Annotated in this window: 51 protein-coding genes (2 of these 51 only partly in view); 32 read left to right on the forward strand and 19 right to left on the reverse strand. The window is 66.4% G+C overall.

The window, feature by feature from the left end; genetic code table 11:
- Nucleotides 1–128, forward strand: partial view of an alpha/beta fold hydrolase gene (locus MLGJGCBP_RS29590; protein WP_160100036.1) — the end only. 721 nt of this gene lie to the left of the window's left edge; only the last 128 of its 849 coding nucleotides appear in the window; its start codon lies beyond the left edge, outside the window; the stop codon is at nt 126–128.
- A gap of 82 nt (nt 129–210) precedes the next feature.
- Here MLGJGCBP_RS29590 and MLGJGCBP_RS29595 read toward each other — a convergent pair whose 3' ends face one another.
- From MLGJGCBP_RS29595 to MLGJGCBP_RS29620, 6 genes are all read right to left on the reverse strand, one after another.
- Nucleotides 211–1,266: a 2-oxo acid dehydrogenase subunit E2 gene (locus tag MLGJGCBP_RS29595; protein ID WP_160100038.1), complete on the reverse strand. Its 1,056-nt coding sequence runs from the start codon at nt 1,264–1,266 to the stop codon at nt 211–213.
- A 31-nt stretch (nt 1,267–1,297) separates the two neighbouring features.
- Nucleotides 1,298–3,649 carry a transketolase-like TK C-terminal-containing protein gene (locus MLGJGCBP_RS29600; RefSeq protein ID WP_160100040.1) on the reverse strand — a complete coding sequence of 784 codons (2,352 nt, stop codon included), beginning with the start codon at nt 3,647–3,649 and terminating at the stop codon, nt 1,298–1,300.
- Between the two features lie 377 nt (nt 3,650–4,026).
- Complete coding sequence (locus tag MLGJGCBP_RS29605; RefSeq protein WP_160100042.1) at nt 4,027–6,027, reverse strand: acetoacetate--CoA ligase; 2,001 nt, start codon at nt 6,025–6,027, stop codon at nt 4,027–4,029.
- A gap of 84 nt (nt 6,028–6,111) precedes the next feature.
- On the reverse strand, nt 6,112–7,878 hold the full coding sequence (locus MLGJGCBP_RS29610) for an FAD-dependent oxidoreductase (RefSeq protein WP_160100044.1): 1,767 nt from the start codon (nt 7,876–7,878) through the stop codon (nt 6,112–6,114).
- The gene (locus MLGJGCBP_RS29615; RefSeq protein ID WP_087560511.1) at nt 7,871–8,761 is read right to left on the reverse strand and encodes a fumarylacetoacetate hydrolase family protein; all 891 of its coding nucleotides are present in this window, start codon (nt 8,759–8,761) and stop codon (nt 7,871–7,873) included. Before MLGJGCBP_RS29615 ends, MLGJGCBP_RS29610 begins: the two co-directional genes overlap by 8 nt.
- A 64-nt stretch (nt 8,762–8,825) precedes the next feature.
- Nucleotides 8,826–9,398 (reverse strand): VOC family protein, encoded by a 573-nt coding sequence (locus MLGJGCBP_RS29620; protein WP_160100046.1) that lies wholly within the window; start codon nt 9,396–9,398, stop codon nt 8,826–8,828.
- Nucleotides 9,399–9,694: 296 nt separating this feature from the next.
- Here MLGJGCBP_RS29620 and MLGJGCBP_RS29625 point away from each other — a divergent pair, with 296 nt between their 5' ends.
- The 5 genes from MLGJGCBP_RS29625 to MLGJGCBP_RS29645 all read left to right on the forward strand — a co-directional run bounded on the left by MLGJGCBP_RS29625 (nt 9,695) and on the right by MLGJGCBP_RS29645 (nt 14,160).
- Nucleotides 9,695–10,972 (forward strand): PucR family transcriptional regulator, encoded by a 1,278-nt coding sequence (locus tag MLGJGCBP_RS29625; RefSeq protein ID WP_160100048.1) that lies wholly within the window; start codon nt 9,695–9,697, stop codon nt 10,970–10,972.
- 224 nt (nt 10,973–11,196) lie between these two features.
- On the forward strand, nt 11,197–11,694 hold the full coding sequence (locus MLGJGCBP_RS29630; protein ID WP_087560508.1) for a flavin reductase family protein: 498 nt from the start codon (nt 11,197–11,199) through the stop codon (nt 11,692–11,694).
- 77 nt (nt 11,695–11,771) lie between these two features.
- Nucleotides 11,772–12,413: a 3,4-dihydroxy-2-butanone-4-phosphate synthase gene (locus MLGJGCBP_RS29635; protein WP_160100050.1), complete on the forward strand. Its 642-nt coding sequence runs from the start codon at nt 11,772–11,774 to the stop codon at nt 12,411–12,413.
- A gap of 137 nt (nt 12,414–12,550) precedes the next feature.
- On the forward strand, nt 12,551–13,714 hold the full coding sequence (locus MLGJGCBP_RS29640) for an acyl-CoA dehydrogenase family protein (protein ID WP_087560506.1): 1,164 nt from the start codon (nt 12,551–12,553) through the stop codon (nt 13,712–13,714).
- Between the two features lie 65 nt (nt 13,715–13,779).
- Entirely contained in the window at nt 13,780–14,160 is a 381-nt protein-coding gene (locus tag MLGJGCBP_RS29645) for a nuclear transport factor 2 family protein (protein WP_160100052.1), read from the forward strand.
- Nucleotides 14,161–14,571: 411 nt separating this feature from the next.
- On the opposite strand, the gene MLGJGCBP_RS29650 is transcribed toward MLGJGCBP_RS29645, so the two are convergent.
- Nucleotides 14,572–15,801 (reverse strand): acyl-CoA dehydrogenase family protein, encoded by a 1,230-nt coding sequence (locus tag MLGJGCBP_RS29650; protein WP_160100054.1) that lies wholly within the window; start codon nt 15,799–15,801, stop codon nt 14,572–14,574.
- A 184-nt stretch (nt 15,802–15,985) separates the two neighbouring features.
- Here MLGJGCBP_RS29650 and MLGJGCBP_RS29655 point away from each other — a divergent pair, with 184 nt between their 5' ends.
- From MLGJGCBP_RS29655 to MLGJGCBP_RS29675, 5 genes are all read left to right on the forward strand, one after another.
- Nucleotides 15,986–16,774 (forward strand): TetR/AcrR family transcriptional regulator, encoded by a 789-nt coding sequence (locus MLGJGCBP_RS29655; RefSeq protein WP_160100056.1) that lies wholly within the window; start codon nt 15,986–15,988, stop codon nt 16,772–16,774.
- A 367-nt stretch (nt 16,775–17,141) separates the two neighbouring features.
- Nucleotides 17,142–17,417, forward strand: a complete 276-nt coding sequence (locus MLGJGCBP_RS29660; protein WP_442972131.1) for a hypothetical protein — start codon at nt 17,142–17,144, stop codon at nt 17,415–17,417.
- Between the two features lie 514 nt (nt 17,418–17,931).
- Complete coding sequence (locus MLGJGCBP_RS29665) at nt 17,932–19,524, forward strand: FAD-dependent oxidoreductase (RefSeq protein ID WP_160100058.1); 1,593 nt, start codon at nt 17,932–17,934, stop codon at nt 19,522–19,524.
- A 38-nt stretch (nt 19,525–19,562) separates the two neighbouring features.
- A complete protein-coding gene (locus MLGJGCBP_RS29670; RefSeq protein ID WP_087560500.1) occupies nt 19,563–19,940 on the forward strand; it encodes a nuclear transport factor 2 family protein in 378 nt (125 codons plus the stop codon).
- Between the two features lie 49 nt (nt 19,941–19,989).
- Entirely contained in the window at nt 19,990–20,832 is an 843-nt protein-coding gene (locus MLGJGCBP_RS29675; protein WP_087560499.1) for a mycofactocin-coupled SDR family oxidoreductase, read from the forward strand.
- Between the two features lie 11 nt (nt 20,833–20,843).
- On the opposite strand, the gene MLGJGCBP_RS29680 is transcribed toward MLGJGCBP_RS29675, so the two are convergent.
- Nucleotides 20,844–21,608 (reverse strand): IclR family transcriptional regulator, encoded by a 765-nt coding sequence (locus MLGJGCBP_RS29680; RefSeq protein ID WP_160100060.1) that lies wholly within the window; start codon nt 21,606–21,608, stop codon nt 20,844–20,846.
- Nucleotides 21,609–21,684: 76 nt separating this feature from the next.
- Here MLGJGCBP_RS29680 and MLGJGCBP_RS29685 point away from each other — a divergent pair, with 76 nt between their 5' ends.
- The 13 genes from MLGJGCBP_RS29685 (at nt 21,685) to MLGJGCBP_RS29745 (ending at nt 35,636) form a co-directional block, all read left to right on the forward strand.
- A complete protein-coding gene (locus MLGJGCBP_RS29685; RefSeq protein WP_087560497.1) occupies nt 21,685–22,905 on the forward strand; it encodes a CaiB/BaiF CoA transferase family protein in 1,221 nt (406 codons plus the stop codon).
- Between the two features lie 25 nt (nt 22,906–22,930).
- A complete protein-coding gene (locus MLGJGCBP_RS29690; RefSeq protein WP_160100062.1) occupies nt 22,931–23,602 on the forward strand; it encodes a response regulator transcription factor in 672 nt (223 codons plus the stop codon).
- Complete coding sequence (locus MLGJGCBP_RS29695; RefSeq protein ID WP_160100064.1) at nt 23,590–25,560, forward strand: GAF domain-containing sensor histidine kinase; 1,971 nt, start codon at nt 23,590–23,592, stop codon at nt 25,558–25,560. The genes MLGJGCBP_RS29690 and MLGJGCBP_RS29695 overlap by 13 nt, the downstream gene beginning before the upstream one ends.
- A 109-nt stretch (nt 25,561–25,669) precedes the next feature.
- On the forward strand, nt 25,670–26,650 hold the full coding sequence (locus MLGJGCBP_RS29700; protein ID WP_160100066.1) for an alpha/beta hydrolase: 981 nt from the start codon (nt 25,670–25,672) through the stop codon (nt 26,648–26,650).
- A 47-nt stretch (nt 26,651–26,697) separates the two neighbouring features.
- On the forward strand, nt 26,698–28,224 hold the full coding sequence (locus tag MLGJGCBP_RS29705) for an aldehyde dehydrogenase (protein WP_160100068.1): 1,527 nt from the start codon (nt 26,698–26,700) through the stop codon (nt 28,222–28,224).
- A 21-nt stretch (nt 28,225–28,245) separates the two neighbouring features.
- Nucleotides 28,246–29,883: a flavin-containing monooxygenase gene (locus MLGJGCBP_RS29710; protein ID WP_236581438.1), complete on the forward strand. Its 1,638-nt coding sequence runs from the start codon at nt 28,246–28,248 to the stop codon at nt 29,881–29,883.
- Between the two features lie 314 nt (nt 29,884–30,197).
- Nucleotides 30,198–31,376 carry an LLM class flavin-dependent oxidoreductase gene (locus MLGJGCBP_RS29715; protein ID WP_160100069.1) on the forward strand — a complete coding sequence of 393 codons (1,179 nt, stop codon included), beginning with the start codon at nt 30,198–30,200 and terminating at the stop codon, nt 31,374–31,376.
- Nucleotides 31,377–31,514: 138 nt separating this feature from the next.
- Entirely contained in the window at nt 31,515–32,354 is an 840-nt protein-coding gene (locus tag MLGJGCBP_RS29720) for a mycofactocin-coupled SDR family oxidoreductase (protein WP_160100071.1), read from the forward strand.
- Between the two features lie 10 nt (nt 32,355–32,364).
- Nucleotides 32,365–32,649, forward strand: a complete 285-nt coding sequence (locus tag MLGJGCBP_RS29725; RefSeq protein ID WP_160100073.1) for a hypothetical protein — start codon at nt 32,365–32,367, stop codon at nt 32,647–32,649.
- Between the two features lie 63 nt (nt 32,650–32,712).
- On the forward strand, nt 32,713–33,522 hold the full coding sequence (locus MLGJGCBP_RS29730) for a mycofactocin-coupled SDR family oxidoreductase (protein WP_087560489.1): 810 nt from the start codon (nt 32,713–32,715) through the stop codon (nt 33,520–33,522).
- 11 nt (nt 33,523–33,533) lie between these two features.
- Nucleotides 33,534–33,884, forward strand: coding sequence for a VOC family protein (locus MLGJGCBP_RS29735; protein WP_160100075.1), 351 nt, complete (start codon nt 33,534–33,536; stop codon nt 33,882–33,884).
- Between the two features lie 80 nt (nt 33,885–33,964).
- Nucleotides 33,965–35,092, forward strand: coding sequence for a 3,4-dihydroxy-2-butanone-4-phosphate synthase (gene ribB, locus MLGJGCBP_RS29740; protein WP_236581440.1), 1,128 nt, complete (start codon nt 33,965–33,967; stop codon nt 35,090–35,092).
- Nucleotides 35,093–35,138: 46 nt separating this feature from the next.
- A complete protein-coding gene (locus MLGJGCBP_RS29745) occupies nt 35,139–35,636 on the forward strand; it encodes a flavin reductase family protein (protein WP_160100077.1) in 498 nt (165 codons plus the stop codon).
- Nucleotides 35,637–35,760: 124 nt separating this feature from the next.
- On the opposite strand, the gene MLGJGCBP_RS29750 is transcribed toward MLGJGCBP_RS29745, so the two are convergent.
- Both MLGJGCBP_RS29750 and MLGJGCBP_RS29755 read right to left on the reverse strand, forming a co-directional pair.
- On the reverse strand, nt 35,761–37,170 hold the full coding sequence (locus MLGJGCBP_RS29750; protein ID WP_160100079.1) for an FAD-binding oxidoreductase: 1,410 nt from the start codon (nt 37,168–37,170) through the stop codon (nt 35,761–35,763).
- Between the two features lie 9 nt (nt 37,171–37,179).
- Nucleotides 37,180–38,376, reverse strand: coding sequence for a L,D-transpeptidase (locus tag MLGJGCBP_RS29755; RefSeq protein ID WP_087560526.1), 1,197 nt, complete (start codon nt 38,374–38,376; stop codon nt 37,180–37,182).
- A gap of 249 nt (nt 38,377–38,625) precedes the next feature.
- Here MLGJGCBP_RS29755 and MLGJGCBP_RS29760 point away from each other — a divergent pair, with 249 nt between their 5' ends.
- On the forward strand, nt 38,626–39,090 hold the full coding sequence (locus tag MLGJGCBP_RS29760; protein ID WP_160100081.1) for a MarR family winged helix-turn-helix transcriptional regulator: 465 nt from the start codon (nt 38,626–38,628) through the stop codon (nt 39,088–39,090).
- Nucleotides 39,087–40,499 (forward strand): MFS transporter, encoded by a 1,413-nt coding sequence (locus tag MLGJGCBP_RS29765; RefSeq protein WP_160100083.1) that lies wholly within the window; start codon nt 39,087–39,089, stop codon nt 40,497–40,499. Before MLGJGCBP_RS29760 ends, MLGJGCBP_RS29765 begins: the two co-directional genes overlap by 4 nt.
- 7 nt (nt 40,500–40,506) lie before the next feature.
- On the opposite strand, the gene MLGJGCBP_RS29770 is transcribed toward MLGJGCBP_RS29765, so the two are convergent.
- Nucleotides 40,507–41,085, reverse strand: coding sequence for a TetR/AcrR family transcriptional regulator (locus MLGJGCBP_RS29770; protein ID WP_160100085.1), 579 nt, complete (start codon nt 41,083–41,085; stop codon nt 40,507–40,509).
- Nucleotides 41,086–41,155: 70 nt separating this feature from the next.
- Here MLGJGCBP_RS29770 and MLGJGCBP_RS29775 point away from each other — a divergent pair, with 70 nt between their 5' ends.
- On the forward strand, nt 41,156–41,626 hold the full coding sequence (locus MLGJGCBP_RS29775; protein ID WP_160100087.1) for a group II truncated hemoglobin: 471 nt from the start codon (nt 41,156–41,158) through the stop codon (nt 41,624–41,626).
- A 19-nt stretch (nt 41,627–41,645) separates the two neighbouring features.
- Here the strand turns inward: MLGJGCBP_RS29775 and MLGJGCBP_RS29780 are convergent, their stop codons facing one another.
- On the reverse strand, nt 41,646–42,737 hold the full coding sequence (locus MLGJGCBP_RS29780) for a nitric oxide synthase oxygenase (RefSeq protein ID WP_160100203.1): 1,092 nt from the start codon (nt 42,735–42,737) through the stop codon (nt 41,646–41,648).
- Between the two features lie 244 nt (nt 42,738–42,981).
- Between MLGJGCBP_RS29780 and MLGJGCBP_RS29785 the strand changes: the two genes are divergently transcribed.
- Together MLGJGCBP_RS29785 and MLGJGCBP_RS29790 are read left to right on the forward strand one after the other, a co-directional pair.
- A complete protein-coding gene (locus MLGJGCBP_RS29785; RefSeq protein WP_160100205.1) occupies nt 42,982–43,959 on the forward strand; it encodes an LLM class flavin-dependent oxidoreductase in 978 nt (325 codons plus the stop codon).
- Between the two features lie 34 nt (nt 43,960–43,993).
- Complete coding sequence (locus MLGJGCBP_RS29790) at nt 43,994–44,977, forward strand: MDR family oxidoreductase (RefSeq protein ID WP_160100089.1); 984 nt, start codon at nt 43,994–43,996, stop codon at nt 44,975–44,977.
- A gap of 32 nt (nt 44,978–45,009) precedes the next feature.
- Here MLGJGCBP_RS29790 and MLGJGCBP_RS29795 read toward each other — a convergent pair whose 3' ends face one another.
- Genes MLGJGCBP_RS29795 through MLGJGCBP_RS29810 form a run of 4 tightly spaced genes read right to left on the reverse strand, consistent with a single transcriptional unit; the run spans nt 45,010 to nt 51,862 of the window.
- On the reverse strand, nt 45,010–48,231 hold the full coding sequence (locus MLGJGCBP_RS29795) for an acetyl-CoA carboxylase family protein (RefSeq protein ID WP_160100091.1): 3,222 nt from the start codon (nt 48,229–48,231) through the stop codon (nt 45,010–45,012).
- Nucleotides 48,228–49,937: an AMP-binding protein gene (locus tag MLGJGCBP_RS29800; protein WP_160100093.1), complete on the reverse strand. Its 1,710-nt coding sequence runs from the start codon at nt 49,935–49,937 to the stop codon at nt 48,228–48,230. The genes MLGJGCBP_RS29795 and MLGJGCBP_RS29800 overlap by 4 nt, the downstream gene beginning before the upstream one ends.
- 33 nt (nt 49,938–49,970) lie before the next feature.
- The gene (locus MLGJGCBP_RS29805; protein WP_072937200.1) at nt 49,971–50,597 is read right to left on the reverse strand and encodes a TetR/AcrR family transcriptional regulator; all 627 of its coding nucleotides are present in this window, start codon (nt 50,595–50,597) and stop codon (nt 49,971–49,973) included.
- Nucleotides 50,598–50,632: 35 nt separating this feature from the next.
- On the reverse strand, nt 50,633–51,862 hold the full coding sequence (locus tag MLGJGCBP_RS29810) for a cytochrome P450 (protein ID WP_160100095.1): 1,230 nt from the start codon (nt 51,860–51,862) through the stop codon (nt 50,633–50,635).
- A gap of 271 nt (nt 51,863–52,133) precedes the next feature.
- Here MLGJGCBP_RS29810 and MLGJGCBP_RS29815 point away from each other — a divergent pair, with 271 nt between their 5' ends.
- The gene (locus MLGJGCBP_RS29815) at nt 52,134–52,676 is read left to right on the forward strand and encodes a TetR/AcrR family transcriptional regulator (protein WP_236581442.1); all 543 of its coding nucleotides are present in this window, start codon (nt 52,134–52,136) and stop codon (nt 52,674–52,676) included.
- Here MLGJGCBP_RS29815 and MLGJGCBP_RS29820 read toward each other — a convergent pair.
- Nucleotides 52,654–53,193, reverse strand: coding sequence for a nitroreductase family deazaflavin-dependent oxidoreductase (locus tag MLGJGCBP_RS29820; protein WP_442972132.1), 540 nt, complete (start codon nt 53,191–53,193; stop codon nt 52,654–52,656). The genes MLGJGCBP_RS29815 and MLGJGCBP_RS29820 overlap by 23 nt on opposite strands.
- 180 nt (nt 53,194–53,373) lie before the next feature.
- Between MLGJGCBP_RS29820 and MLGJGCBP_RS29825 the strand changes: the two genes are divergently transcribed.
- Nucleotides 53,374–53,841: a DUF6069 family protein gene (locus tag MLGJGCBP_RS29825; protein WP_160100099.1), complete on the forward strand. Its 468-nt coding sequence runs from the start codon at nt 53,374–53,376 to the stop codon at nt 53,839–53,841.
- On the opposite strand, the gene MLGJGCBP_RS29830 is transcribed toward MLGJGCBP_RS29825, so the two are convergent.
- The gene (locus MLGJGCBP_RS29830; RefSeq protein ID WP_087560453.1) at nt 53,838–54,488 is read right to left on the reverse strand and encodes a TetR/AcrR family transcriptional regulator; all 651 of its coding nucleotides are present in this window, start codon (nt 54,486–54,488) and stop codon (nt 53,838–53,840) included. The genes MLGJGCBP_RS29825 and MLGJGCBP_RS29830 overlap by 4 nt on opposite strands.
- A gap of 128 nt (nt 54,489–54,616) precedes the next feature.
- Between MLGJGCBP_RS29830 and MLGJGCBP_RS29835 the strand changes: the two genes are divergently transcribed.
- On the forward strand, nt 54,617–55,489 hold the full coding sequence (locus MLGJGCBP_RS29835) for an oxygenase MpaB family protein (RefSeq protein WP_160100101.1): 873 nt from the start codon (nt 54,617–54,619) through the stop codon (nt 55,487–55,489).
- Here the strand turns inward: MLGJGCBP_RS29835 and MLGJGCBP_RS29840 are convergent.
- Nucleotides 55,460–57,259, reverse strand: partial view of a protein kinase domain-containing protein gene (locus MLGJGCBP_RS29840; protein WP_160100103.1) — the 3' portion only. 1,494 nt of this gene lie beyond the right edge of the window; only the last 1,800 of its 3,294 coding nucleotides appear in the window; its start codon lies beyond the right edge, outside the window; the stop codon is at nt 55,460–55,462. The two genes, MLGJGCBP_RS29835 and MLGJGCBP_RS29840, sit on opposite strands and share 30 nt — an antisense overlap.

The following is a 57,259-nucleotide window of genomic DNA, read 5'->3' on the forward strand; positions in this document are numbered from 1 at the left end:
TGCACCTGCTACAGGACGCGGACCTGCACATTTTCGCTCGCTGCGGGCACTGGACGCAGATCGAACGAGCCGCAGAATTCAACGAGCTGGTCGCAAACTTCCTGCGTGCCGATAGCAGGCGGGGTTAGCGTGAACCTGAATCCGCCGACCGACTGATGTGTCCGTGCCGAGTTCCGCGGCGTCCTGTGAATCCACACCGAGCGGTTGCTGTCAGAGGTCCGCTGGAGCGAATCCGTTTTCGAGGCGAAGTTTGACGGCAGTGAGGAACCGTGCGGCGTCGGCTCCGTCGACGATGCGGTGATCGTAGGAGATCGAGAGGTAGGCCATCGACCGCACGTCGATGCGGAGTTCGCCGTCCTGTCGGGTCGGGATCAGTCGTTCGACGACGGCACCGACACCCAGGATCCCGGTCTGGGGTTGGTTGATGATCGGGGTGTCGAACAATGCACCCCGGCTGCCGGTGTTGGTGAGGGTGAAGGTGCCGCCGGACAGTTCGTCGGCGGTGATCGTGCCGGTGCGCACCTTGTCGGCCTTGTCCGCTATCGCCCGGGCAAGTTTCTCGATTCCGAGCTGCTGGGCATCGCGGATGACCGGTACCATCAATCCCTTTTCGCTGTCGACGGCCATGCCGAGGTGGCAGTGGTCGTAGTACGTCACCTCGGTGACATCGCTGTTGAGGGAGGCGTTGAGGACTCGGTGCTCAGCTAACGCGTCGACGGCCGCTTTGGCGAAGAACGGCAGGAACGAGAGCTTGATTCCGGTCCGCTGCAGGAAGTCGTCCTTGTGGGCGGCCCGCAGTCGCGCGATCGAGGTGACGTCGACCTCGAGGACCGTGGTCAGCTGTGCGGCGGTCTGTAGCGATTCGACCATCCGCTGGGCGATGGTGCGTCGAATCCGCGGAAGTTTTTCGGTTGTTGCGCCGCTCGTGGCCGGGGTCCCCGCGGTTTCGGCCGGTGCCGGATCCGCGGGTGGCGGGGGAGGGGCAGGGGCGTCGGCGACCGGTTCACCGGACGACGCGACGATGATCGCCAGGTCGGCGCCGATCGCGACGACGTCGTTCTCGTCGGCGAGGATGCGGTGGAGAATCCCGCCGACGGGGGACGGTATTTCGGTGTCGACCTTGTCCGTGGCGACCTCGAGGAGCGGTTCCTCGGCGGTGATGTGCTCGCCGGGTTGTTTGAGCCACCGGGTGATGGTGCCCTCGTCGACGCTCTCCCCGAGGGCAGGCATGCGCACCTTGGTGCCTTCGAGTTGTTCGGTTGTCATGGGTGGTCTGCTCCTGTGAAACGCGGGATGGTCAGGGGAGAAGGTCGAGTGCGGCGCGCACGATGCTGTCGGTGTCGATGCCGTGGTAGCGGTACACGTCGTCGAGGGAGCCGACCTGCCCGAACTTGCTGACCCCGAGGCAGGTGCTGCGGACCCGGTTGATGCCGGCGAGGAACGCCAGGGTGTGCGGGTGCCCGTCGAGGACGGTGACGATGGGGGTCGCGCGATCGGCCGGGAACAGTTGGTCGAGGATCCAGCTCTCACCGGACCCGCGGCCCTGCCGTGCCTGGACGGCCTCGAACAGCAACCCGGGGCTGGTGACGCAGACGACGTCGGCGGGGATGCCCTGTTCGGCGAGACGGTCGGCGGCGGCGAGGGCCTCGGTCATCATCGCCCCGATCGCGACGATCGTGACCACGGCGTTGTCCCGGCGCACCAGCGGATACCCGCCGGCCACCACCTGCCGGCGGCGGCGTTCGCGGGCCGCCGGGTCGGTGGGCACCGCGGCCAGGGTCTGATCCACGGGGCGGGTGGACAGCCGCAGGTACGCGGAGGTGCCGTCCGGGCGGCCGAGCCGGCCGATGCTGGCCAGCAGGGTCCACTCGGTGTCGATCGCGAAGGCCGGTTCGTAACTGATGCACCCAGGCTGTTCCAGTCCGATCGACGGGGTCTTGATCGACTGGTGCGCACCGCCTTCGGCGGCCAGGGTGACACCGGAGGGGGTGCCGACGAGGATCGACTGTCCACCGGCGTAGATGCCGTAGGACCACGGCTCGAGGGCCCGTTCGACGAACGGGTCGTACATCACCCCGATCGGGAACAGCGGTTGCCCCCACCGGCTCCAGGTGGCGCCGAGTTCACCCATCAGGCCGACCAGGTTGGTTTCGGCGATGCCGAGTTCCATGTGCTGCCCGGTGGGCCGCTCATTCCAGTGCATGATGGTTTCGCGGTCGTCGTCGAACCAGTTGCGGCGCTCGGCCGCGGACCACACGCCGACCTTGTTGACCCACCCGCCGAGGTTGGTGGTGGAGCTGACGTCGGGGCTGACGGTGACCACCCGTTTCGCGGCCTCGGGTGCTTCGCGGGTCAGGTCCAGCAGCACCCGGCCGAGCGCGGCCTGGGTGGTGGCGGTGCCCTTGGGGGTGCGGCCGATGTCGGTGGGGATCGTCAGCGCGGGCGCGTTCGGGACCGGGTCCCGGCGCAGCCGTACCGCGGTACTCGCGCACCGCCTCCCCGCCGCGGAGTCGGCCGGGAACCGGCCCCACGGATTCGCGGGGTCCATGCCCAGATCGGCAGCGAGCGAGGCATATTCGTCGACCGACAGCAGCGAGGAGTGGTTCTGCGGGTGTCCCTGGGTGGGCAGCCCGTATCCCTTGATGGTGTAGGCGATGATCACCGTGGGCCGGGTGTCGTCGATCTGCCGGTAGGCCGCGGTCAGCGCGGACAGGTCGTGACCGCCGAGGTTGCGGATGGCCGCGGTCAGGGTGGGGTCGTCGAGGCCGGCGATCAGGCCGCTGATCTCGGCGGAGCCGGGGCCGTCGCCGGGCAGCCGGGTGCGGACCTCGTCGGCGCTGCACCGCAGCAACCGCTGGTACTCCGGGTTGGGCATGTCCAGGATCCGGGTGCGCAGCGCCTGCCCACCGGGACGGGTGAACAACTCTTCGAGCAGCTTGCCGAATTTAACGGTGATCACCTGCCACCCGGCGGCGTCGAACATCTTCTCCAACCGGTTCGCAGCGATGTTCGGAATCACCCGGTCGAGGGACTGCCGGTTCAGGTCGACGATCCACACCACCTCGCCGAGGTCGGCGATACCGGGATCGAGGATCGCCTCCCACACCGCGCCCTCGTCGAGTTCGGCGTCGCCGACCAGGGAGTACTGGCGGCCGGTGCCCGCGCCGCCGGTGGTGGTCTGCACGTAGCGGCGAGCCATCGCGCCCCAGATCGGGGCGGTGGCACCGATGCCGACCGAGCCGGTGGAGTAGTCGACGGTGTCGGGGTCCTTGGAGCGGCTGGGGTAGGACTGCAGGCCGCCGAACTCCCGCAGCGTGGTCAGGTACTTCTCGTCGAGTTCACCGAGCAGGTAGTTGATGCCGTGCAGCACCGGGGAGGCGTGCGGCTTGACCGACACCCGGTCACCGGGTTGGAGTTGCTCGAACCACAGCGAGGTCATGATCGAGACCATCGACGCACAGGACGCCTGGTGACCGCCGACCTTCAGGCCGGTGGGGTTGGGCCGGATCCGGTTGGCGTGGTGGATCATCGACGTCGAAAGCCACAACACACGCTGCTGGATCGATTCGAGCGTCTCCAGATCGACCGAACCGCCGGGCTGGGTGGCCGGGGTTGCGGTCCCGTGATCGACGGACAGGGCGTTGTGCATCGGACTCTCTTTCCTCACAAGTGCGGAGCGCTGCGAACGGCAGCAGGAACGGCTTTCCACCGTCTTGCGGCGGGGCATTCCGCTCGACCGGCGATGGGTGAGTGCGGTCTGTGCGGCTTTGGAATGGCGACGATGATTGGATCTGGTCTGACGACCATCGACTGTCATAACAGTGGATCAGGGATTTACTGTCTGCGCAATAGGCGGTGTCGAAAATGAGCAGAATGCACATTGCGGTCCAATCGAGGCACGGTGGGATTGGCACAATGCCACGTACGCACAGAGCGATCGGATCGACGTCGAGTGCGAGACGGTCGACCACCAGTCCGCTCGACGGCTTGTGACATGCCGCCGAATGGTATGTCCGGCAGGCGCTCTCACGATGGTGTCGAGGACCGGGCGCGATTGTGCTGGAAGCGTTCCGCGTAGTCGATGTACCAGTCGAGGGTGCTGGTGTCGGCGACGGTGGCGAGGTTGATCGCGGTCTCGGGGGCGACGCCTTGAATCAGCTTCTTGATGGGAATCTCGAGTCGCTTGCCGGTGCGGGTGGTGGGAACTGCCGGTACGTCGATGATGTCGTCGGGAACGTGCCGGGGGGAGGTCTCCCGCCGGATGGTGGTGCGAATCTTCTCCGTGAGGGCGTCGTCGAGGTCGTACCCGTCGCGCAGCACCACGAACAGCGGCATGTGGTAGCCACCGTTCGGTAGTTCGGCGCCGATCACGAGGGCCTCGGCGATCTCGGGGAGCGCTTCGACGGCTTGGTAGATGTCGGCCGAACCCATCCGGACACCGCCGCGGTTGATCGTAGAGTCCGATCGGCCGTGGACCACGCAACCACCGTCCGCTTCCATGGTGATCCAGTCGCCGTGCCGCCACACTCCGGGATAGACCTCGAAATAGGCCTCCCGGTAGCGGCGTCCGTCCGGATCGTTCCAGAAGTAGATCGGCATCGACGGCATCGGTTCGGTGATCACCATCTCCCCGACTTCGCCGACCACCGCCGCACCGGCTTCGTTCCAGGCCTGGACGTCGACGCCGAGGTAGGGGCCTTGGAGTTCCCCCACCCGAACGGGGGAGAGCGGGTTCGCGCCGATGAAGCCGGTGGCGACGTCGGTGCCGCCGCTGTCCGATCCCAGATGCACGTCCGCGCTGACCGCGTCGTAGACCCATCGCCAGGTGGTGTCCGGCAGCGGGGAACCGGTCGACATGATCGACCGCAGCGTGGACAGGTCGAAGTCGGTGCCGGGCCGGGTGCCGGCCTTCTCGCACAGCGTCAGGTACGCCGCTCCGGTTCCGAATCTGGTGGCCCCGTGGCTGGCGCAGATGTCGAACTGGTGGTCGGGCCGACCGAAGGTGGGGCTGCCGTCGTAGGTGATCACGGTGGCGCCGACGGCCATGACGTCGACCAGCATGTTCCACACCACCCAGGCGGTGCTCGCGGCGATGAACACCCGATCTGCGGGACCGAGGTCGTAGTGCAGCGCGTTGGCCTTGAGCGCTTCGAGCAGAATCCCTCCGTGCGAGTGCACGATGCCCTTGGGGAGGCCGGTGGTGCCGGAGCTGTAGAGGATCCACAGCGGATGATCGAACGGTACTTGCTCGTATTCGGGTTGGGCATCCCCGACGACGAGGTCGGCGTAGTCGGCGACATCGTGCCGGTGCGCCCCGTCGAGGGGCAGGCCCAGGTTTGCGACGACGATGGCGTGTCGCACCGTCGGGAGTTGGTCCAACAGGGCGGTGAAGACGTCCCGCCGGTCGATACGTTTGCCGTTGAACTGGTAGCCGTCCACCCCGATCAGCACCGTCGGCTCGATTTGCGCGAACCGGTCGACCAGGCCCTTGACGCCGAAATCCGGTGCGCAGCAGGACCATACCGCGCCGACGCTGGCCGCGGCCAGCACCGCGACGACGGTGGGTGCGATGTTCGGCAACATTGCGGCGATGCGGTCGCCGGGCCGCACTCCGATCTCACGGAAGTAGGCGGCGAGGTTGGCTACCTGAGCGACCAGATCGGTGCGGGAGAGTTCGCCGGTAGTGCCGGTTTCGTCGACCGAGATGATCGCCGGACCGGTCTGATCCGTATGACGGAGCAGATTTTCGGCCCAGTTCAGCTCAGCGCCGGGGAACCATCGGGCACCGGGCATCCGCCGGTCGGGGAGCACCGTCTGCGCCGGCGTCGAGGCGATGACGTCGAAGTACTCCCAGATCGAGCGCCAGAACGTCTCGACATCACCGATCGACCAACGCCAGAGGGAGTCGAAGTCGGTGGTCTCGACATTCTTTTCAGCTGCGAGCCATCGTTGGTACCGGCTGATGTTCGAGGCCGAGACTCGCCCGGGCGGCGGCGTCCACAACACTTCATGTCCTGCCGCGGTCATTGTGTGCTTCCTTTCCGGTGCTCCCGGCACCACGGGCCGACTCCAATCGTGGACGGCCCGTGGTGCGGGTGTTCGTGCGGTGTGTCAGCGCGAGAGTACGGCGCCGAGTGCGCGGGTGAGTTCGTCCGCGGGGTCGCCTGCCGCTCCGGCGCTGCGCCAGGCCACGTGGTTGTCCGGACGGACCAGGATCGCCCCGGTGTCGTCGATCTCGCGGAGCTCGTTCCAGCGACCGGTGGGATCGGTGTAGTCGGAGCCGGCGCCGATCTGCGCGACCTTGATCTGGACCCCGAACTTGTCCTTGGCCAGCCGGGCGGCGTCGGACCACGCGTCACCGTCCGCCGCAGTGATCAACACGAAGTGAGTGTTGTTCCCGGCGAGATCGTGAGTGGAGAGCTGCCGGCCGTCGTGTTCGAGCCAGGCATGGGGCAGGCGGTGCCCGGGACGGGTGGTGGGGTAGTAGATGTTTCCCATCGGGTCGCGTGGCGGTGCCTCGGTGCCGTCCGGAACGAGTGCTCCGTCCCGGTAGGAGAAGCCGATTTCGAGGTCGTGGGCCTGGAATTCGGTGCGCTGAGTGCTGATCACCTCGGACGCACGGGCGCGGCGGGTTTCGCCCATCGGGGTGTCGGAGAAGTAGTCCCGGAACACCTGGATCTGCGCTTCGAGGGGCTGGCCGGGGATCAGGCCGAGTCCGGCGTCGATGACCATGTGGTTGAGGAAGGTGAACATGGCCCAGTCGACGTTGCGCATGCCGACGAGACGGCGTTCGGGCTCGTAGGTGTCGAGCAGAGCGGGGGCGGCATCGCCGTTGATTACCGCGGCCAGCTTCCAGACCAGGTTGTGGGCGTCCTGGAGGGCGGTGTTCAGACCGAGTCCGGTGGTCGGTGGGTGCCGGTGGGCGGCATCGCCGGCGAGGAAGACGCGGCCGACCTGGTACTTGTCGGCGAGCACGCCCTCGAGGATCCAGTGGCTGACCTTGTGCACCTGAAGTTCGAGATCGGGCAGTTTGAGCAGCTCCCGCAGCCGCGGAACGATCGCCTCTTCGTCGAAGCGAGCGGGGTCGTCCGGCCGGAAGGTGAAGTGCAGGACGAATTCTTCCGAGTGCTTGCCCCACGTGGGCCCCATGGCCGCCATGGCGCCGCTGCTCCACGATCCGGCGCCCTCGGGGTTGAGCAGCCAGGTGATCAGGACGTCGTCCTCCCAGTACTGCGACAGGTCGGCGGTGAAGTGAGTGCTGACCATGTCGAGGATCCCGGTCGGGCCCTCCATCGTCACCCCGAGTTCGGGTCCGACGGTCTTGCCGCCGTCGGCGGCGACCATGTACTGGGCGTGGACGGTGTAGGTCTCCTGCGTGTCGCGGTCGAGGATGATGGCGCGGATGCCGCTCTCGTCCTGCTCGAAGGAGACGAGTTCGCGACCGAAGTGGATCGAGTCCGGTGCCCTCTTCTCCGCATGTTCGCGCAGCAGCGGCTCGAGCCGGATCTGCGGGTAGTTGCTGGACGGACACGGGCTGTCGACCGCGTATTCGCTCTCGAGTCGTCCGCCGCCGAACGATTCGAGGGTGTACAGGGTGCGCCCGTCCAGTTCGCCGTCACCGCCGAGGGAGGTCACCCACCGGGTCTTGCCCATGTTCTTCGGCGGCGTGCCCACCGCGTAGATCGAGTCCGCGACCCCGACCTGACGCAGCACTTCCATGCTGCGCTGATTGAGGTAGTGGGCCTTGGGCAGATGCGAGGTGGTGCTGTGCCGTTCGACGAGGTGATGGTCGATGCCGTGCTCGGACAGCAGGATCGAGGTGGTCAATCCACACCCGCCTCCACCGACGACGAGTACGGGGACGGTGATGTCAGACATGGTCGGTGCTCCTGGAAATAGCGGTGAGGGGGTGTGGACGGTTCGTGGCGGCGAAGCGGTGCCGCATCTCGCCGATGGTGTCGGCGCGGCTGACGAGTTCGTCGTCGACGCCGATGAGTCGTTTCGGGTCGCGGGTGAAACCGATGCCCGAGGGGGTTCCGGTGAAGATGAGGTCGCCGGGGCGCAGCGGCACGATCGACGACAGGTAGGACACCAGGACCGGGATCGGGAAGATCAGATGCCGGGTCCGGGATTTCTGCATCAGCTCGCCCGAGAGGATCGTGCTGATCTCGATGTCGTCGGGGTCGTCGAACTCGTCAGGGGTGACCAGCACCGGCCCGATCGGTGCGAATCCGGCGAAGGACTTGCCGAGGTTGAACTGCTGGGGCGGGGGGCCGGACAGTTGCAGGTCCCGTTCGGACAGATCCTGGCCGAGGGTCAGGCCGGCAACATGGTCCCAGCCCGCGGAGGTGGGGACATTTCTTGCTTCCTTGCCGATGACCGCCACGAGTTCGACTTCGAAATCCACCGACCCCCCGGGGTGTTCGATGGTGTCGTAAGGTCCGGTGACGGAGGCGGGGAACTTGGTGAACACGAACGGGGCGTCGGGCAGTGTCAGCCCGGATTCCTCGACGTGGTCGGCGTAGTTCACGCCGACGGCGAAGATCTGTCCGGGACGAGGTACCGGAGCGCCGAGCTCCGACTCGTCCACCGCAGCCCCGTCGGTGAAGTCCACCGTCCGTGCCCAGGTGGTGAACTCGTCCCAGCGGGCGTAGATCTGTTGAGGGTCTGCCGAGAACTGTCGCCCACTGGCTGTCTCGACGTCGACGGCGACTCCGTCGGCTACGACGTGGAGTCGTCCGGATTGGTTTGCCACACGCATGAAAGATGTCCTTCGGTGAGGGAGGGAGAAAGTGCCGCTGCAATAGGCCCGCGCGTGGGCAGGCTCAGCTGGTCAGCGCTGCCATCGGGTCGGGAAGATCGGGGCTGGTCTGCAGGGCCCAGGAGTGGGTGGTGATCTCCGAGACCGGGGTGCCCTGCGTCAGTGCCTCCCGCATTTTCTCCGGGACGAACGAGACACCGACCGGGTTGTTGCCGTACTCCGGTCCGTTCATGTAAGCCGTCGCCTCGTCGGGGGTGGTGAAGTTGTCGATCTGGAGCTCGACGAAGTTTCCGTCCGGGTCCTGGTAGTACAGCGACGTCGTCACCCCGTGCTGGATCGGCACCTTCGGTTCGATCCCCTTCTCCTTCAGCGAGTCGTACCGATCGAGAAGGTCCCCGAGGGTGTCGAAGGTGTAGGCGGTGTGATGCATGCCCGCCGCGCCGGGGTTGCGCGGTTCGAGCTGTACGGGGGCACCCAGCAGCGCGACGCGGTGGTGTTCCTCGTCGAACGTGATGAAGCACAGGCCGTGTCCCTCATACACCACGTGCGCTTCCAGCACGGTGCAGTACCAGTCGCGCATCTCCTCGAACCGGCTCGTCTGCAATACGACGTGCGCGAACTTGGGAGTGGCGGTCATCGTTGACTCCTTCGATTCTCGCGGTCGGCGACCGCGCGGGATATGTGAAATCCGATTACCGGATGTCCGTTCGACGGCTGCGTGTGTCACCTGACACGCCTGCTATACCTGATAACGAGTTGCCGTCTCCGGTCGCGGACCCGTGTGGTCCTCGTCACGTAGTTGTCTCACAATTTCACGAGATTTCGTCGGGGATAGCCACTGGCTGCGAAACAGGAACCTCGACAAAAATTGGTTTACAGCCCAAAGCGGGAGGTGGCTGGTTGTACCGTAAGACCGGATCGGAAGGAGGTCAGGTGCCGCACTGGACTCGTGAACTCTCGGGAATGCGCCCCCGGCAATCGGAGCGCGAGTGGCTCAGTCCGGACGCCGAGCGCATTCGTGCCGTCCTCGGTGACGGCGCTGTGACCTGGGCCGTCGAAGTCGGTCAGGACATCGCTGCCAAGATCTTGTTGAAAGTTCCCGCAGCAGGGGACGGTGCGCCACTCATGGACGAGATCAGGCGGGCGACCACGGCGACCGTGTTTCGGGCCCTGACACTGGTCACCGGTCTCGGCGAGCCGGATACTCCATTGGCCAGTGCGGAGGTCGAGGAGATCGCCGCCGACTTCGCCCGCCGAGGCATGAAACTCGACGATCTGCTCCGGACCATCCGCGTCGGCTACGCCGTTCTGGCTGCCGCGCTGCTCGACGCGGCGACCCGCTTGATCCCACCGAACGAAAGCAGCGCTGAACTGCGCCGCATCTCACTGCTGCTCTTCGAGGTGCTCGACGATTTCACCGGCGTAGCCGCCTCGGCCTTCCTCGAGGAGCAGAGCGCCTGGGCGGCGGGGGTATCCGCGGCGCGGCTCGATCTCGTCACCAAGATCATCGCCGCGGATCCCGTCGACCCGGTCCACGCCGAACGAGTACTCGGCTACCCAGTTGCCGGCCAGCATGTAGCCCTGATCGCCTGGAGCGGCCCACATTCGAGCCACGACCTGCGGGCCGTCGTAGACCCGGTACTTCGTCAGTGGGGAACGCCGACGGCCTCACTGGTGGTACCCGTCGGGCTGCAGGCGATCTGGGCGTGGGGTGCCGTCACTCCGGATCCGACGCACGCCCCGACGACCGCCCTGCCCACCTTCGGTGACACCTTCGTCGTCGCCGGCCAGCTCGGGTCCGGGATCGACGGATTCCGCAGAAGCCACCTCGAGGCCCTGGCAGTCGAGCGGCTGGTGCGGCTGCGCGTGGGCGGTCCGCCGACCACCACCGCGCATGAGCACATCGCCCTCGAAGTGCTGCTGCTCGCCGATCCGGAGGCTGCGGTGCGGTTCGCGTCCCGCCTGCTCGGACCGCTTGCCGACGACGACCCACGCATGGCGGATCTGCGGTCGACCTTGAGTCTCTATCTCGACATGGACCACAGCCTCGCCAAAGTAGCTTCCGTGGAGCATATTTCGAGAAACACGGTGACCTATCGGGTGCAGAAAGCCATGAGTCTGTGCAAACCCTCCGGTGAATCGACCACCGAGCTGCGTGCGGCGCTCCGCATTTACGAGTGGCTCCGAGACGCCCCCATCGCTCAGTGGTAGCGCTCGCAGGTTGACGGGGCGAACCCACCACCCAACTGGTGTAGAAACCAAAAGTCGGCGACAACGCTGGGCTCTGCAGTAGTGCGGATTGGGTACCTGATGCGGTCTACTTGTGGTGTAGGACACAGCGGGCCGTGAAAGCCCGAAGGTCAGCGTCCCCCGTCCCGTCGGTTCTCCATGGGTCGTTGCGCGTAGAGCCGCAGTCGACAGAAGGAAGATTTACCATGCCTACCTCCTCGAGTTCTGTCCAGGAAACGTTCAAAGACGTGATGGCACACGTGGCCACTCCGGTCGCCGTCGTGACCTCCATGGACGGCGGCCTGCCCTTCGGCACTACCGTCAGCGCCTTCACCTCGCTGTCGATGACACCCCCGATGGTCCTGGTCTCCCTGGACCGCGGATCGGAGACACTCGAACTGATCACGGCATCGAAGAAGTTCGGATTGAACGTGTTGGGTCGCGACCAGCAAGTCATTGCACTCAAGTTCGCGAAGAAGGGCGGAATCGGCAAATTCCAGGGCGTGCGGTGGGACGTCGAGCACGACCTTCCCCGAATCGCCGGCGCCGCCGGCTGGATCGCCTGCCACGTCGAGCAGCTCGTCGAGGGCGGAGACCATGTGGTCGTGCTCGGCAACGTCGTTGCCGCAGAGAACAATTACAGCGAACCTCTCACCTATCACCGCCGCGTCTTCGGCACGCACTCGGCACTCGAACCCGCATAGCACTGCCAGCGATCGATTACGCCGCGACCAAAATCATTCGGCAGCAGCACCGAATTATCTGCAAAGGATGGCACGCCATGACGACCTCGTTCGCGCCTCGCGCCGCATACCATCGGGCATGGTCGACAATCGCAGCCGGTAGCCGCGCCCTCGCCGCCGGCGAGCTGATCATTCTCAGCCATCACCGCCGCGTCGTGCTCGTCGGGTGCGCCGGCGCCGCGACCACCGAGCAGATGGCCTTCCTGATCCGCCACACCACCGGGTTTTTGCAGGTGGCGCTGCACGAAGAGATTTGTGACCGTCTGGTACTGCCTGAGGCGACCCCGACGGTTCGGGTCACCTCCACGCCCGGGCATGGCCAGTGTGTCACCGTTGACGCCGCCGTCGGCGTCACCACAGGGATCTCCGGCGCCGACCGGGCGCGCACGGCCCGCATCCTCGCCGACCCGACCACCGACCCCGGCGACCTCACCCGGCCCGGGCACCTGGTCCCGGTGCGTGTGACACCCACAGAGTTTCGTACGCGTCTGACCACCGCGTCAGTCGCGCTCGCGCTCACCGACGCTGCAGCGACCCAATACTCGGGAGCGGTATTCGCCGAACTCGACGGCATCGCCGACCCGATCAGTGTCGGCGATGGACATGATGCGGAGATCCTCGCCGACCGGTACGGACTGACACTCGTCGCCGGTCCGGATCCGAAGGACAACGTTCGCTGACACTCCGGCCGGGCCGCGCGCTTCGGGCACAGCCGAATTCACCAGCATCCACACACATCCGGCGCGGTCCCCGCGTGCCCTGAGCTGTCCTTCACAGCGCGCACCACAAGAAACGAACACCCACACCGGAGGAAACAATGGATACCACCCGCACCGAACTCATGGACCGGGTCCACGACCTGGTACCGGCCTTCGCCGAACGCGCCCAAAAAACCGAGGAAAACCGTGCTCCCCTCGACGAGACGATCACCGACCTCATCGACTCGGGAATCCTGGCCACGCTGACCCCCAAGGCGTACGGCGGGCTCGAACTCGGACTCGACGTCGCGGCCGAGATCGTCCGCACCATCAGCGCGGCCTGCCCGTCGACCGGATGGGTCACCTCCTTCTACATCGGAGCGGCCTGGCGAGTGAACATCTTCACCGAACGGGCGCAACGAGAGGTGTTCGCCGACAAGCCCTACACTCTGACCGCCGGTACCGCGGCCCCGCTCGGGCAGGTGCAGAAGGTCGACGGCGGCTACCGCATTTCCGGGCAGACGGCATGGAACTCCGGCTCGGTGCACGCTGAATGGTTCACCTTCGCCGGCGTCGTGTTCGAGGAGGGCAGCGCCCCTACTCCGTTGTGGTTCCTCGTGCCCCGCGAGGACGTCAAGATCCTCGACACCTGGTACATCGCCGGCATGTCCGGGACCGGCAGCAATGACGTCAGCGTCGACGACGTCTTCGTTCCGGACTACCGCACCGGTCCGTTCGCCCTCGCCCTCGCCGGCGCCGCTCCCGGGCAGCTGGTTCACTCCAATCCCATGTACCACCTGCCCTTCCTGCCGTTCGCGATGGCCGAGGTCACCCCGGTCGTCGTCGGTGCTCTGCGCGGTGCGACGGATGCGTTCGTCCAGCGCACCCGGGACCGGCAGGGAACCATCAGCCAGGAGAAGGCCTCCGGCAAACAGGCCGCCCAGATGCGGCTCGGCCGGGCGCTGGCCGCCGCGGACGCCGCCGAAACGCTCCTCGACGCCTTCTTCGAACGCCTCACCGCACAGCGACCCGAGCAGTCCGACCCCCGCGATCGTGCCGAGATGAAGCTCAAGGCAGCCTATCTGGCAGATCTGGCCCGTAACGCCCTCAACGACATGGTGCGCGGAATCGGCGGCGACGGCTACCGGAACTCGGCACCGATTCAGCGATTCTTCCGTGACCTGTCCGTGCTGTCGGTGCACGCCTTCCTCGACATCGACACGGCCTCGGAAACGATCGGCCGGTTCACCCTCGACCTCCCCGTGTCCGATCCGCTCCTCTGACGAGCTGTTTACCCCAAGCGTTTCCGGGGAATTTCCGTCACATCAGTAGAGAAAGAGAGTCCGCGATGACCACAGTCACGACCGAGATCGAGACGACTCGCAAACTTCTTCAGGCCGCCGACACCGACATCGCAGCGTTCTTCGACTTCTTCACCGAGGACTGCGTCTTCCGCATGGGCAACAACGACCCCGTCATCGGCAAGAGCGCGATCCAATCCTGGGTAGCGAAGTACCTGACCTCGGTGGCATCGATGCGCCACGAGATCATCGAAGAATGGTCGGAGGGCAATGTGGCCGCGCTCCGGGTCGAGGTCACCTACACCTTGCAGAACGGCGAATCCTTCACACTCCCGGCCGTGACGCGCACCCGCGTCGAGCACAACAAGGTGACCGAGTACCTGATCTTCATGGACCCCAGTCCCGTTACCTCTGACACCATGCAGTAGACCGTTTACTGTCGGCCGCCTTTCTTTCGGGGACTGCTCCCTCGTCGAGAACTACACTGCGACAAAAATTTCCTGGGACAGCCAGCTCTGCGATCTCTCGTGCCGGTGGCGGTCGGCTTCCACACCGACCTCGACCAGCGCGCTGGGCAGCGTTCGCTCAGAATCGCGCTCGGCGAAGCGATCACGGCCGTCGCCTCTGAGCAGATCCGCGGCGGCGGTGACCCGGGCACTGCCGCCGCGGTGAAGCCAAGTCGGCGCCCTTGTCGCCGCGGTCTTCCTCCCGTCGCGGCCGGAGTGACGACGTCGATGTGGCGTGACTCGTGGTCGCAGAGTGGGACAGGACCGAGGAGAGGTGGCTGGCCTGTGGTCCTGGAACCAAGCCAGCCACCTGAGGTCCTCGTGGCTGTGCGCTCAGATGAAGGACGTGATCTGAGGTTGTCCCAGCATCTCGCGGCCATACACCTCGTACTGGACGGTCGCCATCTGCAGTGGGTGACTGTTGCTGGCCTGAACGTCGCGGAAAAGGCGCTGCACCGGATTCGACCGTGCGATACCCGAGCCACCACCGAGGCTGAAGATGAGGTTTGCCGCAGAACGGCACAGGTCGAGCGCTCGTCCGATGTCCATGCGAGCGCGCACTCGCAGCGACTCGGGCATGTAATCCGGGCCTTGCGCCCACTCGTCGATATCGTCTCCGAGGCGGTCCTGGTGGAACTGGGCCTCGTCGATCAGCATCGCGGCCTCGGCCAACCGGGTTTGGGTCACCACCGATTCCGCCGCCTTCTCGTAGATCGTGTATGCAATCCGGCGGTTGGGAACCTGTTTCAGATACTCCTCGAGCATTCGCTTCGTCGCGCCCAGTGCAGGGCACACCAGCACAGCCGACAGGACAGGAAGGAACGCCGAACGGTACAGAGCCACCTCGCTGGCGTACTCCGACGGGTATTCGCCGGCAGACGCGGCAACCGGGTCGATGATCCGGTACTCCGGCACGAAGACATCTTTCACTTCGACGCTGTGGCTACCCGTTCCGGCCAGCCCCATCGTGTCCCAGTCTTTGTGGATCTGAATGGACGACATGGGCACGAGCGCGAAGACGGGGCCGGCCTCGCCGCCGGACGCGTCCGGGCGGGGCGCGCCGAGCAGCATCCAGGTGGCATCGAGCACCCCGGAGGCGAACCCCCACTTGCCACTCACGCGGTAGCCGCCCGGAACGGGCGTCAACGTGCCCAGCGGGGCCAGGGTGCCCGAGACCACCGTAGGCTCCGAATCCCCGAAAAGCTCTTCCTGAGCGGCCAGGGGATACAGCGAACCCAACCAGATGGCGGCGTTGTGGATACCGGCAACCCACGCTGCCGACGGGCAACCTTCGGCGATTGTCGTCAGGATTTCCAGAGTTTCGCGCAGTGTCAATTCGGCACCGCCGAACCGCTCGGGTGCCAACATCCGGTAGAAACCACCGTCGTTGAGGCGGCGGGAGAGTTCATCGCCGATCCACCGGTCGGCTTCCGTCTGCTCGTTGTGAGCGCGCAGGTCAGGCTTGAGAGCCTGCGCCAGCTCGAGTAATTCAGCGGCGCGGGTACTGCGCGGAGGGGCAGTCAATTGGGTCATCGGATCTTCTCCTGTCGAGGGGCCGAACAACAAAACTGACCGTAAGTCAGTTATGATGTGGCGTCAATCACTAGTTTGGCCGCGTCGTGTCACTCGTCACGCGCACCCGTGCGCACCGTCGATCACGGCGGCGCATCACATCGAGGGGGGCAGGTGTAATCTGTGAAGCTTCCGCGGGCCGTGAGGCCCATCAACGCCGAGGCCCGATGACACCATGAACGACAGAGACGACGCGCGAGACGAGTTGCCGCAGGGTCGACAGGGGCGACGGCGGGCCCGCACCCGCGACGCACTCCTGGCGAGTGCCGCTGAGCTGTTTGCCGCACAAGGGGTTGAGGCGACGGCCATCGCGCAGATTGCCGAAGGCGCCGACGTCGGCTACGGATCGTTCTACAACCACTTCCGCGGACTCGAGGATATCGCCGAAGTCTTGCTGGTTCAGAGCGTGCAGGACATCTTGAGCGCCACCGCCGCCATCATGGCCCAGGTCGACGATCCCCGGCTATTGCCGTGTGTCGGCGCTCGGGTAATCCTTCGCTCGTTTCTCATCGACGCGGTCGTTCGTTGGATGCTCGAACGCCCGTACCTGTTGATTGACACGTTCCAAAAGCAGGCCGAGCCCTTCATGGAACGGTTCGAAACACCCGGCATCGAGTCCGGCGCACTGAAACCGGCGGCCGGCCACAGGACCTGGATCCGCACGTTGCCGTGGCTGCTGCTCTCCGAACTGCACTGCGCAGCAAGTGATCCCGACGGTGATCCACTGGCACACGAAGAGTCGTTCGCGACAATCTGCCTGCGACTGCTGGGCGTTGAAGACGCGGACGTGGAAGGGCTGTTGGCCGAGTCGCTCAATCTCGTCGATGCGCAGATGGATGTCCGCGCACCAACCGCTCCGTCACAGGACAGTACTCGAGCCGACAAGAAGCCGGTACCGGAGCGCCCCCGAAACGGCTCGGTCAGAACAGTCGCCGGCCGGAACACACCGACCTCATCCGGATAACCATCCGCCAGGCGTGACCTCGGAGCATGGGCCGCGGGTCCGTGCGGTCTGTCGGCGGTAGAGACTCCCGCCTCGGGTCTGTCCGCTGTCCGACACGTTTGATCTTCGTCCCGATCGCCCACCGGACCAGGGCCCCTCGGGTTCGCTTGACGGTGCTACCACGCCAAAACGCGAGTCCTCGAGGAGAGGCCGTCACAAGTCTGCCAAGAACGCCACGGTTATGCGGGTGATCGACAAGAAGCCGCATTAGTGTCGACGCGGTCGAGTAGTCCGCCGACCTGACCCTGGACGCGTTGGCGTTGCAGCGTGGGCCGGAATCCGCTCGCGCGCCCTCGAAGTGCTTCTGCTCGCTGATTCGGAGGCTGCGGTGCGGTTCGCGTCCCGCCTGCTCGGACCGCTTGCCGACGACGACCCACGTATGGCGGATCTGCGGTCGACCTCGAGTCTCTATCTCGACATGGACCACAGTCTGGCCAAAGTGGCTTCTGTGGAGCATGTTTCGAGGAATGCGGTGACCTATCGGGTGCAGAAAGCCATGAGTCTGTGCACGCCCTCCGGGGAATCGACCACGGAGCTGCGTGCGGCGCTGCGCATCTACGAGTGGCTTCGGGATGCCCCCATCGCTGAGTGGAAGCGATCGTAGGTCGGCAAGCCGACGTCCGCTGCAGAAACGCACCGCCAGGAGCAGTCGGGTAACAGAGCTGCTCGGGTGCGCCTCCATTGGAGAGGCTGGACGGTCGGGCGACTGGGGCGAGGGAGGGCCCGCGGACGGATGCCGGCGCCATGCTGTCGAACGCGTTGGTTCCTGAACCAAAAGTGGGTGACAACTATGGGCTCTGTCCCAGTGCGGGGGCCGCAACCGGCGGGTGTAATTGTGTCATGCACCACAGGCTGGAGATGGCGCGAAGTGTCCGAGAACGTAGCGCGGCCATCCGATGGTTGCCGAGCCCGAGAAGGACCTGGCGCATGATCACCACCTGACGTGAGGTTGCCGGCGGAGGTGTGAGCCGACGGCGCCGATGGCGGAAGTGAGTGGTGGGACCGAATAGTCGCCGGGGGCCCAGGCGGTTGCCGGATCGCCTGTGCGTGCGCATCGGAATCTGTTCGCACCTCGAAAAGCGTTTCGAGGCAATAATTCTTACCTGGAGGATCGTTCAATGACCGAAGCGTCATGGGATCGGACCGTCGATGTGCTCATCGCGGGAAGCGGCATCGGCGGACTCGGGTCCGCGGTAATCGCCGCCGATGCGGGAGTGAGCGTCGAAGTCGTTGAGAAAGCCGACAAGATCGGCGGCACAACGGCGAAATCCGCAGCTTACATGTGGGTTCCGAACAACAAGTATCTCCGCGCCAGTGGGCGGACGGACCCCCGTGACGACGCATTGCGGTACATGGCCAAACTGGGCAGGCCGCGACTGTACGACGCGGACCACGAGACGCTGGGGCTGCCCGAATGGGAGTATCGCGGCATCGCCGCGTTCTATGACCATGCCTCGGAGGCGGCAGAAGCATACGAAAATCTCGGCATCCTCGACTTCGGGCATGCCGCGGACTTCCCCGACTACTACGCGCATCTCCCTGAAGACGCAGCGCCGTCGGGCCGAATCATTTTTCCCGCGGAGAGCGAGGGTGGTCCGCGTGGCGGAACGATCCTGATCGAGCGTCTCGCGGCGCAGTGTGAGCGCGTCGGTGTTCCCATTACCACCGGCGCCCGGATCACGAGCCTGATTCAGGACGGCGCGGGGGCGGTGATCGGCGCGGCAGTCGAGGTCGGCAACGAGACAGTTCGCATCCGCGCGCGGCGTGGCGTCGTTCTCGCGACGGGCGGCTTCACCCAGGATCCGGACCGCCGGCTGCGCTACCTCGACCACTCCTACGTCGGTGGGTGTGCCGCTCGCACCAACACCGGCGACATCCTCGACATCGCCCGTGAGGTCGGCGCCGACTTCGCGAACATGAATATCGGCATGCGGGCACCGATGGTGCTCGAGCGTCTGCTCACCGATCCCGTCACCGTACGTGGCTCGTTCATGATTCCTGGTGATTCGATGCTGATCGTGAACCGGTTCGGCAAACGGGTGATCAGCGAAAAGACCCCGTATCACGACCTCGCGCGAGCGTTCTTCGATTGGGACAGCCAACTCGGAACCTACCCGAACAATCCATTGATCATGCTGTGGGACGAGTCGTCTCAACGGTTCGGTGGCGACGGTTTCGGTAATCCGATTCCTGCCGAAGGCGAAGACCCGTACTGGGTGGTGACGGCCGATTCGCTGGCCGACCTCGAAAAGGGTATCGGTGAACGCCTCGAAATGTTGCGGGGGATCACCGGACAGGCTGAACTCGACACACAGTTCGGACGTACACTCGCCGCCACCATCGAGCGCTACAACACCATGGCGCGCGTTGGCGTCGACGACGACTTCGGTCGCGGTTCGACGCCGATCGAGCAGGCGCTCAGCGCTTTCTTCGGGGTCGGCGACGGTCCCAACCCGATGATGGCGCCGTTGGCGGCCGACGGTCCTTACCATGCCACCATCCTGGGGCCGGCTCTGATCGACACCGCCGGCGGACCGCGGGTCGACCACAACAACCAGGTCGTCAGGCCCGACGAACGGTCGATTCCCGGCCTGTACGCGGTCGGAAACTGCGCTGCGACGCCATCCGGCGAGGCGTACTGGGCAGGCGGCCACACGATCGGCTTCATCCAGTGCGCCGCCTACGTCGCCGCCAAGCACATCACACGTTGACTTCATCATTTCGCGAACACAACCGAGAGGGATCGGCTATGACACAAACGACTTTCGACTACTCCACTGCGGCAACCGACTTCTACCGCGAACTCGACGCCAACCAGGCGGACGTCTTCGAGCGCAGGCTGACTGTCGATGCCGTATTCGCGTTCAACGACTACGACCCCGTGCCCGGTCGTGATGCGATCGCCGCGTTCGTCGGTGACTGGAAGGCGAACTTCCAGTCGGTAACCCATGAAATCGGCCGTATGACGATCGATCCCGAGAAGCGCTCGGTCGGAGTCGAGTTGACGGTTGCCTACGCGTTCACCGACGGCAGAGTCGTCAAGATCAAGGGATGCTCGTTCCTCGACTTCGACGGCGAACGGATCAGCGGGTACCGCGTATATGTCGACACCAGTCGACTTGCCTGAACCCCGTCACCCCCACACCCACCACATCGTTCGAACACAGGAGTACTCCATGGGAAAGCTCGAAGGCAAAGTCGCCCTTATCACCGGTGCAGCCCGAGGCCAGGGCCGCAGCCACGCGGCCCGGCTGGCAGAAGAAGGCGCCGACATCATCGCGATCGACATCTGCGACCAAATCGCCACTGCCGATCACACGATGGGCACAGAGGAAGATCTCCAGGAAACGGTCAAACTCGTCGAGAAGTTCGACCGCCGGATTGTTGCGCTCAAAGCTGATGTCCGCGATCGTGCCGCGCTGGAAAAGGCCGTCGCCGCCGGAGTGGGCGAGCTGGGTCGTCTCGATATCGTCTCGGTGAACGCAGGCATCGCCTCGACGTCGCAGGTTCTCGATCTCGGTGAGCAAACCTGGCAGGACGTCATCGACGTGAATCTCACCGGCGCGTGGCACACGGCGACCGCGACGATTCCGCACATCATCGCTGGTGGCAGGGGTGGGTCGATTACCTTCACCAGCTCGGCGATGGGTCTGACCGCGGTGCAGAATCTGGGACACTACACCTCCGCCAAGCATGGTGTCCTCGGGCTGATGAAAACCCTCGCCCTCGAGCTCGGTCCGCAGTTCATCCGGGCCAACGCCATCTTGCCGACCAATGTCGACACGGAGATGATCCAGAACGAGACGATCATGAAGCTGTTCATGCCGCATCTCGAACATCCGACCCGGAAGGACGCAGAGCAGCCCGACTCGAATTACACACGAGCGAACATCCTTCCGATTCCCTGGGTGGAACCGATCGACCTCAGCAACGCGCTGGTGTTCCTCGCCTCCGACGATGCTCGCTACATCACCGGCGTCGCACTCCCGGTGGACGCGGGGTTCCTGTTGAAGAAGTAGTAGGGGGGCGGCTATCGCCGCTCGGCGGAGCGGGGTGCGGCGTCTCTGCTGCCGAGCAACGACTGGATCCGCCGCCCGATGTCGGGAAGGGACTCCCGCAGTTCTTCCCGCCCGACCGCGCAGACGGCGCCGACGAGCGTGCCATCGGGGCTACGGAGTGCCGTCGCCACGGAATAGACGTTCGGTATGGTCGATCCGAGGTTGTAGGCCAATCCCGTAGCCCTGATCTCGGGCAATTCAGCGAGGAAACGGTCTACCTCAGCGCGGTCGGCGGACGACGCCGAGTGCAGCAAGGCATCCATCTCACGTCCGGGAAGGTCGGCCAGGATGACCTTGCCGGAGGCGGTCCCGTAGAGCGATCGCCGGCTGTGATTGCGGGCGGCGAACTCGAGCGCGGGTTCCTCGCCGATCTGATCGATGTACACCAGCGACATCCCGACCTGGATTCCGATCAGCACGCTGCATTCGACCGCCTCGTGGATACGTGGGAGGAGATCTCGGTCGACCTCCTGGGCCGCGAGGCGGTTCCCGCTCAGCGTGAGCACGAAAGGCGCCGGTCCCAGGCTGATTCGGTGCTCATGCTCGATCAGGTACCCGGTGGCGAGGAGTCCGTTCACCAGTTCGTGTATCGAACTCTTCGGTGCGTCCAAGCGGTCGGCCAATGTCGCAAGGGTCAGCCCCTGAGGAACCGGCGCGACCGCGTCGAGGATAGCGGTGACTCGGTCGACGGTGCGGTGATGGCGCGGGGGCACGAGCACGAGTGTAGCGACCCCCATTGACGAGAATGCCGAGACTGCCTATGTTTATCCGTACCTACGGATTCAAATCCGGATATACGGACGGAGCGAGAAGATGACGAATACGCCCAACCAAGATCGCAACACGCAGGGCACCGCGCTCGGTGGTCTCGTCGTGCTCGATCTCGGTCAGGTGTATGCCGGTCCGTACTGCACCCACCTGTTGCGGTCGCTCGGTGCCACGGTGATCAAAATCGAGCCTTTCGGCGGTGAACCTATTCGCTGGCGCTCGACGGGGGCGACGTCCGGCCAGGCGTTCCTGATGCTCAACGCGGGGAAGCAGGGTGTGCGCTTGGACCTGAAGAAGCCGCAGGGCAAAGAGGTGTTTCTCGATCTGGTTCGGCGAGCGGACGTCGTGGTGGAGAACTTCGCTCCGGGTGTCATGGACAGACTCGGCATCGGGTGGGACGTGCTGCATGCGGTGCGGCCGTCGCTGGTTCTCGCGTCGGGGCGCGCATACGGCGACCATCCCGCGGCCGACGGGATGCGGGGGATGGACGTGACCGTTCAGGCCATGTCCGGCGTCGTATCCACGACGGGGTTCCCGGATGACGCGCCGGTCAAGGCCGGGCCGGCGGTGGTCGACTTCGCGGCGGGCAGCCATCTCGCATCGGCCGTCCTCGCGGCGCTGTTCCAACGGGAGCGGACCGGGCTGGGGCAGCATGTCGAGGTGGCAATGCAGGACGCCATCGTGCCGACCTTGACCTCGAACATCGCGGGGATGCTCGAGGCGGACGGCGAATTCCCGGAGCGCACGGGTAACCGGCACGGCGGATTGGCGGTCTGCCCTTACAACATCTATCCGGCCACGGACGGGTGGCTGGCGATTCTCTGTCTGCGGCCGAAGCACTGGACGGACCTGTGCCGTGTCATGGGACGCGATGACCTTGCCTCGGATCCTGCTCTCGCGACCCCGGCCGGGCGGGTCCTGAAGATGGACGACGTCGACGCCGCGGTCACCGCATGGACCACAGGACTGGACAAGGCCCACGCCTTCCGGCTGTTGCAGGAAGCCGACGTCCCGGCCGCGCCGGTCCGATCCTTACACGAGGTGATCCACGACCCCGTGCTGCGCGACCGGGGAATGATCATGGAGATCGGGGACGGCGACAGGGCGTGCACCGTGCTCGGAAGTCCGTTGCAGATGGGGAGTTCGCCAGTGCCTGCGACTGCGCCTGCCCCTCTTCTCGGGGAGGACACCGAGGAGGTACTGCGTACCTGGCTCGACCTGTCGAACGACGACGTCGAGCGTCTTCGGGAGGACAGCATCATCTGAGTTCGACGGGAAGGTGGGAAATACAGTGGTGAAGGCATGCATCGTCGACGATCACGAGGTCGTCCGCGAAGGACTGCGCGCACTGGTCGGTGCGCTGGGCGACACCCCGGTGGAGGTTGTCGACGAAGTAGGTTCAGCAGCAGACGCTTTGAGTGTGCAACGCAAACATCGACCCGAACTCTTCCTGATCGACTACCGCCTACCCGACATGACCGGAGACCGGCTGTGCCAGGCGCTGGTGGATGCACGGCCCGGCACCACGGTGGTCGTCGTGAGCACCTCCAGCGCGGAGGACGTCATCCAGCGGTGCCTGCGTGCCGGAGCCGCAGGATATGTCACCAAAGGTGCTGGACTCAAAGAACTTCGGTCGGTTCTCGGTGCCGTGATCGACGGTCGGACAGGAGTGGTGTGCCGTGACCCACTGGCCGCCGGCGCCGAACGGTCGGCATCCGGCGCGGCGAGCAAAGCTCTGACTCAGCACCAGGTCCGAGTACTGGAATTGGTCGCCGAAGGTATGACATACGGCCAGATTGCACGTCGGCTCCACATCTCCGAGTCCACTGTTCGATTCCACGTCAACGGCATCAAGGACAGGGTCGGTGTGCGTACGACGCCCGAACTCATCGTCACAGCCCTGCGCGAGGGCTTCATCGATCCCGAGGTGACCACCGAACGAGAGACGCCATGTCTGCGGTGACTCCACAGGATGCCGGAACGGTCGACGGCACCCGTGCCCTCCGTTTCGTGCAAACCGCGCGGGGAATCCTGAACGCGAATGCGGTCACGCTTTCGGACCGGGGCGGCATCGTGGCGTCCTGCGGGCTACCCACCGGGATGAGCCCCGCAGCGGTGACCGACCGCTCACCATTACGCGCGGTGGTGCCGTTGCACCAGAGCCGATCGACCGACGTCACGATCGCCACCGTCTCGGATGACCACGACAATCCGTACAGTCTGACCGTCGAGTGGCCTCACACGCCCGTGCTCGAACGCCGGGTCGGGGTTGCCTTGCGGGCTCTTGCACGTACTGCGTCCGCCGCGGTTGCCGCCGAGGGTGTGGTGCCGGTCGAGGAGCGTCTGATCGTCGCCGGTGGACGAATACTCGCCGAACTTGCCCTGACCGCCGAGTCGGTCGAAGAGTTACTCGGGGGAGTGACGGCGGCGTTGGGGGTGCTGGTCGACGGAACGTCCGCAGGAGTCTCGGTGCTCAACGACCGCAACTTTCTGCAGGTACTTCCCGGATCGTTCGGGGTCCCCGATGAATTGGCCGCCGCCGCGCTGGTCGAGCGCACCGAGGTGGCGACCTCGACCGCGGAGGTATTCCGATCCGGACAGACCATGCTCGCGAACAATCCCGCGGTGGACCTGCCTCGCTTTCCCGAGTGGTACGAGTGTTTCCGGGTGGAGCGGTTGATCACGTTGCCGATGATCGTCGGCGGTGAGCGGCTCGGAGTCGTCCACGTGGCGAACCGGTCCACTCCGTTCACCTGGCGTGAAGCACGCCTCGCCGAACGTCTCACACCGTTCATCGCGGCGGCGGTGGCCCAGGTGCGGCAGCGACTCGAGATGCGTCAACGCGAGGAACTGGTGGTGGCGATCGGCCGTGCTGCCGCAGCCATCGCGTCCGGGACCGGAACCGATGATTTCGCAACCTATCTTGACGATTTCCGTCGAGTGTTGTCCTGCGTGGCGGTCGTTCTCACATTCCGCGAGGACGGACACCGGGTTGCGGTGGGTGACGCGGAGCCGGTCGAACCGAAAACAGGGTTCCTCGGCGGGATCGACGCAGACTCGGCCGGTCTCCGCAGCGCGATGCACCGCCCTGAGATGCCGGGGGAATTCGGCTGGGTATCGATGCAGGTGCCGATCGTGGTCGACGGAGAGGTCCGTGCGACGCTGGCGCTTCTGCGCACACCCTGGCTCCCGTTCCGGCGGCACGAGCGCAACGCCGTCCGACGGATGGCGGAGACGATAGCACTGGGGTGGACGACCGACCAATACTTGCGTGAACAGGCGGAGACGGCGCGGATGAAGGAACGACTGCGCATTGCCGACGACATCCACGACCGAGTGGCCCAGTTGCTGTTCGCCGGCAAACTCTCCTTGCAGAGCCTCGAGGAAGGTATCGGCGGCGAGCTACCGGCAGATCATCCAGCGCATCGCGGTGTTCGGCGGGCCCTCGAGTTGGTGGAGCGGGGGGATCGCGAGGTTCGGGAAGTGATTCATCATCTTGCGTCGACAGCAAGCCCGGTTCGCTCGCTCGGTGAGGAACTGTGCACGATCGTGGCCGAGGTCGAGCAGCAATTCGGGATCGAGATCAGGGTCGAACTGCCCGAGGGAGACAGCGTCTCCGAACCGGACTCGCGACGATCAGCGGTCCTTCTTTCGGCGGGTCGGGAAGCGATGGTCAACGCCGCCAAGCATGCCGGGCCGTGCCTGATCACGGTCGTCCTGGTGGCCCGACAAACGAATGGAGTTGTGCTGCGCGTAGCCGATGACGGAGTCGGGTTGCGCGGAGCGCCGCCCGGGTACGGGCTGACCGCGACCCGGCGCAAGCTGACCGAGCAGTCCGCGCTCATGGTCGTCAAGTCGTGTCCCGGCGGCGGTACGGAGGTTCTCATCGAGATGCCGGGGCGGCGGCCGAAACTGGCATAAACGCCAGTTGCCGGATCGGGGTATCGCTCCCCACGATTGACAGTATGCAGCACTTCATAATTGGCAGTCGAAATCGCGAGTACTTCGCCGGCGTGCACGGAGGTCGGCGATGACCGACGTCGAGCGGGCCGACATCACCCGTCCTGGCGAGCTCCTCGCCCGCCCACTGGATCCGCAGATGCGGACTGTCGTCGACCTCTTCCAACAGCACCTGGGCGAACCGATGCGCGAACTCGGTGCCACCGAGGTCCGTGCCCGTCGCGCGGCCCTGCGGTCGGCGACCGCGCCGACTATCGAACTCGCCGAGGTCGTCGACCTCCGGATTCCCGAACGTGCCGACGGAATTGCCGCACGTCATTACCGGCCGCAGAGCGGGCCGCCAGAAGGGGTTGTCGTCTACTTCCACGGCGGGGGTTGGGTACTCGGCGGACTCGAGGAATCCGACGGATTCTGCCGGGTGCTCGCCGGGCTCACCGGCTGCGACGTCGTCAGCATCGACTACAGGCTGGCGCCCGAGCACGTCTACCCGGCAGCAGTCGACGACGCCGACTCTTCCGTGCGGTGGATCGCCGACAATCTCGCAGCAGACGCGCCTCTGGTCGTGATGGGTGACAGCGCCGGCGGAAACCTCGTCGCCGCTGTCGCCCAGAACGCCAGGGATCGAGGACTACCGCGGATCGCGCTGCAGGTGCTCGTCTACCCGGTGCTCGACCATCGGATGCAGACCGACTCCTACCGTGAGCGCGGCGGGAAACTGCTGATCAGCGCCGACGACATGGATTGGTTCTGGTCACAGTATGTTCCGGATGTCGGCAGGCGCAGTGAGCCCGCCGCATCACCCGGTTTGACTGCGGATCTACGGGGAGTGGCCCCGGCCGTCGTGGTCGTGGCCGAATACGATCCGATGCGCGACGAGGTACTCGACTACGCCCGTCGACTCGAAGAGGACTCCGTGCCGACCAGCGTGTATCGGTACGACTCCATGGCGCACGGGTTTTTCTCGATGTTCGGCACCCTCGCCGCGGCCGACGACGCAATACGCTCCGTCGCCGTCCAGATCTCTGACACCTGCCGCTCGTCGAAACCCTAACGGATGCAACAGGTCCTTTGACGCTCACCGACTCGTAGCGTGAAAGCATGACCTCCATCACTCAAAACGAAGTGCAGGCAGACCGGTGTGGCAACCCCCCGAGCTCGATGTTCATCGGCGGGACGTGGACCGCCGCGGCCGGCGGGGAGACCATGGAGTCCATCGACCCCTCGAACGGTCTCGCGTGGACGCGAGTTCCCGCCGCCGATGGCACCGACGTCGATCGTGCGGTTGCTTCCGCGACCGAAGCGATGGCCGGCGAATGGGGAGCAACTCCTGGGCCGCGGCGGGCACACCTGCTCAATCGGCTCGCCGATCTGGTTGATCGGGATGCCGACCGATTGGCGGCCATCGAGACCCGCGACAACGGAAAGCTGATCCGGGAGACCCGCCCGGTGATGGGGCAGGTGTCGGCCTGGTTGCGCTACTACGCGGGTGCCGCAGACAAGCTTGCGGGCCAGACTCTTCCGACCGGAGATCCCAACTACCTCGTCTATACCACCCGCGAGCCGGTCGGCGTGGTCGCCGCGATCGTCCCCTTCAACAGTCCGGTCATGATTACCACGATGAAGGTGGCACCTGCTCTCGCGGCGGGCTGTGCCGTCGTGGTGAAGACCGCGGATCAGACACCCACCTCCACACTGCTGCTTGCAGAACTCGTCGAGGAGGCGGGGTTCCCGCCAGGGGCTTTCAATGTCCTCACCGGACCAGGAGCGACAGTCGGTGACGCACTCGCCCGGCATCCCGGGGTGGCAAAGGTCAGCTTCACCGGGTCGACGGCCGTGGGAACCCACGTCATGAAAGCAGCTGCCGAACATGTGGCCCCGGTGACCCTCGAACTCGGTGGCAAATCCCCGAACATCGTCTTCGCTGACGCAGACCTCGATGCGGCCATCAACGGAGTGGTGGGTGGAATCTTCGCTTCCACCGGACAGATGTGCATCGCCGGCGGCCGCCTGCTCGTGCAGGAAGAGATCCACGACGAGCTGGTGGAACGACTTCGGGTGAGAGCGGCGAGCATTCGACTGGGAGACCCGCAGGACCCGGCCAGCGAAATGGGTCCACTCGTAAGCGAGGCACAGTTGGAAAAGGTCCTCGCCCTCGTTGCGAGCGGCGTTGCCGAAGGCGCCACTCTGGTGACCGGTGGTAAGCGGGCCGCACCCGCTGCCGTTCCCGATGGCTACTTCGTGGAGCCGACGATCTTTGCCGGGGTACAACCGGACATGCAGCTCGCACGTGAGGAGGTCTTCGGACCGGTTCTCGCGGTCGTCCCGTTCCGCGACGAGGAGCATGCGATCGAGCTCGGTAACGACACGGTCTTCGGGCTCGCCGGGGGAGTGTGGACCAAGGACGTGCAGCGCGCCCACCGAATGGCACGACGGCTCCGCTGCGGCGTCGTGTGGATCAACTGCTACCGCAACACCTCTCCGCACGTTCCCTTCGGGGGCATGCAACAGAGCGGGTTCGGCCGTGAGAACGGCCCCGACGCCATCCTCGACTACACCCAGGTCAAATCCGTGTGGTTGGAGCTGTCGGGTGCGACCCGTGACCCGCTCACCGTCCCACGCGGATGACCTGAAGAAAGGATCGGCAAAGTGCAGGACGAAATTCACGAGCCCGAATTCGACGTCGTAGTAGTCGGCGCGGGATTCTCCGGGCTCTACCTAGCTCACCGTGCGACCCGGATGGGCCTGCGTGTACGGGTGCTCGAGGCCGGCGCCGACGTGGGCGGTACCTGGTATTGGAACACCTATCCCGGTGCCCGCTGCGATGTCGAAAGCATCGACTATTCCTATTCCTTTTCCGAGGATCTCCAGCAGGAGTGGGTCTGGTCCGAACGGTTCGCACCGCAGCAAGAGATCCTGGCCTACATCAACCACGTAGCCGACCGGTTCGACCTGCGTCGGCACATCGAATTCAACACCCGAGTCACCGCTGCCCGGTTCACCGGCAGCGGCTGGGAGCTCCAGACCGACACAGGTGACACCGTTCGGGCCACCTTCTGCGTGATGGCATCCGGAGGGTTGTCGGCACCGAAGAAGCCGGACTTCCCAGGGCTCGACGACTTCCGTGGGCAATGGTTCCACACCGCCCGCTGGCCCGCAGAGGGAGTCGACTTCCGAGGCAAACGGGTCGCTGTCGTCGGTACGGGCTCTACGGGAATTCAGGTCATCCCCAAGGTAGCCGAGGATGCAGAGAACCTCATCGTGCTCCAGCGCACCCCGAACTACACCGTGCCGGCACGCAACCGCCGCCTCACCGGCAGCGAACTCGATGACGTCAAGGCGGACTATGCCGGTCGCCGCGCACGTGCCCGACGCGCGCCTTCCGGCGTACCACCGATCTCCATGCCCGGACCAGGGAAAGATCTGACTGAAGAGGAGCGCACACGCGTCCTGGAAGCGGGATGGCAGCTCGGGGGTGCAGTTGCTCTTCTGCGTGCCTTCTCCGATACCATGACCGACCTCGATGTGAACGAAACGGTGGGACGGTTCGTGCGGTCCAAGATCGCCGAGATCGTCGACGATCCGGAGACCGCGGCGGCCCTGAGCCCCACCGATTATCCCTTCGGGGCGAAGCGGTTGTGCGCCGACACCGACTACTTCGCAACCTATAACCGGTCGAATGTGCAACTGGTCGATCTTCGCAAGGCTCCGCTCGAGAGAATCACCGAGAACGGGATCCGTTGCGGGGGAGTCGAGCACGAGGTCGACGTGATCATCTTCGCCATCGGGTTCGATGCGATCAGCGGTGCCGTGTCCGAGATCGACATCCGTGGGCGCGACGACCGAACGCTCCGGGAACATTGGCGGGAGGGCCCCAAGGCCGCACTCGGTCTTCAGGTTGCCGGGTTCCCGAACCTTTTCCTCGTCAACGGCCCCGGAAGCCCGGCGGTCCTGGGCAATGTGGTGGCCTTCGCAGAACAAAACGTGGAGTGGATCACCACCTGCATCGATTACCTACGTCGGCACGAGATCACCACGATCGAGACGACGAGTGACTTCGAGGCGGAGTGGGCGCACCACGTGGACGAGGTGGGCGCCGCGACCCTCTACGTGAAGGCGAAATCGTGGTACACGGGCGAGAACGTTCCGGGTAAGCCTCGCCGGTTCCTTCCGTACGCAGGCGGACTGGACCGCTATCGCGACCGGTGCGACGAGATCGCAGCGAACGGATACGAACACTTCGTACTCGGCAGAGTCGACGACTCGGCGGCCGCTGCGGCACGCTGAGACCTTCCCGACGACGACAACGTCGGCGGCATACCCGACCCCCGGGGTCGCCGACGTTGTCGTGCTTTGTCGTACCGGTCGATGATTGCCGAAAGATCCTGTCGAAAACGACAGTGACGCGTCTCTCATTCTCCTCGTAGCGTCGATATCGAACACAGGCGACCCTGCTCGGCATCGCCGAGCGTGGCGATCTGGAGGCGAGGATGACCAGGGTGGCCTATCGGTGCGACAACCCTTGCAACGCAACGGTATATGTCGAAACTCACGACCAGACCACGTAATCGCATCCCGATTCAGCAAACAAGGAGAATTTCATGACCGACCGGCTTCGTTTCGGCGTGTTCCATGCCCCGTATCACCTGCCCATGGGGCAGAACCCGCATCTTGCATTGCACCGGGACATCAAGTTTGTCCAGCACCTCGACGAACTGGGATTCGACGAAGCGTGGATCGGGGAACACCACTCCTGCGGTTCTGAGATCATCGCGGACCCCATCACGTTCATCGCCAACGCAGCGCCCCAGACCAGGTCGATCAAACTCGGCACCGGTGTCCTCTCGCTTCCCTACCACAACCCGCTCTGGGTCGCCGACCGCTTCATCCTGCTCGACCACTTGACGCGCGGCCGCGCAATGCTCGGGCTGGGCCCCGGTGCGCTCACCACGGACGCATACATGATCGGTCTCGATCCACTCGAACAGCGCAACGCGCTGGAAGAGGATGTCGACATCCTCAAGCGACTGTTGGCGGGTGAGACCGTCACGGAGACGACTTCGCGATACACGTTGGTGGAAGCGCGGACCCAGCTACGCCCGTACTCGGACTTCGAAGTCGCTGTCGCGGCGGTGGCATCTCCGACCGGGCCGCGTATCGCCGGGAAGTACGGCGATGGCGTCCTCTCGATCGGCGCAACGATGTCGGCGATGGCACCCGATGGCGTCGACACTCTGGCCCTGCACTGGGACGTCATGGAACAGCGCGCCGCCCAATTCGGGCAGATCGCGGATCGTTCGAAGTGGCGGCTGGTCGGCCCCATGCATATCGCTGAAACCCGCGAGCTCGCCCGCGAGCAGGTACGGCACGGCATCGACGCCTGGTTCGAGTACTTCCAGGACGTTCAGGCCGCGGTCCATTTCGACGTCGCAGGCCGAACCACCGAGGAGCGCATCGACTTCGTCATCAACTCGGGCCTCGGCGTGATCGGCACCCCGGACGATGCGATCGAGCAGATTTCCAAGCTGAAAGCTCAGTCCAACGGCGGTTTCGGTGCATACCTGGTCATGACCCACGAATGGGCGAACTGGGCAAATACTCTGCACTCGTACGAACTCATGGCCGAGCGCGTCCTCCCTGCCTTCCAGGGGAGCATCGAGTCGCTGCAGGCGAGTGCCGACTGGGCGGCGACCACTCGCGGCGATCTCGGGGGTGCGCAGATGAAGAGCGTCGAGAACGCCATGGCCAAGCACGCTGCGGAAACCGCGGCGCGTTCCTGACCCACCCATCGGCAAACCGCCCAACCGCGAATTGCCGGTGCAACGCACACAACCGCCCCCGAGTGGGGCGTATCCGGCTGGACGGTGGGCCACGGACAACGTGGCTCACCGTTCCCCAAACGATTCAGGGGTTGTTTCATGAACAGTCTGTCCGGGAAGGTCGCCTTCGTTACCGGCGCAGCACGCGGTCAGGGCCGAAGTCACGCGATCGAACTCGCTCGCGCCGGCGCCGACATCATCGCCGTCGACATCGCGCACGACGAGCCCGAGCTGGGCCTCGGGTATCCGCTCGGATCACAGGACGAACTCGCCGAAACCGCGAAAGAGGTCGAGAATCTCGGGCGCAGGATCGTCACCGCGCGGGTCGACGTTCGCGACGGTGACGGCCTCGCTGCAGCGTTACGCACCGCTGTCGAGGAACTCGGCCGACTCGACATCGTGGTGGCAAATGCAGGGATTGCCGCATCCGCAATACCCGCGCACCAGATCACAGATTCACAGTGGGAGCAGATGCTCGCGATCAATTTGACGGGCGTATGGAAGACCTGCCGAGCCGCGGTCCCCTACTTGGTCGAGGGCAACCGTGGTGGATCCATGATCCTGACCAGTTCGATGGCAGCACTCCGCGTCTATCAGGGCATCGCCGCCTACAGTGCAGCGAAACACGGAGTTGTCGGACTGATGAAGACCATGGCGGCCGAACTCGCTCAATACTCCATCCGGGTCAACAGTGTGCATCCGACCCAAGTCGACACACCCATGATCATGAACGACGAGACATTCAAGATCTTCCGGCCCGACCTCGAGCACCCCACCAGGGAGGACTTCGAGGCTGCTTCGGCATCACTGCATGCGCTCCCGGTCGCAGTGGCCGATCCGCTGGACATCAGCAAGGCCGTGGTCTTTCTGGCGTCGGACGACGCACGTCTCATCACCGGCGTCACGTTGCCGATCGACGCCGGCCTGCTGCTCAAGTGACGAAACTACCGTGCGGGACTCGAAAGGGGTGTGGGCGACGATGAAATTTCATGTCGACGCACGATTCGTCGAAGGTAAGGACCCAGCGCCGGAGATGGCCGCGGAGATTGCCCGCGTCAACGAGCTTCGAGGCGCCGGGGTGGTCGAGCAGGTCATCCGGCGCACCGACGACACCGGCGCCTACCTGGTCATGGAGGCACTCGATGCCGGCGCCATCAAGGAGGCTCTCGACTCTCTCCCTTTCGCTCAGTCAGGCACCATGACGTTCGTCGTCGATGCCGTCGAAATTCTCTGACACTCCACATACCACCGTCGGCTCACCGCGAGTTCGTCGGCAGCTGCTGCAAAGGAAGAACTGATGGGACGACTCAAGGGAAAAGTTGCCGTGGTGACCGGCGCTGCTCGCGGTCAAGGCCGTGCACACGCTGTCGCACTGGCTCAGGAGGGCGCCACAATCGTTGCCCTCGACATCCTCGAAAGCCTCCGGACACCCCTTCATGAGGGCGCCACCGAGGACGACATGGCGGAAACAGTGCGCCTCGTGGAGAAGGAAGATCAGCGCGTCCTTGCGCGCAAGGTCGACGCCCGGGATTTGACCGCTCTGAAACAGTGCGCTGACGAGGTGATGACCGAGTTCGGCCGCATCGACATCCTTGCCGTCAATCACGGGATCTGGGCAATCTCTGAAAATTCATGGGAAACCAAGGAAGACGACTGGCAGGAGAGCATTGACGTCCTCCTGACCGGGGCGTGGAAGGCGACCACGGCGTTCATTCCGAAGATCATCGAAGGCGGACTGGGCGGTTCGGTCATCCTCACCTCCTCGGCGATGGGCATCAAAGCCCAGCCGTCCTCGGTTGCGTACACCGTCGCCAAGCACGGTGTGCTCGGATTGATGCGGACCCTGGCATGGGAGGCCGGCTCTCACAACATTCGCGTCAACGCGATTCTTCCCGGCATGATCGACACCAAGATGCTGCAGGGCGGGACCATCGAGCAGTCGAGCCAGTGGCAGCCCCGGTTCTTCACACTCGATCGCTCGCTGCTTCCCGACGGACTGATTCCGCCGGACAGCGTCTCCCGCGCGGTCGTGTTCCTCGCGTCCGACGACTCCGCGTTCATCACCGGAGCAGCACTTCCGGTCGATGCCGGCTGGACCACATTCTGAAAGGATCCGATGTGAGCACGGCAGAGGTGAAACTCGGCAATGTCACCCATCCGGTCGCAGACGTCACGGCTGCGGCGACCTTCTACAGCGACAGTCTCGGCATCACGACCAAGTTCATCGACGGTGATCGGTATGCAGCCCTCGACGCGGGCGGGACGACGCTGGCGCTCGCCGCTCCGGTCGAAGACCTGACGGAATGCGTGTGCGCATCGTTCAAGGTTGCCGATGTCGAGACTGCGCTCGAATCGATCCGACGAGCGGGTGGACGCATCGTCCACCCCAGGCAACAGGGACCGCACGAGGTCCGGGCGGTCGCAGCAGACCCATGGAACAACCTGTTCATCGTGTACGGCCCTCGCTGACAGCAACGGTCACAAAGCGGGAACCCGGTCTTTACGCGGCCAAGCTGATGCCGCGCCGTCAGGCTCAGGAAAGGACGCGCATGAGAAATCTCGGCACCGCATCGCCGATGCGCGAAAATGTGGAACGGGCCGTCGCCGCAATCGCAACCGGGCATCCGATCGTGGTCGTCGACGAACACGAAGATGGAGGCGATCTGGTCTTCGCGGCCGAGCACGCCACGACGGAATTGCTGGCGTTCGTCGTCCGGCACACCTCCGGGTTGGTGTGCGTCGCACTGACCGATGAGGACTGTGACCGGCTCGAGCTGCCACCGATGTACCCCCGCAACGAGAACAAACTCGGTGCTGCATATCGTGTGTCGGTTGATCTGCGGGGCACCGGAACCGGGATCTCGGCGGCGGATCGGGCCCGTACGATCGCCGCCCTGGCCTCGTCGGTGGCCGCACCGGGCGACTTCACCCGTCCGGGACACGTCATGCCGCTCGCAGCCCGCGACGGAGGTGTGCTGCAACGTCCCGGACGCGCCGAGGCGGCGGTCGACCTCGCCCGACTGGCTGGATCACGGCCGGCCGGGGGTCTCTGCGAGGTCGTGTCGACGGAGCGCCCCTGCGAGATGGCAGCGGGTGCCGAACTCACCCGCTTCGCGGCCGAGCACGGGCTCGAAATCGTGACCATCGCGGACTTGGCTACGTATCGCCGACGGGCGGAGGCTCAGGTGCGACGGCTCGCTGCGGCCGCGCTGCCCACTGTGCACGGTCATTTCCGAGCTCTCGGTTATCGCGGTGTCCACGACGGTGCGGAGCACATGGTCCTGATTTCTGGAGACGTTCAGAACGGTGCCGGCGTCCCGCTGTACGTACATACTGAATGCCTGACCGGTGACGTCCTGGGGTCGACTGCCTGTGACTGCGGCAACGCCCTCGAACGAGGACTCGCCGCGGTCTCGGCAGAAGAAGGTGGAGTCGTCGTCTATGTACGACCCGCCAGCGGGCCACACGCGTGCGGCCTGTCGGAAGTACCCCCTAGCGGGGATTCCGAATGGCAGGCCACGATAGTCGAGTCGATTCTGGCAGACCTGCACATTGCGTCGGTGCGACCGGTCGATCCAGCCGCGGTGCCGGTGCAGTCCCTCGAGAAACGGAGGGCCGCCGGCGGGTGCGATGCGATGCAGCCTGTAGCTCCCATTGCGGAGAAGTCCAGTGCATGACGTAGACAGTATGGGCACGAAATCCTCGAAGAAGGTGTGACACATAATGATCGACATTGATCCTTTCGACCACGACGCCATCCGGCTTCGGAAGGCATTCGGATGTTTCCCGTCGGGCGTGACCGCCGTATGCGCGACCGTTGACGGCGAACCAGTGGGTATGGCTGCGAGCTCGTTCACGTCGGTATCGGTCACACCCCCCCTTGTCTCCGTCTGTGTACAGGACACCTCCGAGACATGGCCGCGACTGCGCACCCGCACACGACTCGGGCTCAGCGTGCTGGCCGAAGGCCACGACGAGACCTGCCTCAGCTTGTCGAACAAGACCGGCGACCGATTCGCCAAGGTGGAGTGGGACCAATCCGTACAGGGCAGCATCTTCGTCCACGGCGCCAGCCTGTGGCTCGACTGCTCATTGCACGCGGAACTTCCCGCAGGAGATCACGCGATTGTCGTACTCGAGGTGCACGGCCTCCGCGCCGACCCGGACACACCTCCGTTGGTGTTCCATGGCAGTCGATTCCGCCGTCTAGCCGCACTTTGATTGATCGGCGAGCGACGGATGAGAGGATCGGTGGACCGATACAGCTGACGGCCCGCGACGAGATTCCGACTGCGGTCATCGGGCGCGGCCGCGAACGTAGTAGCTCGGGTGCGCGCCCCTGTATCTACAGCGGGTAGTGCGTCATCACCCCCATCGGATCGTGCCGCTGCCGTAGTTCTCGGAGGCGCCGGAGGTTTCCGCCGTAGGCCGCGTCGATCTCGGCGCCGGTCTCGGGGAATCCGGGCCGGACTTCGACGCTGTAGACGCCGGTGGTGTGGGGTGCGAGGGCGTCGAGGGTGCCGCCCGCCCACGACAGGCAGGCGGCGCCGTCGTAGGGGTCGGACCAGATCGCGTTGAGGGGGATGTTCCATTCGCTGCCGCGGCCCCAGAACGCGGTGTCCTTGTCGCCCACGTCGGCTAGCGCACCGCCGGTGTGCTGGAAGTCGATTCGACATTCCCGCGTCGGCGCCCCGCGGATCTGGGTGGCCAGGGCTTCAGCGAGTTGGGAGTCGAGGGTCGGTCCGGTGAAGACGGCCTTCCCGAAGAACGAGCCCCGGCGTTCGCCCGGTTCGGGCAGCCGGATCGGTTCCGGTTCTTCGCCGTCGGCTCCGGGTGGTGCGAATTCGGGTAGCCCGGAGAGGTAGTCGCCCGAGGTCTCGGACCGGTACAGCACGCTGCCCGACACGGCGGCGACCGAGGTGGCGGCGGCCCGGGCGCGGTCGATGTCGGATGCGTCCGCGCTCGCGCACGCGGTGTACACGAAGAGGACGGGTTCGTCGGCGGACAGTGCGCTGTAGCCGAGCACCGCGCCCATCGTCGTGTCACGCGGAAGGGTTGGTGCGACACGGAAATAGGTGGCGAGCGCTTCGAGTCCGAGCACCATCCGATCGACCCACACCGGGCCCTGCGGATGCGTGCGTAGCACCGCCGACGTGACGACACCGAAGCACGGTGCGCAACCCCGGACCGCCCACCACAGATCGGCCGCGTCGCCGGCACTGGCATCGGACAGGTGGACGACTTCGCCGGAGGGCAGCACGAGTTCGACCTCGAGCAGCTGGTCGACGGTCAGCCCGAGACTGCGGGTGAGGTACCCGACGCCGCCACGGGTGACGAGTCCGAAGCCCGCATGCCCGACGATCCCGACCGGCACCACCCGGCCGGTGGGGGCGAGGGCGTCCAGCATGGTTCCCACGGTGGCGCCGCCGGCCACGACCACTCGATCGTCCTCGGGCCGGGCCGTGTTCATCCGGGCAGACAGGTCGAGCATGACGGCGTCGTCGGCGACGCAGTTGGAACTCAGCCCGCCGCCGCGGACGGTGACGGTGCCGCCCGTCCGGTGCACGACCCGCATGACGGTGGAGACTTCCTCCACGGACTCCGGTTCGACGACGCAGGACGGCCGGCGTCGCGCGGCGTCGGGAAAGAACACTCTGCTCAGTGCCGTGCGGTAGTCGTCGGTGCCCGGCAGATGAACCCGGTGCGGAAGCACCGCCTTCAGCTGCGCGACACATTCCGCGGATGGTGAACTCACGAGCGCCTCCTATCCGGTTGCGTTACCTGCCTGCCACTCGGCCCACGGGACCTCCCAGTCCCCGTACGTGTCCCACACGGGCAGGACCGGTCCGCCCGAGTTGGTGATCTCGACGACGTCGCCGATACCGAAGTGGTCGAACATCCACTGGGCGTTGGCCGGAGCCAGATTCACGCAGCCGTGGGAGACGTTGCTGCTGCCCTGATCGCCGACCGACCACGGCGCCGAGTGGACGAACTCACCGTCGTTCGAGATGCGGAGGTTCAGGTCGACCTTCTCGCGGTAGTAGTCGGGGTCGCCCGCGCAGACGCCGTACGTGCAGGAGTCCATGATGATGCTCTGCTGCCTGTCGGAGACCACGTGCGGGCCCTCGTGCGAGGGGTGGTCGGGGGAGCCGAGACTCATCGGCATCGAGGTCTCCTGAACACCGTTGTGGAACACGGTGAGTACCTCACTGGCCCCGTCCGCCTTGGCGACCCACGAGTCGTGCACGGTGTAGTCGGCGGCATTGTTCTCGGCACCGAAGACGCCGTCGCCCAGGTCGACGCCGAACACGTCCGCCTCGACGTGGATCTTGGTTCCCGGCGCCCAATAGTTCGCGGCGCGATAGTGCGCGTTCTGATCGTCGGTCCAGTACCAGGCCCCGGGCTGCGGCGGTGTCGTCGTCACGTGCAGTCGTTCCTGCACGGCGGCCTTGTTGGCGACCGGCGAGGTGAACTGGAACACCATGGGCTGGCCGACGCCGATGCCCGTGTCCGCGACGACCTCGGGTGCCGGAACGACGTTCGCGTACGCGGTGGAACCGGGAGTCATCGTCGTCACCGTGAACGTCTGCTCGACGGGAGCGCCGTCGGGGTTCACCGCGTCGGCGACGACCGTGTACGTGGACTCGTATCCGAGGGGCGCGCTGCTCGTCCAACTCGTGCCGTCGGGGGCGAGGGCACCGGCGACCGGTGCGCCGGCGTCCGCGGGATTCGTGACCGTCACGGTGGTCAGCCGGCCGCCCGTGGCGGTGACCACGATCGGGGTGGTCGGGTTGATCGGCGCGCCGTCGGCCGCGGGAACGGCAATCGTGGCGGGCGCTGCCTGGGTGGTGGTCGGGGGTTCCGAGGTTCCGGTGTCTCCGATGGTGCATGCCGTGGCCAGGAACGTCATAGCCACTACTGCAACGATGCCGGCTGTCCGTGTGCGGAGAGTCACGACCACCTTCTTTCGGATCTCGATCAGCGTTCGCCGTTCCTCATACTGCCAGCGATCGGCTCGGAGTTTCCTGTCAGACACCCGCCGACCCCGCCCGACCTGGGTGAATCTGGCCGTCCACGACGATTTAGACAGCTGTGCTGGCGAAATTTTAGACCGCAGGTGCACGTAGTCTATGCGTAACGACGATTGACCTGCATAAATAAAACAGCTAGACTGGCTAATGAAATTGCTCGGCGAACGAGAGGCGAACGCATGGACGAGAAGGCTGATCGACTCCGCGAGGACGTCGTCATGTTCACCCGGCGCATCCGGACCCAGCGGTCCGGGCACCTGCTCACGCCCTCGCAGTTGCAGGCCCTTGCGCATCTCGACCGGGAGGGCCCGATGAGCGCCCGCGCCCTCGCCGATCTCGAGCAGGTGGCGCCGCAGTCCATCGCGCGGACCGTCTCGATCCTCGAGGACTCCGGGATGGTATCCCGCACCGTGGACCCCCAGGATGCACGGGCGAGCATCGTCGCGATCACCGCGCCGGGATTGCAGACCCTCACCGCCGACCGGTCGCGGCGGAGCGAATGGCTCTCGGCCGCGCTCGCCACCGAATGCACCGAGGCCGAACGCGACCTCCTCTTCATCGCCGGACGGCTACTCCGCCGACTCGCAGCAACCCCCGAGTCCCCCGAGTCGGCGCCGCGGCGGGAGTCACTGATGAACTCGTGAGCGCGACCGTCGCCGACACCGCTGTCGCGCAGAAGTCGCCGTCCGTACCGTTCCGGGTCAGCGGATCAGTCGCCACCGGAAGCATCCTTCAACCCCTGAACTCGTCGATGATCGCGGTGGCGATCGTCGGCATCGCCGCCCAGTTCGGCTCGTCGTCCGGCATCACCTGGGTGATCTCCGCGCTCTACATCGCCACCGCCGTCACCGCGCCGATGGCGGGGAAACTCGGCGCCCTTCTCGGAGCGCGGAAGGTGTACCTCGGGGGTCTCGCCCTCGTGGCGCTGGGGTCCGTGGCCGGTCTGCTCGCACCGACGGTCGGCTGGCTGATCTTCTCCCGGATCCTCGTCGGAATCGGCACCGCCACCCAGTATCCCAACGCGATGACGATGATTCGCGGGTACGCGGACCGGCACGGTGCGCAACCGCGCACCGCGATCACGACCCTCGCGATCTGCAGCCAGGCCGTCGTGGCGCTCGGCCCGACGCTCGGCGGACTGCTGGTGGGGGCGTTCGGCTGGCAGTCGATCATGTGGATCAACCTCCCGATCGTCGTGTTCAGCGCCGTGGCGGTCACGAAGTTCGCGAACGTCGGCTTCGTCGGCGGAATGTCGGTCAGCCGACGCCAACTGGTGCACGCGCTCGACGTCGTCGGGGTCCTGCTGTTCCTCGCGCTCATCTCGTCCACGATGCTGTTCCTGCTGTCGGTCACCACCGACCCGGTGTGGTGGCTGATCCCCGTGTGGGCGCTGGTGCTGGCCCTGTTCGTCCAATGGGAACGCCGGGCGGACGAACCGTTCATCGACGTTCGGGCACTGGCCCGGAACCGGGCGCTCAGTGCGACCCTCGCCCGGACCCTCCTCACTTACACGGCCTTCTACTGTGTCTTCTTCGGAATCCCGCAGTGGTTGCAGTACTCCCGGGGGATGGGCGCCACCGAGGCGGGGCTGACGATGCTTCCCGTCGCCGTCGTCGGGATCGGCTCCACACTGCTCGCGTCCCGGACGTACCGGCGGCACGGGGTGCGCCGAACACTCACCGTCGGGACGTGCGCGCTGCTGGTCGGCGGGGTGCTCCTGGCGTCGGTGGAAAGCAGCACCGCCCCGATTGTCGTGCTGCTGATGGTGGCGGCGGTACTGGGAATCCCCAACGGATTCAACAACATCGGCAACCAGAATCTGATCAGCTCGGTCACGTCCGTGGAGGAAGTGGGCACGGCGATCGGGATGTACCGCACCGTGCAGTACATCGGGGCGAACCTGTCCGCCGTCGTGCTGCAGGCCACCGCCGGTCACGTCGTCGGCGACGACGGACTGCACCGCACGGGATGGTTCATCGCGATCGCGGGTGTTCTCCTCCTCGCCGGAGTCCTGATGTCGCGGAACATGGGCGACCGCCGGTCCGCTGTGTAGGAACCGCTCAGGAGGGAACCGTTCCCCCGACCGCCCGCCAGATCAGCGCCGCGGTCCGGGCGGGCCAGTCCGCGGGGGGAGGATCGCCGGCCAGGGCGCGGCCGTACCAACTGCCCGTCGCCATCGTGACGGCGACCTCGAGATCGGCGTCGGCGTCGATCATCTTCAGCTCCGCGGCGCGATCCAGGATGGCGCGGATGCGGCGCCGGCGCGGTGCCACCACCCGGGCACGGTACTGCGCCCGGACGTCGCCGTCCGTCGTGTCCTGCAGCATCGTCCCGACCAGCGACAGCCGGCCGGTGCGCGACACCCCGCGCTGGAAGTCGGCCAGTTCGCGAACCAGATCACCGAACGGGTCCGCCGACGACCGGCCGGTCTCCTCGTCCGCCAACTGCGTCACGACGGCCGCGGCCAACTCCGCCTTCGTCGCCCACCGGCGGTACAGCGCCTGTCGGGTGGTACCGGCCTCCGCCGCGATCGCGGCGAGCGACATCGCGTCGTATCCGGCCCGGGACAGTTGCCGGCCCGCAACTCTCAGCACCCGGGTGTCGATCTCCGTGTCGCGACTGCGCCCGGCCACACTCATGCTCGAACCTCTTTTCAATCCAATACTGATGTGTATTGTAATGGAGAGACGACGGAAATCGGGAGCTCGCATGAGTGATCAGGACACCCCGTCCCTGTACGAGTGGGCGGGCGGTGAGCAGTCGTTCCGGCGGCTGATCGACGCCTTCTACGACCGGGTGGAGCGCGACGAACTGCTGTCGCCGATGTTCCCCGGCGGCGTGCACGAGGAGCATCGCCGCAACGTCACCCTGTGGTGGTGCGAGGTGTTCGGCGGTCCGCCGGGATACACCGAGAACCTCGGTGGCTACGAACGGATGCTGCGGCACCACATCGGTCTCGCCATCACCCCGGAGCAGCGACACCGCTTCGCCGCAACGATGAGCCTCGCCGCCGACGACGCGGCCCTGCCGTCCGACCCCGAATTTCGCTCCGCCTTCATGGCATACGTCGAGTGGGGGACCAGGCTCGCCCTGCAGAATTCGAGCCCCGGAGCCGAGGTCGTCGAGCACGCACCCGTGCCGCGCTGGGGTTGGGGCGTCGCCCCGCCCTACCGCGGCTGACCGGGGCAGGGCGCCCGTCCTACAGGCTCCCGCCGGTGAACGGACACCCCGACACCGCTGCGGGTGCCGGGAGAAAGTTGGGGCGGAGGTCCATGTCGGGTGCGTCGTAGAGCCGGTGGAACGTCGGGGTGAGTGCCGCCGACATCGGTGGGTTGATCCACGACCAGTCGGTGGGGCACTTGCGGCCCAGCGACTCCTCGCGTTCGACGTGGCTGATGAACTGCTTGGCGACGGTGTGATGATCGACCATGTGCACGCCGGACTGCCGGTAACTGTGGATTACGGCGCGGTTCAATTCGACCAGTGCGCGGTCGCGCCACAGCGTCCGCTCCGAGGACGTGTCCAGGCACAGTTTTTCGGCGATGGCGGGCAGCATGTCGTACCGGTCCCGGTCGCTGAAGTTGCGGGCCCCGACCTCCGTGCTCACGTACCACCCACTGAACGGGGCGAGCGGATACGTCAGCCCGCCGACGGAGAATCTCATGTTCGACACGGCGGGCACCGCATGCCATTTGAGTCCGAAATCGGCGAACCAGCGATGGTCGGGATGCTCGATCTCGACCTTGAGCACCAACTCCGGGGGAACGTCGTACCAGCGCAGAGGCTCGTCCGGGGTGCTGATCAGCAGGGGCAGCACGTCGAATCGTGTTCCGGCGCCGCGCCACCCCATCCTGGTGACGGCCTCGGTGATACCCACCTGCGCGGGATCCCCGGTCACCGTCCCGTCCGCGTTGCGGTAGCCGGCGTACCGAATGAGCTGAGGGCTGAGGATCTTGTACTCGCGACCGTCGGCGAGAGGTAGCGGACCGACGGTGATCACGGACCGCAGCGCACCGCCGTTGGTCGCGATCCGCAGATGCTCCCAGCACGCCTCCGCGATCTCGTCGGCGCTGGTGGCGTGCCGGGCGTCGAGAAGCTTCAGCGTGCGCCAATGTTTTCGGCCCACACACCGGGCGTGGTTGCGCCAGGCCAGCTGGGCGCCGATCTCGATCTCCTCCCGGGTCTGCTCGTAACGGCCCGACACGGTCAGCGACCGCAGCGCCTCGTCCAACCGGGAATCGGGCAGGTGGGCGAGCTCGGGCTGGCGGAAGAAGTCGGAACATTCCTCCATCTGCGAGGAGTACCCGACCTCGGCGGCGTCGAGTTCGTTCCACTCGACGTCCGGAGTGTCCGGAACCGCCTCCGTGCTGCCCACCACTGACCTCCCGACGACCGTTGAACTTCGTGCGCGACAGTATGGCAGCGGCCCGGCCGCGACGCCTCATCGAGTCGGCCGCCGCTGTGCAGTGTCGGCGCCGATCGTGCCCGCCGGCCTCCGGGGAAATATGCGCACCGCGGCGGCCGTTGCGTCCAAGGTGAAGCTGTCGATTCTGGACCGGTCCCGGACGCGCCGGGGTGCGCCCGACTCTGCCGCGCTGACCGGGACGATCGAGCGGGCGGTGCACGCCGAACACCTCGGATTCGAGCGGTTCTGGGTGGCCGAGCACCACGCCGTGCCGGGCATTGCGAGCGGGTCGCCGCCCGTGCTGCTCGCGGCCCTCGGCGCCCGCACCAGCCGGATCCGGTTGGGCTCGGGTGGTGTGATGCTGCCGAACCACCAGCCGTTGGTGGTGGCCGAACAGTTCCTCATGCTCGAGGCCATGTACCCGGGCCGGATCGATTTGGGGGTCGGACGGTCCCTGGGGTTCACGAAACCGGTGCGGGAGGCACTGCGACGAGACCGCAACGCCCTCGACACGTTCGCGGACGACCTTGACGAGGTCCGGAGCTACCTCGAGGGCAAAGGTGCCGTGACCGCCAGGCCCCAGGGGACGACCCCGCCGCCGATGTTCGTCCTCGCCACGCGCCGCGGACTCGACTACGCCGCGAAGGCCGGCCTGCCGGTGGTGGTCGGCGGGCCGATCCTCCACGCGTCGGACGCGCGCGTCCCGGAACTCGACCGGTACCGCGACAGCTTCGTCCCCTCCGCCGCTCACCGGGACCCGTACGTGATGATCTCGCTCGAGGTCATGATCGCCGAGCACGACGACCGGGCCCGTGAACTGTTGCTCCCGGAGGCGTGGGCGCTGGCGCAATCGAGCCGGACCGGCGAGTTCCCGCCGCTCGAATCGGTCGTGGACATACACGCTCAGCCCTGGACCCCGCGGCTGCGGGAACAGGTCGACGCCACGATCGCGTCGTCGATCCACGGCGCCGTCGAACAGGTGAAGGTCGCGCTCGACGCCCTGTCCGCACGCACCGGCGCCGACGAACTCCTGGCCTCGACGTCCACGTTCGACCGGGACGCGCTGTTCGAATCCGATCGGCAACTGTCGCTTCTGTACCGTGAGTGAATTGCCGCACCCCCGAGGTCAGGAGAGCAAGCTGATGAAGGAATTCACCGCCTGGATCGCGCGCGAGAACGAGGGCGCCATCGGCCTCACCGAGGAGACGGTCGACGAATCGTTCCTGCCGCAGGGCGAGGTCACGATCCAGGTCGAGTACTCCAGCGTGAACTTCAAGGATGCTCTGGCGCTGACGCCGAAGGGCGGAGTGGTGCGCGAGTACCCCATCGTGCCCGGCATCGACGTGGCGGGCACGGTCGCCGAGTCGCAGTCGCCGGAGTTCGCGGTCGGTGACAAGGTCGTCGCCCACGGTTACGACATCGGAACCGCCCGGCACGGCGGGTACGCGCAGTTCGCCCGCGTCCCGGCCGACTGGGTGGTGAAACTCGACGGCATGTCCACCCGCACCGCCGCCGCGATCGGAACTGCTGGTTTCACGGCCGCGATGAGCGTGGAGGCACTGCAGTCCCGCGGCGTCGAGCCGGGCAACGGTCCGGTGCTCGTGACCGGGGCGAGCGGCGGCGTCGGCACCGTCGCCGTCGACCTGCTGTCCGCGGCCGGTTTCGAGGTGGTCGCGTCGAGCGGAAAGCCGGAGAAGGCGGAACTGCTCACCCAGCTGGGCGCGAGCAAGGTGATCGGACGCCTCCCCGAACCCGACACGAAACCGCGTCCCCTCGGCAAGGCCCAGTGGGCCGCCGCGGTCGACTGCGTCGGCGGCGCCACCCTCGCCCACGTGCTCAGCACCATCGAATACGGCGGTGCCGTGGCGGCGAGCGGACTGACCGGCGGACCGAAGCTGGAGACCACGGTCCTGCCGTTCATCCTGCGCGGCGTCAGCCTGCTCGGCATCGACTCGGTGCAGTACCCGATCGACCAGCGGCGCCGACTGTGGGGCCGTCTCGCATCCGACCTCGCACCCAGCCGCCTCGAGTCGATCACCCACGAGGTCCCGATCGCCGACGTCGTGTCGGTGATCGACCAGGTGCGGGCGGGCACGTGGTCGGGTCGTGCACTGACGCGCCTGTGAGTACTTATTAACGTGCGGCGGTTAATAAGTACTCACGGGCGGCGGAGCCGCACGATCCAGGCGCGGGTATCGGCCGGGTCGATCACATCGTCGAGTTCGAAGATCGTCGCCGCGTTGAGTGCCTTCCCGTGCTGGTAGGCGGCGTCGACGAGTTGCGTGAACGCCGCATCCCGCTCGGCGGGGTCGTCGAGCGCCTCGAGTTCCTTCCGGAACCCGAGGCGCACCGCGCCTTCCAGCCCCATGGCGCCGATCTCGCCGGTCGGCCACGCGACCGTGAACTCCGACGCGTGGAAGGAGCCGCCCGCCATGGCCATCGCGCCGAGGCCGTAGCCCTTGCGGAGGATGACCGTTCCGTACGGCACGGTCATCTGCGCGCCGGTGATGAACAGCTTGCCGAACCGGCGGACCGTGGCCTCCTTCTCAGAGTCCGGACCGACCATGAATCCCGGTGTGTCACACAGCGAGACCACCGGCAGGCCGAACGATTCGCACAACTCCAGGAAGTGAGCCATCTTGTCGGCCGCGACCGCGTCGATCGCACCGCCGAGGTGATGACTGCTGTTCGCGACCAACCCGTACGGTGCCCCCTCGACCCGGATCAGCGCGGTGACGATCCCGACGCCGTGGTTGCGGCGTAGCTCGAGGACCGAGCCGACGTCGGCGATCGACTCCACAGCACTCCGAACGTCGTAGGCGCGCAACCGGTTCTCCGGGACAACGTGACGGGCCAGCCGCTCGTCGGGCGCTTCCCAACCGGGGAGCACCCCTTGGAAGTACGACAGGTACGTCTTCGCCAATTCGACGGCATGCGCCTCGTCCCGGGCGAGCAGATCGATCACACCGTTGCGCCGCTGCACGTCGACCGGACCGATGTCTTCCGGCCGGTACACACCCAGCCCGCCGCCCTCGACCATCGCCGGACCGCCCATGCCGATGTTCGCGTCGGGGGTGGCGATCAGGACGTCGCAGACCCCGGCCAGGGCGGCGTTGCCCGCGAAGCAGCGGCCGGACACGACCGACACCAGCGGCACCTTCCCGTTCAGTGCCGCCAGCGACCGGAAGGTGTTCAGGTCCAGGCCCGCGGCGGGCCCGGCGTCGGTGTCGCCGGGGCGTCCCCCGCCGCCCTCGGCGAACAGGACGACCGGAACCTGTTTGCGGCCCGCGAGTTCGATCACCCGGTCCGTCTTGGCGTGGTTCCGCATGCCCTGGGTCCCGGCGAGCACCGTGTAGTCGTACGACAGCACCGCCGCCTGGGAATTCTGCGGACCGAACACGTCCCCGTTGATCGCGGCGAGGCCGGCGATGAGGCCGTCGGCGGGGGTGTTCTCGATCAGGTCCTGTTCGGAGCGGCGGCTGCGTTGCGCGGCGAGAACGAGGGGTCCGTATTCGACGAAGCTGCCGGGGTCGACCAGGTCCTCGATGTTGGCGCGGGCGCTGCGTCTCCCGAGCTTCGCCCGCTTCGCGATCGCGGCGGGCCGGGCGGCGTCGAGGGTGTAGTCGTGGCGCTGCCGGATCTCCGCCAGATCGGCACGCTCACGATCGAGATCGACCCCGCTGTCGGCCACGTCGCCAGCCTCCGACCCGGTGCGGCGGATCACGACCAGTGGGTCGCCGGCGTTGACGGTCTGCCCGGGCGACACCAGATTCCGCTCGACCACCGCGCCCGCGGGAGCGGCGATCACGTGCTGCATCTTCATGGCCTCGAGCACCACGAGTTGCGCACCCGACGTCACGGCGGCCCCCTCGGTGGCCGACTCCACGACCGTCCCGGCCATGTGTGCACGCAGGACGTCCTCGCCGGCCCGCAACTCGAGCGTGTCCGACGCGACCTCCGCCGGATGGTGCACGTGTGCGGCGTCGACGAGGGCACCCATCCGCTCGGCGAGGTAGTCGGTGCCCACGACGCCGTCGGCGAAGCCGGGATCCGTGAGAATCGCCCGCAGAAAGCCGATGTTGGTGGGGACGCCGTCGACGACGAACTCGGCGAGCGCTGCATCGGCCTTGCGCGCCGCGGCCGCGAACGACTGCCCGCGCGCATGAACGATCACCTTCGCGAGGAGCGAGTCGTACCGCGGGCTCGGCGAGAGCCCTGGGCGCCCGTAGGTGTCCACGCGCACCCCCGGTCCCGTCGGCGGGGAGAAGACGGACAGCGTGCCCGCGGCGGGAACGGCCTGACCGCCCCGGCGCATCGTCTCCATGTTCACCCGGGACTGGACGGCGATTCCGCGCGCCGCAGCGGGTGTGCCCGACGTGTCGAGCCCTACGGCGCCGACCCCGTCCGGCAGCGCCAGTTCCCCGAAGTCCGCTCCCCGCGCGATGTCGATCTGCACGGCGACGAGGTCGATCCCCGTCACCTCTTCGGTGACCGTGTGTTCCACCTGGATTCGCGGATTGACCTCCAGGAACACGAATCCGTCCGGGGACACCAGGAATTCGACGGTGGCGAGTCCCCGGTAGCCGACACTGGCGCACAACCGCGCCGCGGCCTCGTGGAGTTCGCTGCGCAGTCCGGGATCGAGCCCCTGCGCGGGTGCGATCTCGACGAGTTTCTGGTGGCGACGCTGCACGCTGCAGTCGCGGTCGCCGACGGCGAGCGCCCGCGTCACGCCGGCCTGCGGTGCGGCCACCACCTGCACCTCGATGTGCCGGGCGCCCTCGAGCAGCGCCTCGGCGAACACCGCGGGATTGCCGAACCCGAGTTCCGCCTCCGCCGCGCACGCCCGGTACGCCTCGTCGATCCGGTCCGCGTTGCGGACGGCACGGATGCCGCGGCCACCGCCACCCGCGAGTGCCTTGATCATGATGCCGCGCGGCTGCTCCGCGAAGAACGCGCGGACGCCGTCCAAGTCGGTGGGGCCGTGCGTCGCGGCGAGCACCGGAACCTTCGCGGCGACGGCGGCCTCGCGTGCCGACGACTTGTCGCCGAAGATGTCGAGCACCTCGGGGCTCGGACCCACAAAGGAGAGTCCGGCCTCGCCGCAGGCACGGGCGAAATCGGCGTTCTCGCTGAGGAACCCGTAACCGGGATGCACCGCCGTCGCACCGAACTCGGCGGCCGCGTCGAGGAGGGCACGAGCGTCCAGGTACGCGGACGGTCCCGAGCCGCGGAGCGCGACAGCCTCGGTCGCCGCGCGCACGTGGGGACTGTCCGCGTCGTCCTCCGCGTAGACGGCGACGGTGTCGACCGACATCTCCTCCGCCGAGCGGATGATGCGCAGCGCGATCTCGCCGCGATTGGCGACCAGCAGGGTCACTTGTACTCCTCGGCCAGGGCGAAGAGGTCGGCCTTGCGGACCTTCCCCGTTGCCGTCATGGGTAGTGCGTCGAGGACCTCGACGGTGGGCACCTTGTAGGTGGCCATGTTCCGGGCGGCCCACTCCCGCAGTTCCTCACCCGACACCTGACGGTCGGGCAGGAGCTGGACGAACGCGAACGGCACCTGCCCCTTGCCCGGATCGGGTTTCGGGACCACCGCCGCCGATTGAATCGCCGGATGCAGCATGAGCAGCGCCTCCACTTCCGAGGGGAACACGCTCATCCCGTTGGTCTTGATCATTTCCTTGTTGCGGGCCAGATAGTGCAGTGCGCCTTTGCCGTTCAGCTTGCCGACGTCCCCGGTCTGAAGCCATCCGCCGCGGAGCGCGTCGGCGGTGGCGTCGGGTTTGCCGTAGTAGCCGGTGAGCAGTGACGGACTGCGGACGATGATCTGCCCGGGCTGCCCCACCGGCACCGGAGCCCCGGACTCGTCCACGATCAGCACGTCGGTGCCCGGAACCGGCAGCCCGCAGAAGACGGGTTCGCTGAGCAGATCCTCGTCGTCGGTCTGGAAGCCGAGCGTGATGGTGTCGGCGGTGTGCGTCTCCGTCATGCCGTAACTGGCTTCCCGGAGCACGTGCCCGGTCGCGTCGCGCCATCGGCCGCGGATCTCGGGGTCGAGTTTGAGCACGAACGACACGGCCATCGCGTTGCCGAGGGTGGAGAAGTTTCGCTCGGCGAAACCCGGCAGGTCCATCAGTTCGACGTAGTTGTCGACGGTGCCGACCATCGACGTCACACCACGGCGCTCGACGAGGGTCGCTACGGCTTCGGGGTCCCATCGGGTCAGCAGCACGACGGTGCCGCCGTTGATCAGCGGATAGAGGATGCCGAAGTCCTCGCCAGCGATCCAGAAGACGGGCAGGAACCCGAGGACGACCGGGGGAGCTTCGCCCACCTGCCTGCCCCCGGCAAGTGTCGCGGTGGCGGCGGTGTACACCATGTGTGCCTGAGTGTGTTTGCAGCCCTTCGGCATCCCGGTGGTGCCGCCGGTGTAGTTCAGCGCTGCGAGTGCGTCGGGATCCATCGGGATCGGATCGGCGCGAGGTGATTGCATGATCCCCGCCCAGTCGGTGGGCCCGGACGCGGTGGGGAACGGCGGTGTGACGCCGGGTTCGGCGGGCAGCAGGTCCGACAGGGCCGTGACCGCGACGTGGCGGAGCGCTGACTCGCCGCGCACGGATTCGACCATGTCCGCGAACGAATCCTGGGTCAGCAGAATCTCCACGCCGGCGTCACCGAGTTCGTACGCGAGTTCGTGCTCACGGAACAGCGGGTTGATCGGGACGTGGACCGCGCCGATCTTCAGGATCCCCAGCATCGCGATGTGGAATTGAGGGCAGTTGGCCAGGTGGACGCCGACGCGGTCGCCTGCCGTCGCGCCCCGCTGCAGCAGCCAGCCGGCGAAGCGGTCCGACAGTTCGTCGAGTTCGGCATAAGTGATGTCGCGGCCGTAGAAGTCGATCGCGACGGTGTGCGGCCGCTGCGTTGCCCAGTGCCGCAGATAGTCGATCACGGTGCGGCCCTCGATCGGGTACTCGACGGACCGCGGTACCTCCGGTGGCCACGCGGCGTCCTGGAGTTCGCGTATCTCGGCGAGGGCCGATTCCAGTGCCGTGGGGTCACTCGAAGGCGAAGTGGGCATGCCGAACTCCCGATTCTGTGCGGATTGTCCTTGCTAGGCGAAGCCGATGAGCCTCTCGGAGATGGCGGTCAGGTCGGCGGTGTACCGGCGCTGTTCCCGGGCACTCGCGTCGACCAACCGGGCCGCGCCCGCGAGTTGGGCGTCGGCGAGGGTCTGCGCGATGCGGGCGGGTGGTGCGCACGGCGTGACGTCGCAGGTGGCGTTGATGCGCTCGATGAACCGGGTGTAGCGGCGGATGAGACGCGTCTGCACGGTGGTCCAGCTTCGACCGACCTCGGGGTCGAGCCCGGCGCGGTGCCTGATCAATTCGAGGACTCGTCCGTTGGTGTAGACGGCCTCGACGAAGGCTTTCGTGGTGGTGCGCAGCACCTCTCGCAAGTCCTCGCTCGCCGGTCCCTCGACGTGCTGCGATTCGAGGAACTCCTCGCAGACGTCGGCGGCGACGGCATGGAACACCTCGTCCTTCGAGGAGAAGTACGCGTAGAACGTCGCCCGCGACACTTCCGCCCGGGTGGTGATCACCTCGACGGTGGTCCGGTCGTACCCGAGTTCGGCGAAGCAGGCGCTCGCGGCGCGGAGGAGTTCGCGGCGGCGGGGACCGTCGTTGTCCTTACGCGCCGACCGCGCCCGCTCCTGAGCCTCGCTTGTGGTCACGGTCACAGTATGGATTGATGTTGACGTCAATGTCAATCACGTCAATGGGGCACCCCGATTCGCAGCGGGAGTGCGCTGTGGCGGCGCACGAGGAGGCTGGGAAGCCAGCGCGTCTCGGCGTCGTCGGCGAGGGAGAAGTGGTTGGTGCGCGCGAGCAGTGTGGTGGTGGCGGCGAGTGCCTCCATGCGGGCGAGCGCCGATCCGACGCAGAAGTGGACACCCTTGCCGAACGCAAGATGGGAGCGGATGTGCGGCCGGTCGAGCACGATCTCGTCCGGCCTGTCGAACGCGGCCGGATCCCGGTTGGCCGCGCCCCACAGCAGGAGCAGGTGGCTACCCGCGGGCAGGTCGACGCCGCCGAGGGTGGTGTCGGCGACCACGTGCCGGTGATGCCCGCGGAACGGGGATTCGAGTCGCAGTGCCTCGTCGAGGAACGCGTCGACCAGCGCGGGTTCCTGCCGGAGCCGGGTCTGCACTCCGGGATGGGTGGCCAGGAGGCGGGCGGCATTCGCGATCAGGCCCGCGGTCGATTCGCCGCCGGCGCCGACGAGCTGGAGCAGGACGAGCGTCGCCAGGTCCTCGGACAGCTCCCCGGCATCGCAGGCGTGTGCGAGTACGCCCAGGAGATCCTCCGACGGTTGCGACCGTGCCCGCGCGAGTTCGGCCCGCAGGTACGCGGCCAGTTCGGTCACGGAGACCACCAGCCGGCCGAGGCGACCCTCGTCGACGATCCCGCCCAGCATCTCCGTACTGTCGTACGCCCAGGCGAGCAGCCGCGGAACGTCCTGCTCGGGCAGCCCGATGAGGTGCGCCACCATCGTCAGTGGCAGGCGGTCCGCCATCTCGGCGGCCCAGTCGATCCGCCCGTCCCGCAGCCCCTCGTCCCACAGGGTGTCGACGAGCGACTGCACGGTGGGCGTGAGCGCGCGGATCCGGCGACCGAGCGTGGGCAGCACGAGTCTGCGATGGTGCAGGTGCGTCGGCTCGTCGGCGGTGGCCAGCACGTGAATCGCCTGACCGCCGCCGTCCATGTCGAACGTCGTGGGCGGTCCCGACGGTTGCTGCACCAGCACACCGGTGAGGTGCGAGGAGAAGTCGTCGGTGCGGCTCGCCGCCTCGGTCACGAGGTCCCACGTGGACACCAGGAAGAAGTCGGTGCCCGCGACGCGATGGACGGGGGAGTGCTCGCGGAGAATCCGGTACAGCTCGTTCGGGTCGTCGAGGTGGGCCGGGTCGAAGATGTCGATTTCGTGGGTCGGCGAGTGGGCCATCGAGGACTCCTTGTCGGCGAGAACTTGTTGCACATCACCACAGTTCGCGTCGGAGTCCAGTGCTGTCAAGGGTGGCCGACAACGTGAGATTCTGCTGATCAACGCGCTGTTCGCGCGGTGTCTCAGTGCGCGAGGATGCGGGTTCGTCGTTGCTGATCACGACCCCGCAATCGAGGAACGTGTTCTAGAATTGACAGAGTAACCGTCTCGCGGTGAGACAAAATAACGAGTACGTTTCTGGAGGTGCCGTGGACACGGAGCAGGCGGACTGGTGACCGGAGGCAGTCGGCGGGTGCTCGCGGTCGAGAGGATTCACGCCGCCGCTGCCGACCTCATGCGCGAACACGGCATCGACGGGGTGAGCGTGGACGAGGTCGCGGCGCGCGCCGGGTGCTCACGCGCCACGCTCTACCGGTACGCCGGGGGCAAGCGCACGCTCGTCGCGGCCGTGATGTCCCGCGCCGCCGATGCCGTGGCCGACCACGTCGAGCGGGCGCTGGAACCGTTCGCGGACTCGGAACGGATCGTGGAGGCTATCCTCGCCTCGCTGGTGGCGATCCGTGCGGAGCCGGCCCTGGTGCGGTGGTTCACCGGGGCGCATCCGAGGAGCACGGACGAGTACCTGGCCCGCGCACCCGAACTCGGCCGGGTGGCGATCTCGCTCACCCGCATCGCGCCCGACGAGGAGGCAGCGGGATGGATCGTGCGCGTCGTCCTGGCCCTGTTGACGTGGCCGCTGCCCGACGCGGCCGCCGAGCGTCGCACCATCGAACGCTTCGTGGAGCCGATCTTCAGGATTCGCGCGTCGTCGTAGCCGATCGGGTGGGCTCGAGCACGAAGAGCCGGAACTCGCGTCCCCCGGACCGCCGGTGCTCCATGCGATAGCCGGGCCAGTAGTCGACGACGAATTTCCACAGGTTTTCGCGTTCTTCGCCGGTGACCAGCTGGACGCGCATCCGGGACTCCCGTGCCCCGACCTTGACGAGCGCTTCGTCCGCGGCACGCAGATTCGCCGACCACGCGGGGTGCTCGGGGCGGCCCCAGTTGGAACCGGTGACGATGTATCCGTCGCCGTATGGAATGCACAGCAGCGCCGTCGTCCGCGGGGTACCGCTCTTGCGTCCCGGGACGGTGACCTGCAGGGACTGCAGGCCGGCGATGCCGATGAGACTCACGCGGTTCCCGGTCCACGCGCGCAGGTGCGACTCGAGCCAGATGATGACCGGTGCCATCCGCATCACCCATTCCTGGGTGCCCAGCCACCGCGCGAGGACGCGGAGCGGGTTGCGGAGCGCGCGCGATCGGTCAGGGGGCGTGGGGACGGCGTTCATAGTGGCCATCTTCCCTCAGGTGGCCGGTTCGGGCCGATCGCGATGAGTTTTGCGCATGCCGCGGGTCTAATGGTCAGGTCCCACCGAAAGGATCTCGATTTCACGCCTTGACCCGAACAATGGTTGAGGTTGCAGGATCGGTCAGTAGCAATTCGAGCCACTCGACAGGGAGTACAGATCATGTCCAACACTGAAGCCACGATTTCTGCAACCACGACCTCACGGATCAACCCGGCGACGCTCGAACTGAGCCGGCCCTGGGCGGTCGCCGCGACCGTCATCGGCGCGCTCGTCCCGAACCTGGTCATCTGGCTGCTCGGGCTCGCCGCCGGCGGGTCGTTCGAGATGACCGATGCGGGCACGACCAGCAGTGTCGCCCCCGGAGGCGTCGTCATCCTGACGGTGGTTCCGACATTGATCGGGATGACGCTGGCCGCGCTCATCTCACTCAAATGGGTGGCCGTCATCCGGCCCGCGGAAGTGATCGGCGCGCTGCTGCCGCTGGCGACGATCGCGCTCACCGTTCAAGCGGACTTCGACACCGCCAGCACGATCGCACTGGCTGCCATGCACGTGGTGATCGCCGTGGTGATCGTCGTCGGCCTCGAAGCGATGCGGCGGCCCCTCGTCGGTAGCGCGCAGGTCTAGGGCGTGCTGTTCACCGGCACATGCGCCTCGATGGTGAGTGCGATGTGCTCGACGATCCGCTTCTGCGAAATCTTCGGGCTGCCGGTAAGCCAGCGCTGATACAGGAAGGCGATCGCCCCGAACAAGGCAATCGCGTTCAGCTGGGTGTTGACGGCGTCGCGGGGTGCGCCGTCGGCACCCAGCATTTTCAATGCCGCGGCCATGGGGGTGGTGAACTCGGCGACGAGTTGTTCGCCGCGCTGCGCCAGTTCCGGCACGGACTGCGACTCCACGAACATGATGCGTCCCCGCCGCCGGTCCTCGGCGATGTAGCCGGTGAACGCCTTCACGACGTGGCGGACGAGTCGGCCCGGATCGTCCGGGGCCGACTCGAGCGCGCCGAGCAGGGTGTCCCTCGCGCCCAGGACGACGTGGTCGAGCAGGGCGACGAGTAGCGCCTCCCGGTTGTCGAAACTCTCGTAGAAGTAGCGCTCGGTGAGGCTCGCCTGACGGCAGGTCGCCCGCATCGTCGTGGCTGCCGTGCCCTCGGTTCCCATGATCTGGAGGCCGGCCTCGATAAGGGCCGCGCGCCTCGCCGCGCGGCGGTCGTCCGGCTCCTGGCCGCGCCATCTACGCGGCGCTCCACGAGGGCTCTCGCTGTCGCTCATTCCGTCATCGTCTCACCGATCCCGGTGTCGATCGGGGTACATCCGCGCGCCGACTGTTGACATCAGGTGATGTCAACAGTCATCCTGAATGTAACACGTTCCACATCCAGCGGCACCAGGAGATCGCCATGACCACCACCGAGCTTCCGCCCCAACGCCGTTCGACTGCGTCCGCGCTCGGACCCGACTCGCTGACGTGGCACCGGTTCGGCGACTGGCGAACGGCGCTGCTCATTTCGTGGTCGGGCACGTTGCAGGTGATGCACCCCGTCATCGATACCGCCCTCGTGCAGCACTCGACGGTCTTCGACAACGAACTCGCCCGGCTCGCCCGTTCCGCTGGGCCGATCATCCGGGCGCTCTACGATCCGACGGGCGCGGAGGCCCAGACGATCCGCGACATGCACAAGGACATCAAGGGCACCACCGACGACGGACGGCGGTACCACGCGCTGAACCCGGGTCCGTATTTCTGGGCGCACGCCACGTTCCTCGGCACCCAGTACGTGGTCGCCGACTACTTCGGTGAACCGCTCACCACCGGCGAGAAGGAACAGCTGTATCAGGAATCGAAGCAGTGGTACGCGCTCTACGGGGTGTCGGCCACCCACTTGCCCGAGACGTACGCCGATTTCGTGGACTACTGGGACGAGATGGTCGGCACCGTTCTGGAGAAGACCGAGACGGTGCGCAGGTCGCGGCTTCTGAGTGGGCTGCCGACGCCACGTCCCGACGATCGCATCCCCGAGGTCGTGTGGCGTCTCGTCGGTCCCGCGTTCGGACGGTTACTCGTCTGGATCGCCCGGGGAACGCTGCCGCCCGTCGCCCGCGACAAGCTCGGCTGGGAGTGGTCCGCCGCCGACGAGCGCAGGCTCCGCCGATTCGGAGCAGCCGTGCGATTCGGTTTCCGGATCGTGCCCGAGCGGTGGCGGCTGACTCCCATCGCCCGAAGGGCGTGCGACGGAACGGCATCAGGGTCTCGGGCCACCCGGGTCTGCTGACAGTTCCGTGACCCAGGCCGCGATCTGAGCCCGGGATGAGAATCCGAGTTTCGCGAGGACGTGCTCGACGTGTCCCTGCGCGGTGCGCTGAGAGATCACGAGTCGGGCGGCGATCGCCTTGTTGGTCAGGCCCTGCGCGACCAGGTCGGCGACCTGGCGTTCGCGCTTGGTCAGTGCCGCCGCGGGATCGCCGCGCCGCGGCGCTGCCGGGAGACGTTCGCCCAGGGCATACGCGGCGGCGGCGGTGAAGCCCAGCGCCTCGCCCTCACGGGACGCAGTCTCGAACGCCCGCGCACCGAGCGAGCGCCGCGTGACGAGCTCGCACTCCTTGTGGGATTCGGTCAGGTCGGGGATCTGGACGATGGACGTGCCCACCCTCCGTCGAAGCATCTCGGCCGCCGCAAGCAGGACGGCGGCGCGGTGGAAATCGTTCTCGCGGGACGAGATCCAGGCAAGGATCTCGAGGCACCAGGTGGCTCCGAACGGATCGTCGACCACGCGGGCCAGCTCGAGTCCCTTGCGCAGCAGCTGCACCGCGCGATCACGGTCGCCACCCTCCCGCCACATCACCAGCCCGAGGGTCAGGGACGAGCGGCCCAGGTACACCGATTCCCCGTGTGATTCGGTAATCCGGATCGCCTCGTCGAGACAGCGGGTGGCGGCCTCGGCGTGCCCGAGGATCTCGTGAGCCAATCCGAGCGCATGCAGCGCCGTGACGTGCGCCAGGAGGTTGCGCTCGCCGCGTAACACCTCGAGAGCCTCGGTGAACGAGCTGACGGCGTGCTCCGGGTTGCCGCCGTGCAGTGCGTGTGCTCCGTCGGCTTGAAGCATCAGTGCGCGATCGAATGCACTGCCCCGGGTCTCGGCGAGAACACGCCCCTCGTCGATCAGTTCGGCTGCCCGCTCCAGGTCTTCGTGCCTGCTGGCGAGGACACTGGCCGAATGCAACGCCTTGACTCGGAGTGCGGTGTCGTGTTCTCCCTCCTGCGCCAGCGCGCGGTCGAGCCAGCGGCGTCCCTCGCGGAGCAGCCCACGCGAAACCCAGAACGGATACAGCGCGGTCGCGATCTCCAGCCCCGCGTCGGCCGAGTCGGCGGCCGTGGACAGGCCGTACTCCATCGCTTCGCGCAGGTTGGGTTGTTCCCGCTCGAGCCGGGCGAGCCAGGCGACCTGCCGGGGGCCGATCCATTCGGATTCGGCCTGGCGGGCGAATTGCCGGTACCAGCTGTGATGCCGCCGCCGGAGGTCCGGGAGAGTGCCGTCCTGTTCGAGCTTCTCCCGGCCGTACTCGCGCAGCGTTTCGAGCATCCGGAACCGCACCACCGCCCCCGAGCCCTCGCGGATGAGGATCGACTTGTCCACGAGCGACGCGACGAGATCGATCAGATCGGCCGGTTCGGTGTCGTACATGGACACCTCCTCGGCGGCGTCCAGCTCGAAGCTGCCTGCGAAGACCGACAGCCGCGACCACAGCTGCTGCTCGGCGGGGAGGCACAGGTCGTAGCTCCAGTCGATGCTCCACCGCAGCGTCTGCTGCCGGCTCGGTGCACTCCGGCTTCCGCGGGTCAGCAGCTCGTACCGGTTGGTCAATCGCTCCAGGATCTGTTCCGGCGACATCGAGCGCAGTCTCGCCGCCGCCAATTCGATGGCCAGGGGCAGTCCGTCGAGCCGGATGCAGATTTGGGCGACGGTGGCGGCGTTGTCCTCGGTGATCTCGAAGCCGGGTACCGCCGTGGCGGCCCGTTCGGCGAACAGCGTCACCGCGTCGTA

Source organism: Rhodococcus sp. T7 (assembly GCF_009872365.1).
Taxonomy (GTDB): domain Bacteria; phylum Actinomycetota; class Actinomycetes; order Mycobacteriales; family Mycobacteriaceae; genus Rhodococcus_F.

What these genes read in the sequence shown, in the direction of transcription:
- MLGJGCBP_RS29615 (WP_087560511.1), bottom strand. Translation starts at nt 8,761, where the DNA reads ATGCGTGTGGCAAACCAATCCGGACGACTCCACGTCGTAGCCGACGGA.
- MLGJGCBP_RS29775 (WP_160100087.1), top strand. Translation starts at nt 41,156, where the DNA reads ATGAGTGATCAGGACACCCCGTCCCTGTACGAGTGGGCGGGCGGTGAG.
- MLGJGCBP_RS29825 (WP_160100099.1), top strand. Translation starts at nt 53,374, where the DNA reads ATGTCCAACACTGAAGCCACGATTTCTGCAACCACGACCTCACGGATC.
- MLGJGCBP_RS29675 (WP_087560499.1), top strand. Translation starts at nt 19,990, where the DNA reads ATGGGAAAGCTCGAAGGCAAAGTCGCCCTTATCACCGGTGCAGCCCGA.
- MLGJGCBP_RS29670 (WP_087560500.1), top strand. Translation starts at nt 19,563, where the DNA reads ATGACACAAACGACTTTCGACTACTCCACTGCGGCAACCGACTTCTAC.
- MLGJGCBP_RS29655 (WP_160100056.1), top strand. Translation starts at nt 15,986, where the DNA reads ATGAACGACAGAGACGACGCGCGAGACGAGTTGCCGCAGGGTCGACAG.
- MLGJGCBP_RS29665 (WP_160100058.1), top strand. Translation starts at nt 17,932, where the DNA reads ATGACCGAAGCGTCATGGGATCGGACCGTCGATGTGCTCATCGCGGGA.
- MLGJGCBP_RS29630 (WP_087560508.1), top strand. Translation starts at nt 11,197, where the DNA reads ATGCCTACCTCCTCGAGTTCTGTCCAGGAAACGTTCAAAGACGTGATG.
- MLGJGCBP_RS29835 (WP_160100101.1), top strand. Translation starts at nt 54,617, where the DNA reads ATGACCACCACCGAGCTTCCGCCCCAACGCCGTTCGACTGCGTCCGCG.
- MLGJGCBP_RS29680 (WP_160100060.1), bottom strand. Translation starts at nt 21,608, where the DNA reads ATGGGGGTCGCTACACTCGTGCTCGTGCCCCCGCGCCATCACCGCACC.
- MLGJGCBP_RS29730 (WP_087560489.1), top strand. Translation starts at nt 32,713, where the DNA reads ATGGGACGACTCAAGGGAAAAGTTGCCGTGGTGACCGGCGCTGCTCGC.
- MLGJGCBP_RS29595 (WP_160100038.1), bottom strand. Translation starts at nt 1,266, where the DNA reads ATGACAACCGAACAACTCGAAGGCACCAAGGTGCGCATGCCTGCCCTC.
- MLGJGCBP_RS29715 (WP_160100069.1), top strand. Translation starts at nt 30,198, where the DNA reads ATGACCGACCGGCTTCGTTTCGGCGTGTTCCATGCCCCGTATCACCTG.
- MLGJGCBP_RS29820 (WP_442972132.1), bottom strand. Translation starts at nt 53,193, where the DNA reads ATGAACGCCGTCCCCACGCCCCCTGACCGATCGCGCGCGCTCCGCAAC.
- MLGJGCBP_RS29745 (WP_160100077.1), top strand. Translation starts at nt 35,139, where the DNA reads ATGATCGACATTGATCCTTTCGACCACGACGCCATCCGGCTTCGGAAG.
- ribB (WP_236581440.1), top strand. Translation starts at nt 33,965, where the DNA reads ATGAGAAATCTCGGCACCGCATCGCCGATGCGCGAAAATGTGGAACGG.
- MLGJGCBP_RS29720 (WP_160100071.1), top strand. Translation starts at nt 31,515, where the DNA reads ATGAACAGTCTGTCCGGGAAGGTCGCCTTCGTTACCGGCGCAGCACGC.
- MLGJGCBP_RS29705 (WP_160100068.1), top strand. Translation starts at nt 26,698, where the DNA reads ATGACCTCCATCACTCAAAACGAAGTGCAGGCAGACCGGTGTGGCAAC.
- MLGJGCBP_RS29790 (WP_160100089.1), top strand. Translation starts at nt 43,994, where the DNA reads ATGAAGGAATTCACCGCCTGGATCGCGCGCGAGAACGAGGGCGCCATC.
- MLGJGCBP_RS29605 (WP_160100042.1), bottom strand. Translation starts at nt 6,027, where the DNA reads ATGACCGCGGCAGGACATGAAGTGTTGTGGACGCCGCCGCCCGGGCGA.
- MLGJGCBP_RS29620 (WP_160100046.1), bottom strand. Translation starts at nt 9,398, where the DNA reads ATGACCGCCACTCCCAAGTTCGCGCACGTCGTATTGCAGACGAGCCGG.
- MLGJGCBP_RS29800 (WP_160100093.1), bottom strand. Translation starts at nt 49,937, where the DNA reads ATGCCCACTTCGCCTTCGAGTGACCCCACGGCACTGGAATCGGCCCTC.
- MLGJGCBP_RS29760 (WP_160100081.1), top strand. Translation starts at nt 38,626, where the DNA reads ATGGACGAGAAGGCTGATCGACTCCGCGAGGACGTCGTCATGTTCACC.
- MLGJGCBP_RS29610 (WP_160100044.1), bottom strand. Translation starts at nt 7,878, where the DNA reads ATGTCTGACATCACCGTCCCCGTACTCGTCGTCGGTGGAGGCGGGTGT.
- MLGJGCBP_RS29685 (WP_087560497.1), top strand. Translation starts at nt 21,685, where the DNA reads ATGACGAATACGCCCAACCAAGATCGCAACACGCAGGGCACCGCGCTC.
- MLGJGCBP_RS29830 (WP_087560453.1), bottom strand. Translation starts at nt 54,488, where the DNA reads ATGAGCGACAGCGAGAGCCCTCGTGGAGCGCCGCGTAGATGGCGCGGC.
- MLGJGCBP_RS29645 (WP_160100052.1), top strand. Translation starts at nt 13,780, where the DNA reads ATGACCACAGTCACGACCGAGATCGAGACGACTCGCAAACTTCTTCAG.
- MLGJGCBP_RS29695 (WP_160100064.1), top strand. Translation starts at nt 23,590, where the DNA reads ATGTCTGCGGTGACTCCACAGGATGCCGGAACGGTCGACGGCACCCGT.
- MLGJGCBP_RS29600 (WP_160100040.1), bottom strand. Translation starts at nt 3,649, where the DNA reads ATGCACAACGCCCTGTCCGTCGATCACGGGACCGCAACCCCGGCCACC.
- MLGJGCBP_RS29700 (WP_160100066.1), top strand. Translation starts at nt 25,670, where the DNA reads ATGACCGACGTCGAGCGGGCCGACATCACCCGTCCTGGCGAGCTCCTC.
- MLGJGCBP_RS29780 (WP_160100203.1), bottom strand. Translation starts at nt 42,737, where the DNA reads ATGGAGGAATGTTCCGACTTCTTCCGCCAGCCCGAGCTCGCCCACCTG.
- MLGJGCBP_RS29770 (WP_160100085.1), bottom strand. Translation starts at nt 41,085, where the DNA reads ATGAGTGTGGCCGGGCGCAGTCGCGACACGGAGATCGACACCCGGGTG.
- MLGJGCBP_RS29810 (WP_160100095.1), bottom strand. Translation starts at nt 51,862, where the DNA reads ATGGCCCACTCGCCGACCCACGAAATCGACATCTTCGACCCGGCCCAC.
- MLGJGCBP_RS29640 (WP_087560506.1), top strand. Translation starts at nt 12,551, where the DNA reads ATGGATACCACCCGCACCGAACTCATGGACCGGGTCCACGACCTGGTA.
- MLGJGCBP_RS29635 (WP_160100050.1), top strand. Translation starts at nt 11,772, where the DNA reads ATGACGACCTCGTTCGCGCCTCGCGCCGCATACCATCGGGCATGGTCG.